This window comes from Pseudonocardia sp. 73-21 (assembly GCF_001899645.1).
Lineage (GTDB): Bacteria > Actinomycetota > Actinomycetes > Mycobacteriales > Pseudonocardiaceae > Pseudonocardia.
In genome coordinates this window covers 1-50,521 of record NZ_MKVV01000076.1, presented here as the reverse complement: position 1 = coordinate 50,521, position 50,521 = coordinate 1, and the positions used below count along the sequence as shown (strand labels likewise).

Sequence of the window (50,521 nt, the reverse complement as noted above, 5' to 3'; positions counted from 1 at the left end):
CGGAACGTATTCATCAAGATCACCTCAGATCAGAGGGATGTTGCGACCGTTCCTTGAATCCGCCGTCCTTCGGAGGGCGGTCCGGTGCGATCGGCGGTGCGACCGGCGGCGATCATGCGGTCGGAGTGCGGGGCTCAGCGCTGCTGGGAGCGCAGCAGGTCGCGGATCTCGATGAGCAGCTCGACGTCGGTGGGCTCGGCCGGGCCGGCCTCCTCGCCGCTCTTGCGCCGGGCCTTGAGCGCGTTGAGCGGAACCACGATCACGAAGTAGACGACGGCGGCGACGATCAGGAAGTTGATCGCGGCGCCGATCAGGGCGGCGATGTCGACGTAGGTGCTCGTCTTCCCGGTGACCACCTCGAAGCCCAGCCCGCCGCCTTCGGGGGAGCCGATCGCGTTGATCAGCGGCTGGATGATCTTCGCGGTGAAGGCGGTGACGATGGCGCCGAAGGCGGCGCCGATGACGACCGCGACCGCGAGGTCGACGACGTTGCCCCGCAGAATGAAGTCCTTGAATCCCTTGATCATGGTTCTCCCCTTGGTCAGGTCCCGAGCTAGCGCAGGGTAACGGCGACCTGCTCCGACAGGGACGCAGCAGCCACGCGCGTCGCGATCCCGCGCGGCATCGCGACCATCACCAGGCGGCCCCGACCGGCCTTGTCCTCGGCCAGCACCGCGAGCACGGCCGCGTCGGAGGCGAGCAGGACGGGCTGGTCGGTGCGGCCGCCGACGGTGACCACGTCGACCCGGCTGCCGGGCACCAGCAGGGCGGCGACCCCGGCGTCGGCGAGCCGGACGGGCACCGCGGCATCACCGGGCCCGGCGCCGGAGGACGGTGACGCACCGACGAGGCGGATGTCGGTGATGGGCTCACCCGCGCGGGCCGCGCCGACGAGCACCCGCCCGTCGGCGTCGGCCGGATCCCGGAGCGCCCCGGCCGGGACGAGCTCGGCGGGCCACTCGCGGACGGCGAGATCGACGGCGCGGACGGTGGCGCCGGCCGGGATCTCCGCGGCCGCGACGGCGACCGGGACCCCGCCGGTGGCGCCGCGGGGGGCGAGGGCCAGGACCAGCGCGAGGCCGGTGAGCACGGCGGCCGCCAGCCGCCGGATCAGCAGCAGCCGTCGCCAGCCCGGCCCGGTGGCCACCGCGACGAGGCGGTGGCGCAGGCGGGGCGCGAGCCCGTCGGAAGTGGACATGCCCCGACGCTAGGACGACGGGGACACCCGCGGGCGTCGATCACCGAACCTGTGGACAACCCACCCGTGATGGGGACAACTCGCGATCAGCCGGTCAGGACGCCGCGGCCGACGGTGTACTGCTGGAGGACGACGACGTCGACGAGCTGTCCTTCTTGCCGGACGATCCCGACGATCCCGACGAGCTCTCGGAGGAGGTGCTGCTGCTGGAGGACGACGACTCGCTCTTCGCCTCGGTCTTGGTCTCGCCCTTGGGAACGGCACCCGCCCGGCTGTCGGTGCGGTAGAAACCGCTGCCCTTGAAGACGATCCCGACCGACGAGAACACCTTCCGCAGCGCGCCGGAACACACCGGGCACACCGTCAGGGATGCGTCGGAGAAGGACTGCACCGCATCGAACCTGTGGTCACAGGCGGTGCAGGCGTACTGGTAGGTGGGCACGTGATCCTCCGAGAACTGGCACTCGCACACAGAGAGTGCCAGCATAACCCGCTGGGATCACCAACTGTTCCCCAGTGCGACGAGACCCGCATCCGGAAGCAGGGCGTGCGTCACCCGCTGGTCGTGCGGTTCGACGGGCAGGCGGTCCACGAGCTCGTCGTCGTTGACCACGGCCACCTGCGGTGTTCCGGCCGCCACCAGCGGCAGGGTGCGGTCGTAGTAGCCGCCGCCCCGGCCCAGCCGGCCGCCGTCGCGGTCCGCGGCGAGCGCGGGGACGAGGACCAGCCCGGCGCTCGTGACGGCCGTGGGGTCCAGCCGTGGCCCCGTCGGCTCCCGCAGGCCCAGCGGGCCGGCCGCCAGCGCGTCGACGCCCTCGAACCGGGCCCAGCCCAGGGCGCCGGGCGTGGCGGGCACCACCGGCAGCAGCACCTCGTGGCCGGCGTCGCGCAGGGCCTCCACCAGCGCCGGCGTGCCCGGCTCGGCGCCCACGGGGAGGTAGGCGCACACCGGGCCGCCGGTGCCGGCCGCCAGAGCCACCGCGTGCCGGGTCAGCGCCTCGGCGCGGGCGGCCCGCACCGGCGCGGGCAGGGCCCGGCGGGCGGCCAGGAGCCGACGCCGCCAGTCGACCTTGGAGGTCTCTGCGCGTGCCGTCACCAGCGCAGGCTAGTGGCGCAGATAGGGTCCAGGCTCATGTCGACGTTCCGTACCGCCGTGGTCCCCGCCGCAGGCCTGGGTACCCGGTTCCTGCCGACCACCAAGACCGTTCCGAAGGAGCTGCTTCCCGTCGTCGACACACCGGGCATCGAGCTCGTGGCCGCGGAGGCCGCCGAGGCCGGTGCCGAGCAGCTCGTCATCATCACCTCGCCCGGCAAGGACGCGGTCGCCGCGCACTTCGCCGACTCCTCCGAGCTGGAGAAGACCCTCGCCGCCCGCGGCAAGGACAAGCTCGTCGCGAAGGTGCGCCGCGCCCACGACCTCATCGCCGTCCGCACCGCCACCCAGCACGAGCCGCTCGGGCTCGGGCACGCCGTCGGCTGCGCCCGTGAGGCCATCGGCGCCGACGAGGGTGCCTTCGCTGTACTGCTCCCCGACGACCTCGTGCTCCCGTCCGGGGTGCTGGCCCGGATGGCCGCCGTCCGCGAGCAGTTCGGCGGCAGCGTGCTCTGCGCGTTCGACATCCCGAAGGCGGAGATCTCGCCGTTCGGCGTCTTCGACGTCACCGACACCGACGACCCCGACGTCAAGCAGGTCCACGGCATGGTGGAGAAGCCCTCCGCCGAGGACGCGCCGTCCACCTACGCCGCCGCGGGCCGCTACCTGCTCGACGTCGCCGTCTTCGACGCGCTCGACCGGATCACCCCCGGCGCGGGCGGGGAGCTGCAGCTCACCGACGCCGTCCAGCTGCTGATCTCCGAGGGGCACCCGGTGCACGTGGTGGTGCACCGCGGTGGCCGCCACGACCTCGGCAACCCGGGCAGCTACGTGCGGGCGTTCGTCGACTTCGCGCTCGAGAGCCCCGAGTACGGCCCGGAGCTGCGGTCCTGGCTGACCGCCCGGCTGGAGCGCTGAGGGGCCCGTGCGGTCGGTCGACGAGCAGCTCGAGCGGGTCCTGGGGTCCGCGGTCCGGCCCGCCCCCGTGCGGTTGGCGATCGCGGAGGCCTACGGGCTGCGCTGCGCCGAGGAGGTCGTGAGCTCGCGGCCGCTCCCGGGCTTCGACATGGCGGCCATCGACGGCTACGCGGTGCGCAGCGTGGACGTCGGCGGCGCGGTCGAGGGGGACACGGTGGAGGTCCCCGTCGTGGGGGAGATCCCCGCCGGGTCCCGCCAGCCCCTGCGCCTGCAGCCCGGGCAGGCGGTCCGCATCGCCGCGGGCGCCCCGCTGCCGACGCTCGCCGACGCCGTCGTCCCGGTCGGGTACACCGACGGCGGGGACGCGCGGATCGTCGTCAGCCGGCGGGTGCCGTCGGCCGGGTTCGTCCGCCGCGTCGGCGAGGACGTCCAGCCCGGTGACGTGGCCGTGCGCCGCGACGCGATCATCGGGGCCGCCCAGGTCGGGATGCTGGCCGCGGCGGGCCGCGAGAAGGTCCTGGTCTACCCGAAGCCGCGCGTGTCGGTGATCTCCGTCGGCGACGAGCTCGTCGAGCTGGCCCGCACGCCGGGGGCCGGGCAGGTCGTCGACGTCTGCTCGCACGCCCTCACCGCCGCCGCCCGCGAGGCCGGGGCCGACACCTCGCGCGCCGGTCTCGTCCGCGGCGACGCCCGGGAGATCGGCGCCGCCGTGCAGGACCGGCTTCCGTTCAGCGACGTCCTCGTGGTCTGCGGCAACGTCGGCGGACGGGCGGGCGTCGAGATCCAGGCGGCGCTGGCCGGCCTGGGCGAGATCGACACCACCCGCGTGGCCATGCACCCCGGCTCGTCGCAGGGTTTCGGGCGGCTCGGGGCCGACGCCGTCCCGACGTTCCTGTTCCCGGCCCACCCGGCCACGGCCCTGCTGCTGTTCGAGGTGCTGGTCCGGCCGCTGCTGCGCGTCGCGCAGGGGCGCTCCGACCCGCACCGCCGCACCATGACCGCGCGCCTCACCTCGCCGGTCTCGTCGGTGGCCGGTCGCCGCGGGTACGTGCGCGCCAGATTGCTGCGCGAGCAGGCCACGGGCGACTACCTCGTCCAGCCCGTCGGCACGTCGGGCACGCATCTGCTGTCGTCGCTGGTGGACGCGAACGGGCTGATCGTGCTGCCCGAGGACCTCACGGAGGCCACCGTCGACGAGACGGTGACCGTCGCGTTCCTGCCGGTCCCCTGATCGCCGCGGGCCGATGGCGCACTCCTACCCGGACCCGGTCGGCGGCCGGCATCCGGGCTGGCCGGCCCGCCCCGGGATGCTGACGGTCCGGGCCGGCACGGTGGCGTTGCGCCCCGTCCGGCTCCGCGACGGGGCGGCCTGGTCGGCGATCCGGACCCGCGACGAGCGGCACCTCTCGCCGTGGGAGCCGACGATGCCGGGTGGCTGGGCCCGGCGCAACGCCCAGCCCGAGTGGCCGGGACGGTGGCTGCAGCTGCGGTCGGCGGCGCGGCGCGGGCAGGCGCTGCCGTTCGCGGTGACGCTCGACGACCGGTTCGTCGGCCACGTCATGATCGGCAACGTCCTGCGCGAGCCGCTGCTCTCGGCCTACGTCGGGTACTGGGTGGACTCGACGGTCACCGGTGGCGGCGTGATCACCGCGGCCGTGGCGCTGGCCGTCGACCACTGCTTCGACGTGGTGGGCCTGCACCGGCTGGAGGCCACGGTCCGCCCGGAGAACGGCGCGAGCATCCGGGTGCTGGAGAAGCTCGGTTTCCGCCAGGAGGGGCTGTTCCGCCGCTACCTCGAGATCGAGGGTGCCTGGCGGGACCACTTCTGCTACGCCATGACGGCCGACGAGCAGCCGGTCGGCGGGCGCACCGGACAGCTCGTCGCCGAGGGCCGCGCCACCCGGGTTTGACCCTCCGTTACCAGTGTGTGACCCAGCGTCCACCCACATGAGCACCACTCGTCACAGCAGTCCCCTGATCCTCACGAGTGAACCTGGCTGACACGGCGCGTCGCTGCCGCGTTCGCCCTCCGGTGCTCACTACCGTTGGCGAACGGAAGCGATCCCGCCTGGGGAGACGGTTCGCATCCGGACTGCGCCGTGGGGGGAGGAAGCAGCCGTGCCCAGTTCGATGATCTTTGTGGGACTGGTGGTCCTCTGGCTGCTGATCCTCGTCCCGGCGGTCGCACGACACCGCCAGGAGGTGGCCCGGCCCAGCGTGGCCGCGCTGTCCGGGCGGGTGCTCGAGCGGCCGCATCGGCGCCACACTGTGGAGGTGGACGCAATGGACGACTCCCGATCGGTCGCGACCCGGACGGAGCGCGAGGAACCGCGGGTTCCCGCAGCTCGCTCCGCGGGCGACCAGGCGACGGATGAGCCCGACGTCGCCGTCCTCGACAACGACAACGACAACGACGCCGACGCCGACGCCGACGCCGACGAGGGGTACGAGGAGGGCGACTACGCCGACGACCGCGTCTGGGAGCGCCCGCCACCCCGTTACCGTCCCGGCCGCGGCGGCTACGACCCGGAGGCCGCCGCGCTGGCGGCCCGGGCCCGCTACGGGTTCCGCCAGCGCGTGGTGCTTGTCCTGTTCGTGGTCGCCGCCGTCTCGGCGGTGGTGGCGGCCGTCGCGATCTCCACCGTCTGGTGGGTGCACGGTGCCGCCGACCTCGGGCTCGTGGGCTACCTGGCCTACCTCCGTCGACAGGTGCGGATGGAGGAGGCCATCAGGGACCGCCGCTCTGCGCGGATGGCGGGCACCCGTCGGCGTCCGGCTGCCGACGATCCCGATCTCGACGAGTGGGCCCAGCGCGGCCGCGAGGCCGTCCAGGTCGAGGACGAGGTGGAGGAGGACGAGCCTTTCGTCGAGGAGGGCAACGAGCTCGAGATCGAGGAGCCCGAGCGGGTGTCCGGCACCGGCGCCTCGCTGAGCACGGCCACCGAGCTCAAGGACCCGGTCGAGGAGAACGCCCTGCCCCGGCTGCGGCCGGCCCCACCCCTGGCCCTGCCTGCGGGAACGGCGCTGGTCCAGGCGGACGACGAGGACCCCGAGCTCTACGACCTCGACGGCCCGGTCCGGCCCGACTACCGGCGTGCGGTGGGGGAGTAGGCGGCTGATAGTGTCTTCCACGCCCGCCGGGAACGGCGGGCACCGGGGCTGTGGCGCAATTGGTAGCGCGTCTCGTTCGCATCGAGAAGGTCAGGGGTTCGATTCCCCTCAGCTCCACACCGGTTCCTGGTTGGCCCCACGGCCTGTCGATGATTCTCATCGGCAGGCCGTTCCCGTGTCGGGGAGGCGGTCGTGGTCGACGCCGGCGAGCGCCGCCGCCGACCACCTCAGGGCCCCACCACCCGCACGAGCAGGGACCAGCCGGTCCGTGTCCTGCGCGCCGGGCCCGTGATCGTCGCGGTCAGCGGGCCCCGGGCCGCGCGTCGGCGCAGGTCGCGGTAGGCGTTGCGCTCGGCCGCGGTGGCCGGGCGGGGGCCGCGGGTCGCCAGGTCCCACGCCAGCTCCGTCCCCGGCCGGAGGGCACGCAGGCGCAGGGGGGCGGGTCCCATCAGGAAGAGGCGGCCCTCGCGCTTCTCCACGGAACCGGTCACCGTCAGCTCGATGCCGCGGAACGCGTAGCCGCCGCCCGCCGAGCGAGCGATCTGCGCCGGCCAGCGCCGCAGGTCGGGCAGTCCGGTCCCGCGCAGGTGGACGACGGCGGTGGAGTCGGCGGTGTCGGCGACGGGATCGACCGCCGCCACGTCGTCGAGTCCGCTCAGCGCCTCGTAGGCGCCGCCCCAGCACGGGCCGAGGCCGTACGGGCACTGTGCGGTCAGGCCGACCGTCACGCGCGTCCCGGTCCGGTCCGCTCCGGGCCGTACGGGCGCCGCGGCCACCGCGCGGGCCGCGAACCGCGGTGCGGGCGCGGGGAGCAGCCGCAGGATCCGGGCCACCGACGGCACCCCGGCCTCGCTCAGGGCGAAGAGCATGTAGTGCCCGGGCGGGAGTCCGACGGGGGCCGTCAGCGCGGTGGTGCCGGGGAGGGCGACGAAGCGCTGGTTCTGGTCGAACGCGTGCGTCACCGAGCCCAGCCGCACGAGGCTGACGGTGGTGGCCCCCGGCGCCTCGACGGCGAACGGCTCGCCGGGCGTGATCTCGGCCGGCGCGTCGAGGATCTCCGGGCGGGGCCCGCGGAACAGGTAGGGCGGGTGGAAGACCTGCGCGTCGCGGTGGGTGTCGGCGGGCGCGTTCGGGGACGCCCCGACCATGAACTCGCCGCCTCCCGCACTCAGCACCGTCGCGTCGGGAAGGAGCAGCGCGGTGGCGTGGTAGCAGCGGTCGACGTCCTCGGCGGCCAGCTCCGTCCAGGTGTCGGCGGCCGGGTCCCACAGCTCGGCGGTGTGCACCGGTCGGCCCGGCGACACGTCGTTGAAGCCCGGACCGCCCGTCCCGCCCGTCACGAGCACGGTGCCGTCGGGCAGCAGCGTCGCGTTGTGCTGGCGGCGCCGGAAGGCCATGGGCGCGGCGGCCCGCCAGGTCGGGGGCGTGGCGGTGAGGTCGATGACCTCCGTGGCCGCGGTGGGGAGGTCCGTGCCGGCGTCGTTGCCGCCCCCGATGTAGGCCACCTTCCCCGGGGCGTAGTGCACCGACGGCGCGTACTGGCGGTCGCCGTTGATGCGCGGCCCCACCGGCGTCCACGAGTTCGCCCCCGTGTCCAGCAGGTAGGTGGTGGGGTTCGAGCCCGCCATGAACACGCGTCCGTCCGGTGCGACGTGCATCCGCGGGTACAGCGGCAGGCCGATGAAGTCGACGGTGGGCTGCCACGGCCCGCCGTCCCCGATCTCGGAGACGGTGCTGACCACGCTGTTGCCGTTGCCGTCGACGGCGCTGCCGGAGGCCACCAGGACCCGGCCGTCGGCCAGCGTGGTGACCGTCGGGTACCAGCGGCCGCCGTTCATCAGCGGCAGCGGGGTCCACGCGCCCGTCACGTGGTCGTAGGTGCACGCCTGGTTGACGCCGTCGCCGTCCGCCAGGTGCCCGCCCGCGACGAGCAGCCGGCCGTCGGGCAGGAAGACGTGGCCCGAGCAGAAGAGGTTGACGGTGGTGCCGTCAACGAGCGCGGGTCGCGCGGTGGGAGTGGTGGCGCCGGTGGCCGGGTCCCAGACGTGCGGCGTGCCGACGTGGTCGTTCATCGAGCCGTCCGGGTCGTCGCGGCGGCCCCAGAACAGGACGGTCCCGTCGGGCAGCAGGTGGGCGTGGATGGCGACGTTCGGCAGTGGGAGGACCGCGTCCCACCGGCCCACCTGTGCGGGATCGGCCATGACGTCCTCCTCGGTGCGGTGGGTCCCCCCGGGAGGAGAACCGGCAGGTGCCGCGCCTGATACCCGCACCTGCCAGGATGCGCGGCGTGACACGACTGCGCGCCGCCATCGCCCTGATCGGACTCGTCGTGGTGGTGGCGGTGCTCGCCGGGCTCGCGCTGCTGGACCCGTTCCACCTGCGCCACGCGCGGTGGTTCACGGCCGGGCTGGTGGGGTTGCTGCTGGTGCTGCTCACGGCGCTGCTGGCCGTGGTCGCGCGCCGCGGGCTGCTGCGCGCGATGGTGGTGCTGGTCGGGGTCGTGGCGCTGCTCGGCTGGGGTGCGTTCGTGTACGGGGCGAGCCGGTTGACCGGCACCAACACGGAGGTGCTGCGCGTGGCCGACGGGGGTCGCAGCCTCGTGGTCCTGCAGGGCACGGGGTCCACCGTCGAGCCGGTGTACGCCGTGGTGCTGCGCGCGGGCGGCGGGCCGTTCGAGCAGGAGACGCTGGTCTACCAGGGCGCGGAGGGCTCGCCGCCGCCGTCGCTGACGCGGTTCGTCGACGCGCACACGGTGTCGGTCGAGACGCTCGGCGGCTGCCGGTACCGCTCGACGGTCGAGGACGTGACGCTGGCCGTGGACCCGGTGTTCCGGCCGCTGACGGGCCGCAGCTGCTGACACCTGTCAGGTGGACGCGTGACGCGGGGGACTGGGGCCGTTCCGTCCGGTTCGTGATGATCGACGTATGAGATCACCAGCCGTCCGCATCGCCGTTCTGGCCGCGTCGGTCGCCATCGCGGGCACCTCGTGCGCCGCACCGGGTCCACCGCTGCCGCACCCGCCCGAGGCCGCCCCGGCCGTCTGGACGGCGTGCGGGGAGGCCACCGACTGCGCCACCGTCTCGGTGCCCGTCGACTACGCGGAGCCCGAGGGCGAGACGATCGGCGTCGCGCTCGTCCGGCACCGGGCCACCGATCCCGCCGGGCGACTCGGCGCGCTGCTCTACAACCCGGGCGGCCCCGGCGCCCCCGCCTCCACGGCCATCCGCGCGATCGGCAGGCCCGGCGACCCGTTCGGCCCCGACCTCGCCGCACGCTACGACATCATCGGCATGGACCCCCGTGGCGTCGGTGGCAGCGAGCAGGTGGAGTGCCTGCCCGAGGCGCGGCGCGAGGAGCTCCTGCGCGTCGACCGCGACGTGACGCTGCCGGGGCAGCTGCCACTCGCCGCTCTCGACCGCGACGCCCGGGAGCTCGGTGCGGGCTGCGCGAAGAACGTGGATCCCGCGCTGCTGCCCCAGCTCTCCACCGACAACGTCGCCCGCGACATGGACCAGGTCCGGGGCGCGCTCGGCGAGGAGAAGATCAGCTACCTCGGCCAGTCCTACGGCACCCTGCTCGGCGCCACCTACGCCACGCTGTTCCCCGAGCGCGTGCAGCACATGGTGCTCGACGCGCCGGTCGACCCCGTCACCTGGCAGCAGGACCCGCTCGGCGCCACGGAGCAGCAGACCGTCAGCGCGGAGGAGGTGGTCGACGCCTACTTCGCGACCTGCGCCGCCGAGGGTGCGGTGTGCCCGTTCGGCGACGGGAAGCCGGCCGAGGCGTTCGACGCGCTGGTGCGCCGCCTGGAGGCCGAGCCGCTGCAGACCCCGCCCACCGGCAACCTGCCCGCCGGACGCGTGGACGGCGCGGCCCTGCTCGACGCGGCGCGCTCCGCGGCGTTCGCGCCACAGCTGTGGCCGGTTCTCACCACCGCGCTCGTCTCGGCGGAGAAGGGGGACGGCGCCCTGGTCACGGCACTCGGCCAGCTCCTGCTGCGCGATCCCGACGGCAGCCTCAACGGGCTCACCGAGTCGAACGTGGCCGTGAACTGCCTCGACCGGGTCTTCCCCACCTCCATCGGCGCCTACGAACGCAACGCCGAGGAGATCGCCAAGGTCGCGCCGCGGTTCGGGAAGCAGTCCGGCTACATCTTCCTGCCGTGCCGGGACTGGCCGGCCACGAACCCCGACCGCTTCCTCGACCCGCTGGACGGCGCCGGAGCGCCGCCGATCCTCGTGATCGGCAGCCGGACCGACTCGCAGACGCCCTACCCGTGGGCGGTGTCGATGGCCGACCGGTTGAACTCCGGCGTGCTGCTCACCCGTGAGGGCATCGGGCACGGCTCGGTGGGTATCGGCAACCCGTGCATCACCGCCGCGGTGAACGGGTTCTTCCTCGGCGGCGTGGTACCGGCCGACGGGGCGAGCTGCGAGCAGGCTCCGCCGACTACGCAGCCTCTGCCGCAGGCGGGCTGACCTCGCGCCCCGCGATCGCGGCATCGGGTCATGCGGGGTGTCGAGCGCTCAGAACGGGGCCGGTTCGTCGTCGGTGGTGACGCGGTGACCAGTCGTCGCCAGGTGCTCGACGGATCGGCGGCGAGCTCGCGGGCCCGGGCGGCGGTGATCGGGCGAACCCGGCCAACCCGGCCGGCTCCTCACTCCCACCCCGCAGGGAATCGAGCGGCCCGATGACCCGGATCTGGACGGAAACGTTGGTGGTCGCTGTGCGGGTGCCGCACCGGGGCGCGATCCCGGGTAGCCGACTCGGCTGCGCTCACGGCGCCGCTGCGGCAGAAACCCGCTCGGCCCAGCACGGATCGGTCAGCGCATCCGCGCGACGGGCGTCCATCGAGCGCTCGTCGCTGCTGCCACAAGCACGGGCGTGTGGTCCGGTACGGCGAACACCCCGACCGCCTCCGCCGCCGGCAGGTTCGCCGACAGGGTGGCCATCCGTGGCGCTCGGGATCGAGCACCACCGACCGGCCGCGGGTCTTGCACTCCCTCCGCCGCTCGGCCGCGGCGGCGGGAGCCCACTTCACCGCCCGGGCGACCGCGGCCCGGAGCCGGCCGTGGGTCTGGTGCGGGGCCCGCGGCAGGACTTTCCCACGGCCCTCGGCGATGATCCGGGCCACGACAGCGTTGCAGCGAATGTGTGTGCACGTGTGAACGCCGGACCGGGGCGGTGGTGATCCGGTTCGGTCGGCCTGCAGGGGCGGGAGGCGGCGTCGTCGACCTCGGGCTTGATCCGGACGAGCTGGAGCTCCCGCCTGTGCTCACCGCCGTTCGACGAGATCGTGGCGCCTCGCGGTGACGTCGGACGCGACAGCCGGGCCGGACCCGGTTGTCTCCCTCGGCGCGGGCCCGAGTTCCCTGCTACGCATCTCCCGATCGGCTCCCGCCGGACCGGGGAAGCTCACCGCGGACCGTCGGCCTCCGGCTGCGCCTCGGCGATGCTGGTCGGCGGTACGAGGCCCGCGTCGCCGGGCTGCAGCACCACCATCACGAACGTGACGTCCACGTCCCCCGCGCAGCTGTAGCGGTGGGGGGCGTGGGCCTGGAAGAGCACGGTGTCGCCGGGGCCCAGGGTCTGCTCGGTGGCGCCGACCCGCAGACCGAGACGGCCCGACCGCACCGACAGCACCTCCTGTGTGCCCATCGGGTGCGCCTCGCCGTCGAACGTGTCGCCGGGGCGCAGCGTCCAGTCCCACAGCTCGACGACGTCGGGCGGGTCGGTGCCGATGCGGAACACCGCGCTGCTGCCCGCGGCGCTGCTCCACAGCCGGGCGGCCTCGGCGTCGCGGCGGATCACCACGCGCGGCTCGGCGTCGCCGTCGACGAGGGACGCGACGCCGACCCGCAGCGCCGCGGCCAGCCCGACGAGCGTGCCGATGCTGGGGTTGCCGCGGGCGGTCTCGATCTGGATCACCGTGCCGCGGCTGACCCCGGCCGCGGCGGCGAGGGCGTCGATGGTCATACGGCGCTGCTGACGCAGGGCGCGGACGTTGCGCCCGACCGCGGCGGCGACGGCATCGGGGGACTGCATGGGAATCAGTGTGCACAGGGGGTCGGGAAAGAGCTACTTTGATGGTCCATCAAGTACGTTCTAGTGAACTGAGACGACGATGTCCGTGCCCATCGCCCTGCCCGCCGCCCTCGTCTACGGCGTCGCGGACTTCACCGGCGGGCTCGCCTCCCGCCGCGCACCGGTGTTGGCCGTCACGGCGGGGGTGCAGGGCGTCGGGCTGATCGCCCTGCTGCCGTTCGTGTTCCTGGTGGTCGGTGCGCCATCGGGGGCGGCGTTCGGGGTGGGCGCCGCGGGCGGGCTCGCGGGCGCCACGGGGCTGCTGCTCTACCTGCGCGGGCTGGCCGTCGGGCCGATGGGGGTGGTGGCGCCGCTGTCGGCCGTGGTCGGCGCCGGGCTGCCGCTGGTGATCGGCATCGTGTGGGGTGAGCGGCCCGGCGTGCTGACGCTGGTCGCAATCGCCGTCGCCCTCGTCGCGATCCTGCTGGCCACCGCGGGTACGGCCCCCGGCACGGGCGCGCGCCTCGGCCCGCTGCTGGGCCTGGGCGCAGGGATCGGTTTCGGCCTGTTCTTCGTCGCCCTGGACGCCACGCCGCCCGACTCCGGCCTGTGGCCGCTGGTGGCCGGCCGCCTGACCACGGCTCCCGTCCTGACGGTGCTGGCGCTCCTGCTGACCCCCCGCGAGTCGGCGGTTCCGGCTGACCGGGTCCGCGGTTCCGGGGGCTCCCGGATCGGTCGACTCGGCCTCCTGAAACCGCCGACTCGCGGGTTGGTGGGGGTGTCCGGGGTGTTCGACACCGGGGCCAACGTGCTGTTCCTGCTCGCCACGCGCACCGGGGACCTCGGGGTGAGCGCGGTGATCGTCTCGCTCTACCCGGTCGTCGTGGTCCTGCTGGCCCGGTTCGTGCTCAAGGAGCGGCTGACGGGGATGCAGATCGGCAGCGCGGGGCTGGCGCTGGGCGCGAGCGTGCTGCTGGCCGTGGGTTCCTGATCAGGCGCGCCAGCTGGGCAGCCAGAGCTCCGCGTCCCACTGGGCTGCGGTGATCGGCAGGCCGTCGAGGATCGGGAAGAGCCAGATGAAGTTGGCCACGATGAGCCCCACCCACAGCCCGACCACGAGAAGGCCGGTCTGCCGGCGCTCCTTCGACGCGCCGGCGCGGCCGAGGATCTCGCCCATCACGAGCACCGTGCCGATGACCAGGAACGGCACCAGCGGCGTCATGTAGAAGAAGAACATCTGGCGGCTGATGTCGAGGAACCAGGGGACGATGCCCGCGCCGTACGCGACGAGCACCGCGGCCCAGCGCCAGTCGAAGCGTGTGACGAGGCGCCACAACCCGAACAGCAGCACCGGGATGGCCGGCCACCACAGCGCCGGGGTGCCGACGAGCATCACGGCGCTGACGCAGTCGGTGCTGCCGCAACCCGTGACGTCCTGGCCCGACGCGTAGTAGTAGAGCATCGGGCGCAGCCCCATCGGCCACGTCCACGGCTTGGACTCCCACGGGTGGACGCCCGCCGAGGCCGTGGTGAGGCCCTGGTGGAACTCCAGCACCTTGCCCTGGAAGTAGACGAAGCCCTGGAACGCCTCGGGCAGGAACGACAGGAGACCGCCCGGCTGCACCTTCTCGCCGACGGCGTAGCGGTCGACGGCGGTCTCGCTGCCCCACCAGGCCCACCACGACGCGAGGTAGACCAGCACCGGCAACAGCGCGAGAGCCCAGACGCCGGGCAGGACGTCGCGGCGGATCGTGCCCCACCACGGACGCCGGACGCCGGCGTTGCGGCGGGTGGTGAGGTCCCACAGCACGGTGAGCACGGCGAACGCGAGCACCCAGTAGATGCCCGACCACTTGACGGCGCAGCCCATCCCGAGCAGCACGCCCGTGGCGAGCCGCCACCACCGCACACCCATCCGCGGGCCGAACGGGGAGTCGTGGACCCGCCGCTGGGCGACGACCACGGCCATCCGCGCGCGCACGTCGTCGCGGTCGCAGACCATGGTGCAGAACGCGGCGAGCACGAACAGCGCGGAGAAGATGTCGAGCATCCCCATCCGCGACTGGACGTGGGAGAGGCCGTCGCAGATCAGCAGGACGCCGGCGACGCCGCCGAGCAGCGTGGAGCGGGTGAGCCGCCGCGCCACGCGGACCAGCAGGAACACGCACAGCACCCCGGCCAGCGCCGCCGACACCCGCCAGCCCACGCCGTTGTAGCCGAAGACGAGCTCGCCGATGGCGATGAGCTGCTTGCCCAGCGGGGGATGCACCACCAGCTCGAAGCCCGGGTTGTCCTCCACGCCGCCGTTGCGCAGCATCTGCCAGGCCTGCGGCACGTAGTGCTTCTCGTCGAAGACGGGGGTGCCGCCGTCGGTGGGGTGACCGAGTCCGGCGAACCGCACGACGGCGGCCACCAGCGTGATCACCGCGGTGACGATCCAACCGCGCAGCCGGTCGGTGGGCGGCGGGGCGCCGAGGACGTCACGCGGGTCGGCGGGCGCGCGCGTGAACGGCGGGGAGTCGCCGACGGGGGTGTTGCCGTCCGCCGAGTCGTCGTCGCTCGCGGGACGGCTGGCGTGCCGCGGGGAGCCGACGGTGTGGGTGGCCACGCGCCCGATCGTAGGCTGCCTGCTGTGTCCTCCGAATCAGCTCCCGGTCGTCTCGTGCTCGCGGCCACCCCCTTGGGTCAGGCCGGTGACGCCTCGGCGCGGCTGGTGGAGGCGCTCGGGACCGCCGACGTGGTCGCCGCGGAGGACACCCGCAGGGTGCGTGCGCTCGCCTCCGCGCTCGGCGTCCACATCACCGGCAAGGTCATCAGCCACTACGACGCCGTCGAGGCCGCGCGGTTGCCGGGCCTGCTCGACGACGTGCGGGGCGGCCGCACCGTGCTCGTCGTCAGCGACGCGGGGATGCCCGCCGTGTCCGATCCCGGCTACCGGATCGTGGCCGCCGCCGCGGCCGAGGGCCTGCCGGTGACGTGCCTGCCCGGCCCGTCCGCGGTGACGACGGCGCTGGTGCTCTCCGGCCTGCCCTGCGAGCGCTTCTGCTTCGACGGCTTCGCGCCGCGGCGTGGTGGGGACCGGCGGCGCTGGCTGGAGACGCTGGTGGCGGAGTCGCGGGCGGTCGTGTTCTTCGAGTCACCGCACCGCCTGGCCGAGACGCTCGCCGCGGCCGTCGAGGTGCTGGGGGCCGACCGCCCCGCCGCCGTGTGCCGGGAGCTGACGAAGACCTACGAGGAGGTGCTGCGCGGTCCGCTGCACGAGCTCGCCGCGTGGGCCGCCGGCAACCAGGTGCGCGGGGAGATCACCGTCGTGCTGGCCGGGGCGGCGCCGAGCGGGGCGCCCACCGTCGAGTCGCTGGTGGGGGCGGTGCACGAGCGGGTGGCCGACGGGGAACGGCTCAAGGACGCCGTGAGCGCGGTGGCCACCGCGGCGGGGGTGCCGAAGCGCGATCTCTACGCGGCGTCGCTCGCGGCGCGATGATTCCGGGGCACGTCGGTCGGTCACTGCCTGTGTGAAGCCGCAACGCATCTACCGCACCGAGATCCTGCCCCTCGTGGAGGCCGAGCGCCTCGACCTCGCCGACTTCCTCGAGTCCCTCGACGACCACGAGTGGGCCGAGCCGTCGCTCTGCCCCGGCTGGACCGTCCACGACGTGGCCGCGCACCTGACCCTCTCGACGCGCCAGAGCTCCCTCGTGACGCTCGCCCGCGTGCTGCGCGCCCGCGGTGACATCGACGCGGTCTTCGCCGCCTGGGCCCGCGCCCGCTCGGCCGCGTACGACCCCGCGGAGGTGACCGCCCAGCTCCGCGCCACGGCCGGCTCGACGCACCGCATGGTGATCAGCAGCCCGTTCGACCCGCTGCTGGACATCCTGGTGCACGGCCAGGACATCGCCCGCCCGCTGGGCCGGGAGCGCCCCGTGCTCGCCGAGCGGGCGATCCCGGCGCTCGGGCACGCCTGGACCAGCTCGTTCTACGGGGCGCCGGAGCGCTTCGCGGGCCTGCGCTTCGTGGCCACCGACGCCGACTGGTCCACCGGTGACGGTCCCCTGGAGGTGCGCGCCCCGGTGGGCGACCTGCTCCTGCTGGCAACGGGCCGGACGGCGGGCCTGGAGGGGGTGTCGGGCCCGGGAGCGACGGAGGCCGCCGAGCGGATCGCCGGCGCGGACGCCTCCCGTGCGCGGAAATCAGGGCTGGAGCACTGATTTCCGCGCACGACCGGGCACGGCCTAGTGGGCGGTGGTCGGGTTGGTCAGCGGGCGGTCGGCGCGGAGCTTGCGTGCCAACGGCTCCACCACCCGCGCCGCGACCGGGCCCAGCACCGCCATCAGCAGCACGTACGTGGTGGCCAGCGCAGCGAGCTCACCGTCCACCGCGGCGTAGGAGACGGCCAGGCCGGCGATGACGATCGAGAACTCGCCGCGGGCCACCAGCGCGGCCCCGGCTCTCGCCCGGCCGAGCGGGCCGATGCCCTGCCGCCGGGCCGCCCACCAGCCCGTCGCGAGCTTCGTGAGGGTCGTCGACACCGCCAGCACCACGGCCCAGCCCAGCACCGGCGGAATCGAGGCGGGGTCGGTGTTGAGGCCGAACACCACGAAGAACACCGCGGCGAACAGGTCCCGCAGGGGCTCGAGCATCTTCGTGGCGTTCTCGGCGGTGGAGCCGCTGATCGCGATGCCCAGCAGGAACGCCCCGACGGCCGCCGACACCTGCATCGCCGACGCGAAGCCGGCCACGAGCAGCGCCGCGCCGAGCACCTTGAGCAGGAACACCTCGCGGTCGGGGGAGTCGACGATCGCCGAGACGAACCGGCCGTAGCGCAGCGCCACCACCAGCACGACGGCGAGCACGCCCGCCGCGATCCCCACGGCCGTCAGCCCGCCGACGAGCGAGACGCCCACCAGCACCGCGGTGAGGATCGGCAGGTACAGCGCCATGACGAGGTCCTCGAACACGAGGATCGACAACACCACGGGCGTCTCGCGGTTGCCCAGGCGGCCGAGGTCGCCGAGGACCTTCGCGATGATCCCCGACGACGAGATGTAGGTGACCCCGGCCATCACGAACGCCCCGATGGGCCCCCACCCGAGGATCAGGGCGACGGCTGCTCCGGGTGCCGTGTTGAGCACGATGTCGAGCAGCCCGGCCACCCACGACCGTCTCAGCCCCGTGACCAGCTCCGCCGCGGAGTACTCCAGCCCCAGCAGCAGGAGCAGCAGCACCACGCCGATCTCGCCGGCCAGCGACGTGAACTTCTCGATGCCGCCCAGCGGCAGCAGCCCGCCCTCCCCGAAGACGAGCCCCCCGATCAGGTAGAGCGGGATGGGCGAGAGCCCGATGCGTCCGGCGAAGCGTCCGAGCAGACCGAGGCCGAAGAAGACGGCTCCCAACTCGATGAGCTCCAGCGACGTGTCGGTCATCCGCGCTTGAGGATCCTGACCGCGTTGTCGAGCCCTTCCGACGTGCCGACGGTGACCATGAGATCACCTGCGGTCAGGGTGAAGTCGGGCGTGGGGCTGGGGTGCACCTGACCCGCGCGCATCACGGCGACGACGGAGACGCCGGTGCGGGTGCGCAGCGCGGTGTCGCCCAGGGTGCGGCCGTCGAACGGCGGGCCGACGGGGATCTGCCGCGTGTGGATGCCGGGGAGGTCACGGTGCTCCTCGGTGAGCTGCGCGACGAGCTGCGGGGCGCCCAGCAGGTTGGCCAGCGCGCCGGCCTCGTCGGCCGACAGGGGTAGCTCGGCCAGACAGGCGTCCGGGTCGTCGGACTTGGAGATGATCAGCTCGATCTTCCCGTCCCGATGGGTGACGACACCGATACGTCGTCCACCCCGGAGCGCGAAGTCCTTGCGGACTCCGATTCCGGGCAAAGGGGTCACCTCGACATTCACCACACCACCGTAACCGCCCGTGTGACGGGGTCGGCGGTTAACGGGGTGGCCCCACGGGGAACGTGATCACATGACGGCACCCCACGTCCTCGTCCTCTTCGGCGCCTCGGGCGACCTGGCGAAGCGCAAGTTGTTCCCCGGGCTGTTCCATCTCCACCGCGCGGGGCTGCTGCCCGACGTCCGGATCATCGGCACGGGGCGGCACTCGCCGGGAACCGACGAGGAGTTCCGCGCGAAGGTGGCCCCGGAGGACGGCGGAGCGGAGTGGGACGAGTTCGCCGCGACCATCCGGTTCGTCGTGTCGTCCGCCGAGGACGGTGACGACCTCGCCACGGCCGTCGCGGAGGCCGAGAAGGACCTGCGTGATGGCGATGGGGGTGACGACGGCGTCCGCCGGCTGCTCTACCTCTCGGTACCCCCGTCGGCCATGCAGCCGATGATCGCGATGCTGGAGTCCACCGGGCTGCACGAGCGCGCGCACCTGGTGCTGGAGAAGCCGTTCGGCCACGACCTCGCGTCGGCGAAGGAGCTCAACGCCACCGTGCTCGACGTCTTCGACGAGTCCGCGGTGTTCCGCATCGACCACTTCCTCGGCAAGGAGGCGGTGCAGAACATCCTGGCGCTGCGCTTCGCCAACGGGCTCATGGAGCCGGTCTGGAACTCCCGCCACATCGCCTACGTCCAGATCGACGTGCCGGAGGAGATCGGCATCGAGGGACGCGCCTCGTTCATGGAGTCCACCGGCACGTTCCGGGACATGATCTCCACGCACCTGTTCCAGCTGCTCGGGTTCGTCGCGCTGGAGCCGCCGGTCCGGCTCGATCCCGACTCGCTGCACCAGGAGAAGGCCAAGGTCTTCCGCGCCGTGCGCGAGCTGGACCCGTCGAAGGTCGTGTTCGGGCAGTACGACGGCTACCGCGACGAGGAGGGCGTCGCCGACGACTCCACCCGCGAGACGTTCGTGGCGCTGGAGGCCTACATCGACAACTGGCGCTGGCACGGCGTCCCGTTCTTCCTGCGCACCGGGAAGGCGCTGGCCGAGGGGCGGCGCACGATCACGCTCGGGTTCCGGGAGCCGCCGCTGCGGATGTTCCCCGGCGACCCCGACGGCAGCCCCAACGAGCTCGTGCTGGAGCTGACCGACGAGCCCGAGATCTCCCTCGAGGTGCGGGCGAAGGTCCCTGGGCCGGGCTTCCACCTCAAGCACGCGCGGCTGGACCTCAAGTTCGAGGAGGCGTTCGACGCCGAGCCGCTGGAGGCCTACGAGAAGCTGCTGCTCGACGCGATGGAGGGCAACCACCTGCTGTTCACCAGCACCGTCGAGGTGGAGCAGCTCTGGGAGCTGTGCGACCCGGTGCTCGCCGACCCGCCCGAGGCGCTGCCGTACGAGCAGGGTTCGTGGGGCCCCCAGGCGGCGCTGGAGCTGCCGGGTGGGCGCGGGTGGAGGCTCCCCGGGAAGTGAGCGACCTGCCCATCGCCGAGCACGGCCTGATCGGGGATCTCCGGTCGGCCGCGCTCGTCGGCACCGACGGCACGATCGACTGGTTCTGCCCTCGCCGCTTCGACGCGCCCAGCGTGTTCGCCGCCCTGCTCGACGGGGGCGGCGGGCACTGGACGATGGCGCCCACGTGCGAGGTGGCGGCGCGCAGCCAGTTCTACTTCCCCGACTCGGCCGTGCTCGTCACGCGGTTCCTCACCGAGCACGGCATCGTCGAGGTCCAGGACTTCATGCCGGTGCTGCGCCGCGACGATCCCGACCACCACCAGCGGCTGGTCCGCCGGGTCGTCGGGGTGCGGGGCACCGTCGGGATGCGCACCGAGATCGCCCCGCGGCCCGACTACGCGCGGTCCGACGCCATCGCGAAGGCCGTACCCGGCGGCGTCTGGTTCTCCGGTGACGACCTGGCGCTCGGGCTCGGGGCCACCGTCGGCATCGACGTGTCCGGCGACGTCACGGCCGGCTTCGTACTGGACGAGGGTGCGAGCGAGATCTTCGTGCTCGACGTCGCGGACGCCGGAGCCGAGCCGCCGGTCGACCTGCGCCCCACCGAGGTCGACGCGCTGTTCGACGCCACCGTCGTGTTCTGGCGCGGGTGGCTCGCCACGTCGAGCTACACCGGGCGCTGGCGCGAGGTCGTCCACCGCTCGGCGATCACGTTGAAGCTGCTGACGCACGAGCCGTCCGGTGCCGTCGTGGCGGCCCCGACGATGGGCCTGCCCGAGCAGCTGGGCGGCGAGCGCAACTGGGACTACCGCTACGTCTGGCTGCGCGACGCCGCGTTCTCGCTGTACGCGTTGCTGCGCCTGGGCTTCACGGCCGAGGCGGAGGCGTTCGTCGGCTGGCTGACCGATCGTTTCGCCGCTCCGCGGGACGGCGAGAGCGGCCCGTTGCGCGTCATGTACACGATCGACGGCGAGCCGCCGCCCGACGAGGGGCCGCTCGCGCACCTCGCGGGCTACCGCGACTCGGCGCCCGTGCTCGTCGGCAACGGGGCGGGCGACCAGCTGCAGCTCGACGTCTACGGCGAGATCATCGACTCGGTCTACCTGTTCGACAAGTACGGCAGCGGCATCTCCCACGGCGACTGGGAGAACCTGTGCGTGGTGATCGACTGGCTGCGCGAGCACTGGGACCAGCCCGACGAGGGCATCTGGGAGACCCGCGGCGGTCGCGGCGACCACGTCTACTCGCGGCTGATGTGCTGGGTGGCGCTGGAGCGCATGATCCGGATGGCGCGCCGGCGGGGCCTGCCCGGCGACCTGACGGGCTGGACCACCACCCGCGACGAGATCTACCGGCAGATCATGGACAAGGGCTGGGACGCCGAGCGCGGCGCGTTCGTGCAGCGCTACGGCTCCACCACCCTCGACGCGTCACTGCTGCTGATGCCGATGGTGAAGTTCGTGGCGCCGACCGAGCCGCGGTTCCTGTCCACACTGGACGCGATCCGGAACGAGCTGGTGGTGGACACGCTCGTGTTCCGGTACGACGCCGCCGACGGCCTCGACGGGGACGAGGGCACCTTCTCGATGTGCTCGTTCTGGTACGTCGAGGCGCTGACGCGGGCCGGACGGCTGGACGACGCGCGCGTCGCGCTGGAGAAGATGTTCACCTACGCCAACCACCTCGGCCTCTACGCGGAGGAGATCGGGCTGACCGGCGACCAGCTGGGCAACTTCCCCCAGGCCTTCACCCACCTGAGCCTGGTCAGCGCCGCGATCAACCTCGACCGTGCGCTCAGGTGAGCCGGCATCCTCGGCCCATGCGTGGCGCGATGCTCGAGGTCCCCCGGTCGGTGCTCGACGAGCGTCGACAGCTGGGCATCGACGGGCGCGACGAGATGTGGAGCGGGGTCGTGCACATGGTTCCTCCGGTGGGCGGCCCGCACCAAGGACTGAACACGCGGTTCCTCATGGTGGTCGGCCCGCTGGCCGAGCAACGGGGTCTGGTGCCGCACACGGAGACCGGCCTCTTCCGCTCCGATGCCGACTACCGCGTACCCGACCAGCTCTACGCACGGGCGGAGCAGCTCTCGGAGCGGGGTGTCGAGGGCGCTGAGGTCGTCGCGGAGGTGCGGTCGCCGCGCGACGAGACCTACGAGAAGTTCGACTTCTACATCGCGCTCGGCGTACGTGAGGTGCTCGTTCTGCACCCCGGTGACCGGCGGGCCGAGCTCTTCCGCCTGATCGAGGACCGGCTGCTGCCCGTGTCGACCTCAGGTGGCGTCGCGGAGTCCGAGGTGCTTGGCATCGGCCTGTCCACCGTCGAGGGCAAGCTGCGGATCACCTGGTCGGACGGCTCCGCCGACATCTGACCGGGCGTCGAAACCGGTTGGTGGCCTGGGCATACGCTGGTGTGCATGAGCTCTCGCGTGCTGACCGCCGTGGCATGGCCCTATGCCAACGGCCCGCGGCACATCGGCCACGTCTCCGGTTTCGGTGTGCCCTCCGACGTCTTCTCCCGGTACCGCCGGATGATCGGCGACCAGGTGCTGATGGTCAGCGGCACCGACGAGCACGGCACGCCCATCCAGGTGCAGGCCGACGCCGAGGGGCTCACCCCGCGCCAGCTCGCCGACAAGTACAACGGTGTGATCACGCGTGACCTGCAGGGTCTCGGGCTGAGCTACGACCTGTTCACCCGCACCACCACCACGAACCACTACGAGGTGGTGCAGCAGCTGTTCCTCGCGCTGCACAGGAACGGGTACGTGTACGCGAAGTCGGCGATGGGCGCGATCAGCCCGTCCACCGGGCGCACGCTGCCCGACCGCTACGTCGAGGGCACGTGCCCGATCTGCGGTTACGAGGCCGCGCGCGGTGACCAGTGCGACAACTGCGGCAACCAGCTCGATCCCGCCGACCTGCTCAACCCGCGCTCGAAGATCAACGGTGAGACGCCGAAGTTCATCGAGACCGAGCACTTCTTCCTGGACCTGCCCGCGTTCGCGGAGTCGCTGGGGACGTGGCTGTCCACGCGCACCGACTGGCGTCCGAACGTCCTGAAGTTCTCGGCCAACCTGGCCGCCGACCTCAAGCCGCGCGCCATCACCCGCGACCTCGACTGGGGGGTGCCCATCCCGCTCGACGGCTGGAGCAACCAGCCGATGAAGCGCCTCTACGTCTGGTTCGACGCCGTCATCGGCTACCTGTCCGCCTCGGTGGAGTGGGCGCGCCGCGGCCCGGACGCCGACGCGTGGAAGCAGTGGTGGTGCGACCCCGAGGCCCAGGGCTACTACTTCATGGGCAAGGACAACATCGTCTTCCACTCCGTGATCTGGCCGGCGCTGCTGCTGGGCCAGAACGGCGCGGGCGACAAGGGCGGCACGCCGGGTGCGTTCGGCACGCTGAACCTGCCGAGCGAGGTCGTCTCGTCGGAGTACCTGACGATGAGCGGGTCGAAGTTCTCCACGAGCCGCGGCACGGTGATCTACGTGGGCGACTTCCTGGAGGAGTTCGGCCCGGACGCGCTGCGCTACTTCATCTCCGTCGCCGGCCCGGAGAACCAGGACACCGACTTCACCTGGGACGAGTTCGTGCGCCGCACCAACTTCGAGCTGGCCAACGAGTGGGGCAACCTCGTCAACCGCTCGATCTCGATGGCGCACAAGAACGTCGGCGCCATCCCGAAGCCGGTGTCGCCGGCCGACGCCGACCACGAGCTCCTGGCGATCTCGAAGGCGGGCTTCGACACCGTGGGCGGCCTGCTGGCCCGCAACCGGTTCAAGCAGGCGGTCGGCGAGGCCATGCGGGTCGTCACCGCGGCCAACCGGTACCTGTCCGACCAGGAGCCGTGGAAGCGCAAGGACGACCCCGACCGCCGCGACACGATCCTGCACACCGCGCTGCAGGTGGTCTCCGACGCCAACACGCTGCTCACGCCGTTCCTGCCGCACTCCGCGCAGCAGGTGCACGAGGCGCTGGGCGGCAGCGGGGTCTGGGCGGCCCAGCCGGAGATCCGCCAGGTCGACGACCTCGGCGACGGCCCCGCATACCCGGTGATCACCGGTGACTACGCCGCGGAGCAGGCGGAGTGGCAGAGCACGCCGATCGAGGTCGGCAAGCCGCTGGGCAAGCCCAGCCCGATCTTCACGAAGCTGGACCCGGAGCTGGGCGAGACCGGCCCGGACTGGGCCCCGATCGCGAAGTGACCCGGCCATGCGCTGACGCGCCCGTGCGCGGATATCGGTGCCAGAGCACCGATATCCGGGCACGAGCCCCGGAGGGGCCGACGTGACCCGGCGCGCGGCTCCGGAGCCGCCGGAGCCGCTGCCCGCCCCCACCGTCGACTCCCACACGCATCTCGACGCGTGCGGGTGCGAGACGGCCGCGGACGTCACGGCCGCCATGGACCGGGCCGCCGCGGTCAACGTCACGCGGGCCGTCACCGTCGCCGACGACCTGCCCTCGGCGCGCTGGGCGGTGCGGGCGGCGTACTGGGACGCCCGGGTGGCCGCCGCCGTGGCCCTGCACCCGACGCGCACCGCCGCCGTCACCGACGAGGAGTTCGCGGAGATCGAGCGGCTCGCCGCCGACCCGCGCGTCGTCGCGGTGGGGGAGACGGGCCTGGACTACTACTGGGACTACTCGCCGCCCGAGGCCCAGCAGGCGTCGTTCCGATGGCACATCGACCTCGCCAAGCGGCTCGGCAAGCCGTTGATGATCCACGACCGCGAGGCCCACGACGACGTGCTGCGGATCCTCCGCGAGGAGGGGCCGCCGGACACGGTGGTGTTCCACTGCTTCTCCGGCGACGCGGCCATGGCGCGCGAGTGCACGGACGCGGGTTACGTGCTCTCGTTCGCGGGCCCGGTGACGTTCAAGAACTCCCACGCGCTCCGGGAGGCGGCCGCGCTCGTTCCGGCCGATCAGATCCTCGTGGAGACCGACGCGCCGTTCCTCACCCCGCACCCGCACCGCGGCCGGGCCAACGAGCCGTACTGCCTGCCGTGGACGGTCCGGGGCCTCGCGGCCCTACGCGGCGTTTCCGACGAGCGGCTTGCCGCGGAGGCCGAGCGTAACGCCGAGCGGGTGTTTCGCCTCGGCGAGCTGCCGTCTGTCCCGTCGCCGGACACGCTCAGCGCAGCCAATGCACGTTCGGCGTAGCGCAGCGGCCGCTCGGCGCTCACTCCGCGTTGCGACGCGAACACTTCACTCACAGCCCGTTACGGTTCCGTGATCGCTCAAGCCGGGGTGGGGAACGCTCCCCAGCAGTGCGGTCACGGTGGTCCGGGGCGCTCCCTGAGATCCACTGCCTTCGGGCCACCGTGACCGTATTTTCCTCCCCTGCCCGGTCCGCCGAGGTCAGGATTGCTGTGGTCGACGTCTCTGCGCGTGCGCGGCGCCAAGCCGCGCGCGCCCGCGTGGATCTCCACCCCGGTTCGGGCGTCGACGACGTCTTCGTGGACTGGTACGGCAATCCCGACGGGTTCCCCGCCCCGTCCGCCACGCCCTCGGTCGAGCCGACCGAGGCGCCGCGGCGCCGCGTCCCGTCCGCGGCCGCCAACCTGATCACCGGTCGGCCGCACGCGTACGACCGGTCGATCCTCGACGTCCCCGTCCCGGACCTCGACCTGACCGGGCCGATGCCGCTGATCGGGGCGGATCTCTTCGCCCCCGCCTCGCGACCGGACCACGACGACGCCCCCACCGGCCAGATCCCGCGCATCGACGCCCCCGTCACCGAGGCGTTCGTCGCCCGGACCGGGCCGATGCCGGCCGTCGCGCCCCCGGCGCCGGTGGCCGAGCCCGGGCGGCCGGTCTCCGGTCGGCGTCGCGCCGACCGCAGGCCCACCGCTCCCGCCAGGTCCGCTCCCGCCCGCACGCTGGTGCGCGGCGTCGTGCTCGCCCTGATCCTCACCGCGACCGGCGGCGGGGCCGCCGCGCTGGCGATGGACAAGACCGTCACGATCACCGTCGACGGGCAGGACCGCACGGTCCACACGTTCGCCTCCGACGTCGCCGGGGCCCTGAGCTCCGCCGGAATCGACCCCGCGTCCCAGGACCGCATCGAGCCCGCCCTCCCCACCGGGCTCGCCGACGGCGACCACGTGATCTTCAGCCGGGCCCGGCCGCTGACCCTCGACGAGGGCGGCGTGCAGCGTCAGATGTGGACCACGGCGGCGTCGGTCAGCGAGGCGCTGACCAGCCTGGGCATCGACGCCCAGCCGATCCAGATGTCCGCCTCCCCGACCGCCGAGATCCCGCTGACGGGTATGGCCCTGACCCTCAAGGTCCCGCGCACCGTCTCGCTCACCGACGGCACCGGCGCGAAGGTGCCCGTCACCACCGACACGGGCACCGTGGCGGGCCTGCTCGAGCAGAAGCGCATCGTGCTCGGCCCGGACGACACCTCGATCCCCAGCGGCGACACCCCGCTCACCGACGGGATGGCCGTGCAGGTCGTCCGCAACGGTGTCGGTGAGGTCGTTGAGACCCGCGAGGTCCCGCCGCCGGTGCAGAAGGTCGACGACCCGACGCTGGCGCGCGGCAAGGAGGTGGTCGTCGACAAGGGCAAGCCGGGCGAGACCACCGCGATCATGCGGGTGTACGTGCAGAACGGCAAGGAGATCCGCCGCGAGCAGGTCCGGGCCGGCGACACCACCCCGCCCACGCCGCGCGTCGTCAAGGTCGGCACGAACGACGACATCGCCACCGCCCCCGCCGTCGACGACGGCAGCGTCTGGGACCGCATCGCGCAGTGCGAGGCCACCGGCAACTGGGCCATCAACACCGGCAACGGCTACTACGGCGGCCTGCAGTTCGACGCGGGCACCTGGCGGGCCTACGGCGGCACCGAGTACGCGCCGCTGCCCCATCAGGCCACCCGCGAGGAGCAGATCGCGGTGGCGCAGAAGGTGCGCGACGACCGTGGTGGGGGCTACGGCGCCTGGCCGGCGTGCTCGCGGAAGCTGGGCCTCCCTCAGTGACCTCTAGTCTCACTGGGTGACCGACTCGCGACTCCTGGGCCCGGCTGAGGTGCGGGCGCTCGCCGCCGAGCTCGACCTGCGGCCCACGAAGAAGCTCGGCCAGAACTTCGTGCACGACCCGAACACGGTGCGGCGCATCGTGAAGTCGGCGGAGCTGCGCCCCGAGGACGTGGTGCTGGAGGTCGGTCCGGGGCTGGGCTCGCTGACGCTGGCCCTGTTGCCCGCGGTGGCGGCCGTGCACGCGGTGGAGATCGACCCGGTGCTGGCCGCGCGGCTGCCCCTGACCGTGGCGGACCGGGCGCCGGCGCTGGCCGACCGGCTCACCGTGACCACCGCGGACGCCCTGCGCGTGCGCGCGTCGGACCTGGGCGGGCCGGTGCCCACCGCGATCGTGGCGAACCTGCCGTACAACGTCGGCGTGCCCGTGGTGCTGCACCTGCTGGCCGAGCTGCCGGAGATCCGGCGCGGGCTGGTGATGGTGCAGGCCGAGGTGGCCGAGCGGCTCGCGGCCGTGCCGGGCAGCAAGGCCTACGGCGTGCCGAGCGCCAAGCTGGCGTGGTTCGCCTCGGCGCGGCGGGCGGGACCGGTGCCGCGGGCGGTGTTCTGGCCGGTGCCGGGCGTCGACTCGGGGCTGCTGGCGTTCGACCGCCGTGACCCCCCGGCCGGCGACCGGGCCGAGGTCTTCACGCTGATCGACGCCGCGTTCGCCCAGCGGCGCAAGGCATTGAGGTCGGCGCTCTCGGGCTGGGCGGGGTCCCCGGCCGCGGCGGAGACGGCCCTGCGCGCGGCCGGCATCGAGCCCCTGGAACGGGCCGAGCGCCTGGACATCACGGCCTTTGCGAGGCTGGCCGCCGTTCGACCGCGCGCGATTGTCGGTGGTCGGTCGTAGGGTTCCCTCGTACCAGTGACCAGGGAGCCGAGAACATGACCGATCCACAGCCCCTCACCGCCACGGCGGGGCCCGCGAACCCGTGGCCGGCGCTGTGGGCTCTCGTCCTCGGCTTCTTCATGATCCTGGTGGATTCCACGATCGTCTCGGTGGCCACGCCCGCGATCATGACCTCGCTCGGGGTCAGCGTCGACGCGGTCGTGTGGGTCACCAGCGCGTATCTGCTGGCCTACGCGGTGCCGCTGCTGGTCACCGGTCGCCTGGGCGATCGCTTCGGGCCGCGCCGCGTCTACCTGGCCGGGCTGGCTATCTTCACGCTCGCGTCGCTGTGGTGTGGCCTCACCGCCACCATCGGTGAGCTCATCGCGGCGCGGGTCGTGCAGGGCTTCGGCGCGGCGCTGATGACGCCGCAGACGATGGCCGTCATCACGCGCACGTTCCCCGCCGAGAGCCGGGGCCGGGCGATGAGCCTGTGGGGCGCGGTCGCGGGCGTCGCCACGCTGGTCGGCCCGATCCTGGGCGGCGTACTGGTCGACGGGTTCGGCTGGGAGTGGATCTTCTTCATCAACGTGCCGGTCGGTGTCGTCGGCTTCGTGCTCGCCGTGCGTCTGGTGCCCGAGCTGCCCACCCACGTGCGCCGCTTCGACCTGCTGGGCGTCGCCCTGAGCGCGGTCGGCATGTTCCTGCTGGTCTTCGGCATCCAGGAGGGCCAGACCTACAACTGGGGCACGATCGCGGGGCCCATCTCGGTGTGGTCGCTGATCGTCGCAGGTCTCGTGGTCATGGCGCTGTTCGTCGTCTGGCAGGCGCGCAACCCGGGTGAGCCCCTGGTGCGTCTCACGCTGTTCCGCGACCGCAACTTCAGCCTGGCCAACATCGTGATCACCACCGTCGGCTTCACGGTCACGGCCATGGTCTTCCCGATCCTGTTCTACGCGCAGGGCGTGCTCGGCCTGACGCCCACGGGTTCGGCGCTGCTGCTGGTGCCCATGGCCGTCGTGTCGGGGGTGCTGGCCCCGTTCGTCGGGCGCTGGACCGACCGGATGCACCCGCGGGTGCTCGCCGGTGTCGGGCTGCTGTCCTGGTCGGTGTCGCTGGTGTGGCTCGCCGCCGTGATGGGCCCCACCACCCCGATCTGGGAGCTGCTGCTGCCCATCGCGCTGCTCGGCGTGGCCAACGGCTTCGTGTGGGCGCCGGTCTCCACCACGGCCACCCGCAACCTGCCGCAGTCCGACGCCGGCGCGGGCTCGGGGGTCTACAACACCACCCGGCAGGTCGGGGCGGTGCTGGGCAGTGCGGCCATCGCGGTGCTCATCGCGTCCCGGCTCGCGGCCAACCTGCCCGCGGCCCCTGGCGGGGGCTCGTCGGAGTCCATCACGCAGCTGCCCGAGGCCCTGCACGCCGGATTCGCCACGGCGATGGCCCAGGCGCTGCTGCTGCCGGCCGGGGTCGTGCTGGTGGGGCTCGTGGCGGCGCTCGGGTTCGCCCTCCCGCGTCACCTGGCCCAACGCGGTTCCAGCCCGGCGGAAACCGTGCCGAGCTCGGCGGGGTAGCTGCGGCGCCACCCCACGGGATCGGTGCACGTAGGGTTGTCGGGTGCTGTCCGCCGTTCCGCCGCCCGTCACCGTGCGGGTCCCCGCGAAGATCAACTTACATCTGGCGGTCGGCCCGCTGCGTGAGGACGGCTTCCACGACCTCGTCACGGTCTTCCACGCGGTGAGCCTGTTCGACGAGGTGTCGGTGGTCGCGAGCGACGAGCCCGGCATCGAGGTCTACGGCGAGGGTGTCTCCGAGGTGCCTGCCGACGAGACGAACCTGGCCTGGCGCGCGGTGCAGCTGCTGGCCGAGCGGGCCGGGCGTGAACCCGACGTCGCCCTCGTGCTGCGCAAGGGCATCCCGGTGGCCGGTGGCATGGCCGGCGGCAGCGCCGACGCGGCCGGCGCGCTCGTGGCCCTGTCGTCGCTGTGGAAGCTCGACCTCCCCCGCGACGAGCTCTCCGTCCTGGCCGCCGAGCTGGGCAGCGACGTCACGTTCGCCCTGCACGGCGGCACGGCCCTGGGCACCGGACGCGGTGAGCAGATCGTCCCGGTCCTCTCGCGGCACCCGCAGCACTGGGTGATCGCGCTGCACCGCGGCGGTTTGTCCACGCCGTCGGTCTTCAAGGAGCTCGACCGGCTGCGCGCGGGCTCCGAGCCGATGCAGCGTCCGGTGGAGCCGGTGCTGCAGGCTGTCGCGGGCGGCGATCCCCGCCAGCTCGCGCTCTCGCTGGGCAACGACCTGCAGGCCGCCGCCGTGAGCATGGCGCCGGAGCTGCGCCGTACCCTGCGCGCCGGGGTGGACGCGGGTGCGCTGGCCGGGCTCGTCTCCGGGTCCGGGCCCACCTGCGCCTTCCTCTGCGACGGCGCCGACAACGCGCTCGACGTGGCCACCGAGCTCGCCGGGCTCGGGGTGTGCCGCACGGTCCGCGTCGCGCACGGGCCGGTGCCCGGCGCGCGCGTGGTCGACCAGCACGAACCACCGGGTGCGCCCTCGGGCCCGCCCACGTCCTGGCCGCCGGTGCGTGCCTGATGGCCGGCCAGAAGGGATCATCACAGAACCTCGTCAACCTGGAGAACGTGCTCGCCCACGTCCCCGGGGACGGATCGCGCGTCCTGCTCGACCACGTGTCGCTGGGCATCGAGCGCGGTGAGCGCGTCGGCGTCGTCGGGCTCAACGGCGGCGGGAAGACCACGCTGCTCGACATCATCACCGGCGTCCGGGCCCCTGACGGCGGCCGCGTCAGCCGCGTGGGTGGGCTCAACCTCGCGCACCTCGTGCAGGGTGACGCGCTGGCCAAGGGCGCCCGGGTGCGCGACGTCGTGCTCGCCGCCTGGGGCAGTGACGAGAAGGGATGGGCGGGCGACCACGAGTGGGCCGCCGACGCCAAGGTCCGCGACGTGCTCGACGGGCTGGGCATCGAGGACCTGGAGCGGTCGGTCACCGGCCTGTCCGGCGGGGAGAAGCGCCGGGTCGCGCTGGCCGCCGCGCTCGTCGGCGACCCCGACCTCGTCGTCCTCGACGAGCCCACCAACCACCTCGACGTCGAGGGCATCGGCTGGCTGGCCGGGCACCTGATCGAGCGGCGCTGCGGTGTCGTGGTCGTCACGCACGACCGCTGGTTCCTCGACGCGGTCTGCACGCGCACGTGGGAGGTGGCGGGCGGCAGGGTCGAGAGCTACCTCGGCGGCTACGCCGACTGGATCTACGCCCGCGCGGAGCGCAGCCGGCAGTCCGATGCGGCCGAGGCCAAGCGGCAGAACCTCGCGCGCAAGGAACTGGCCTGGCTGCGCCGCGGCCCGCCCGCCCGCACGTCCAAGCCCCGGTACCGGATCGAGGCCGCCGAGGCCCTGATCGCCGACGTCCCGCCGCCCCGCAACACCGTGGAGCTGCTCGGGTTCGCCACCAACCGGCTCGGCAGGACCGTGCTGGAGCTGGAGGACGCCACGGCGACCATCGGTGACCGCGTGCTGCTCGACGACGTCACCTGGCGCCTCGGCCCGGGCGACCGCGTCGGCATCGTCGGAGTCAACGGCTCGGGCAAGACCACGCTGCTGCGCACGCTCACCGGCGAGCGGCCGCTGCAGGGCGGCCGGCTCGTCACGGGCACCACGGTCCAGCTCGCGGAGCTCTCCCAGGAGCTCGTGGACCTGCCCAAGGACATGCGGGTGCTGGAGGCCACCGAGCAGGTGGCCAAGTACGTCAAGCTGGGCAAGCTGGAGCTCACGGCGTCGTCGGTGCTGGAGCGGCTCGGGTTCCCCGCGGCCCGGCAGTGGACACCGGTCGGGCAGCTCTCCGGTGGGGAGAAGCGCCGGCTGCAGCTCACGCGGCTGCTCATGGCCGAGCCCAACGTCCTGCTGCTCGACGAGCCCACGAACGACCTGGACGTCGACACGCTGGCCCGCCTGGAGGACCTGCTCGACGGCTGGGCGGGCACGCTCGTCGTCGTCAGCCACGACCGGTACCTCGTGGAACGCGCCTGCGACACGGTCGTCGCGCTGTTCGGCGACGGCAAGATCACGCACCTGCCCGGGGGCATCGAGGAGTACCTGGAACGCCGCAGGCGGGCCGGGGCGCAGGCCAGCGGCCTCTCGGCATCGTCGGCGGAGCCGGTTCCGGCCAAGGCGCCGTCCAGCGCCGCCGACCAGCGCCTCGCGCGCAAGGAGCTGCAGCGCATCGAGCGCCGCATGACCACGCTGACCAAGCGCGAGAAGCAGCTGCACGAGGACCTCGCGGCCGCGGCCACCGAGCCCGACCGGTTGCTGAAGCTCGACGCCGAGCTGAAGGCGGTCATGGCCGAGCAGGAGGAGCTGGAGAACCAGTGGCTCGAGGCGGCGGAGGCGGCCGAGTAGCGGCTCTGCCGCCCGTGCGCGGAAATCAGTGCCCGAGCACTGATTTCCGCGCACGACCGCTGGAGCGCGGATCCACCGATCGACCGATCGACCGACCCGCCGCACGGTGTCCGGCGGGGCGGCCTGGTCCGCCACCCCGCCGGAGAGCGCCACCTCTGAGTCGGTGGCATCCTTCCCGGCCGGGGGTGGTGGCGGTGCGCGCACACGTGATCTGGGCGTCGGTGCTGGCGGTGGTGGGGCTGCTGTTCGTGGCGCTGGTGCTGCAGTCGTCGACGGCGGTGCTGTGGACCGGTACCCGCGTCGACGGCTACAGCCAGGGCGGCATCACGTACTTCACCTACGAGGGCCAGCCGTACACGATCGTCGACGACGGCCAGGCCGCCGGCGACACCACCCGCGAGCCGACCGCCGTCTACGTCCCCACCGACGATCCCGGCCAGGCCCGCCAGGACAGCCGGCTGCGCTGGCTGGACGCCGCCGCCGTGCTCGTGTGGTTCGTGGGGGCGGCCGCGGTGCTGGTCAGCGGCTTCGCGCGGCGGCGGCGCCGGCTCCGCAGGCGGGCCGCGGGCTGACCGGTCACGTGCTGCTCAGGGCCGCCACCAGGTCGGGCGTGCGCCCGAGCAGCGCGGCCATGGCGATCGGGTCCATGTAGTCGTCGTAGCTGACGATCTCGCCGTCGCGTACGCGGATCACGCCCAGCGCGCGGAACCGGTACGGCCCGCCGGAGCCCCGCGACCACCCGTGGTGCTCGATCTCCGTGACCACCACCTCGGGATCGTCGGTCTCCCGGACGACGGCGTCGACGCCGTGCATGTCCAGCAGGTCGCGGTGGCCCGTCGCGCTCCGGCGGGACTCCCGGATCGCCTCCCGGCCACGGATCTCGCGCGGCGTCCCGGGTGCGGCGAACGGGAAGCGCAGGACGCCGTCCTCGGCGAAGAGGTCGGCGAAGTCGACGCCCTCGCCGGCCACCATGCGGCGGACCTGTTCGGCGACGTCCCGTGGCTGCAGCGTCATGACTCCTCCTAGAATCGGAACGGTGACCCCGCTTCAACGATACGGAACGCTCGCCCCGGTTAGCAAGGACCGATGACGGAGCGGCCCCTGCGCGCCGACGCCCGGCGCAACCGCGACAAGGTGCTCGCGGCGGCCCGCGAGGCGTTCGCGGAGTCCGGCTTCGGCGTGCCGCTCGACGACATCGCCGCACGGGCCGGCGTCGGCCCCGGCACGGTCTACCGGCACTTCCCGACGAAGGAGGCGTTGTTCGAGGCCGTCTCGCTGGTGCGGGTGCGGGACCTCGCCGCGGACGCGCGGGCCCGGGCCGCGTCCGACGATCCCGGTGCGGCGTTCGACGGGTTCCTCGAGCGGCTGGCGGGGGAGGCCACGGCCAAGCGCGACATCCCCGACGCCCTCGACGGCGTCGGCGCGGCCACCGTCGCCGCCCGCACCGACATGCAGGACGCCCTCGACGTGCTGCTCCGCCGGGCGCAGGAGGCGGGGGCCGTGCGGCCGGACGTCCGGGTCACCGACCTGTTCGCGCTGATGAAGGGCCTGATCCACGCGATCCGGGGGAGCGACGACCCCGGGCTCGCCGGCCGGATGCTCGCGGTGGTGCGGGACGGGCTGCGTGGGCCGAACGACCCGGGCGATCCACCTTTCGACTGATCCGCCCGGGTCGGGGGACCCGGAGCTGCGGAGCTGCGCACAGGGGTGAGATCGGCCCACCGCCTCTCGACGGAGCGGCGGGACGGTGCACGCCGGTCCGGGCCTCTCAGGCACCGTGTCAGCGCGTGTCAGCGCCGTGGTGGCGCCGTGTCAGCGGCGAGGCGCACTCTCGGAGCATGGAATCCGTCATCCAGGTCGAAGGCCTGGTCAAGAAGTTCGCCGGCACCACGGCGCTGGCGGGGGTCGACCTCACCGCCCGCCCCGGTGCGGTGCTGGGCCTGCTGGGCCCCAACGGGTCGGGCAAGACCACCACCGTGCGCGTCCTCGCCACCCTCCTGCGCCCCGACGCCGGGCGCGCCACCGTCTTCGGGCACGACGTCGTCACCGAGGCCCCCGCCGTGCGTGCCCGCATCGGGCTCACCGGCCAGTACGCGGCCGTCGACGAGGCGCTGACCGGCACGAACAACCTGATGCTCATCGCACGGCTGCTCGACTTCTCGCGCGCCGACGCCCGGGCCCGCGCGGGCGAGCTGATCGAGCGCTTCGGGCTCGTGGACGCCGCGAGCCGCCGGGTCCGCACCTACTCCGGCGGCATGCGGCGGCGGCTCGACCTCGCGGCCAGCCTGATCGGACGCCCCGACGTCCTGTTCCTCGACGAGCCCACCACGGGCCTCGATCCCCGCCACCGCAACGAGGTCTGGGACTCCGTCCGCGGGCTCGCCGCCGAGGGCGTGACGGTGCTGCTCACCACGCAGTACCTCGAGGAGGCCGACCAGCTCGCCGACGACCTCGTCGTGCTCGACCGCGGCCGCGTGATCGCCGCGGGCACCCCCGCGTCGCTCAAGGCCGACATCGGCGGGCAACGGCTGCACGTCCGGCCGCTCTACCGCACCGACACGGCGCTGGTCGAGACCGTCGTCGCGGAGCTCGCCCCCGGGGAGCTCATCGCGGTGGACGCCAGCGGGGAGCTCGTGGTGCCCGCCCTCGACCCCGGCCTGCTCCGGCGCGTCACCGACCGGCTCGACGAGCACGCCGTCCCCGTGGCCGAGGTGGGGCTGCGCCTGCCGAGCCTCGACGACGTCTTCATGACCCTCACCGGCCGTCCGGCCGAGGACAGCGAGGAAGCAGCGTGATCGCGCCGACCACACCCACGATCCCCGTCCCGGCCGCGACCCCCGCCAAGGAGCACTCGGCATGACCACCACAGTCACCCGCCCGAGCCCGCCCGTGCCCCTCACGGTGCCCGGCCGCCGCGGCCCGTCCACCCTCCGCCACGGCGCCACCCTCGCCTGGCGCGGCGTGATCAAGACGATCAACTCGCCCGAGGCGCTGCTCGACGTCACCCTGCAGCCGGTGATCTTCCTGTTGCTGTTCGTCTACGTCTTCGGCGGCGCGATCGGCGGCTCCACACAGGACTACCTGCAGTTCGCGCTGCCCGGCGTGCTGGTGCAGACGGTCGTCTTCGCGTCCGCGGGCACCGGCGTCGGCCTGGCCGACGATCTCGCCACCGGCATCTTCGACCGCTTCCGCAGCCTGCCGATCTCCCGGTCGGCGCCCCTGCTCGGCGCCATCGGGGCCGACCTGGTGCGCTACCTGACCTCGGGCCTGATCATGCTGGCCTTCGGTGCGATCCTGGGCTTCCGCTCCTCGGCGGGGCCCCTCGACTACGTGGCCGCGATGGCGCTCGTGATGGTGTTCGCGTTCGCGCTCTGCTGGGTGTTCACCGCCCTGGCGATGATCGTCAAGCAGCCGCGGTCCGTGCAGGGTCTCGGCGCACTGATCATGCTGCCGCTGTAGTTCGCCAGCAACGTCTTCGTGCCGGCGAGCACGATGCCGGGCTGGCTGCAGGCGTTCGTGAACGTCAACCCCGTCTCCCAGACGGTGACGGCGGTGCGTGGCCTGCTCCTGGGCGGCCCGGTGGCGACCCCGGCCACCTACGCCCTGATCGCCGCCGGTGTGGTGATCGTGATCTTCGCTCCGCTGGCGATCACCCTCTACCGCCGTCGGACCTAGTGGCTCAGACCGCGGCCCGCGACGAGGCCGACATGGCGGCCCCGGTGACCAGACTGATGATGGCCAGGCCGATCACCAGGTGGGTGACGCACGTCGCGAGCGAGACGGCGATGGGGTCGTCGTTGAGGATCGGCAGCACCACCGCCACCGCCGTGAGCAGCCCCGCGATCCAGCCGAAGTAGGCCATCGGGCGCGGGGTGCTCAGCAGCAGGAGGTGCGCCAGGCCCGTGGCGGCCAGCGCGGCCACGGCGGCGGAGACGCACAGCAGGGCGGTGCGCGAGTCGCCCAGGGCGCCCGACCGCATCGGCGCGAGGTAGGGGATCTGCAGCAGGGCCCGCACGACCAGCAGCCCGACGAGCCCGATCAGCGCGGCGACGATGGCCGTGGCCACCCCGCCCGCCCACAGCCGGCCCGCGTTGATCACGGGACCCCGTGGAGCCGTGGGGTGGTCGCCCTGCGGGGGCAACTGCCGCGTCTTGTCCCACTGCTCGTCGTAGCCGCCGGTCATCCTGCCCCACCCGTCCTGCCGAGATCATCGATCCGCGCACGATGAACCACATCCGGTCCGCGCGCAAAGGGAGTGTCCCGGAGAGGTGATCAGGGCCGGGTGGCGGGGCGTTGCGGGCCGAGTGCGCCCGCGAACTTCGCGAGCCAGGCCATGCCGTCCGCGCGGGGGAGCTCGCGGCCGCTGCGCATCTGCTCCTCCGCGGCGTCGGGGCCGAGAACGGCGCGCGCCCCGGCCAGCGTGGCGCGGACGACGGGCGAGCCGTGGTCGAGCGTGCCGCGCTGGGCGGCGGCGATGCCCAGCAGCACCGCGGCGGCTCCGGGGTCGTCCTCCGCCAGCGCGAACCGCGCCGCCACCTCCGCGACCATGCCCGACACCGGTCCGTCGTCGGCCCCGACGGCCGCGGCGACGGCCTCGGCGACGCGCGGGCGGGCGGCGTCCAGGTCGCCGGCGGTGAGCTCGACCGATGCCCACATCATGGCCGCGAACGCCCGCCGCTGGGGCACCCCGACACCGTCCATCCCGGGCGGGTCGAACGCGCCCGCGGCCAGCACGAGCTGGGCGCGCGCGGCGTCGACGTCGCCGGCCAGCAGCTCGATCTGCGCCAGGGTGGTGGCGACGGCACCGGCGGAGCTGAACGGGCCGCGGTCGGACGGCCGCGCCCGCTGGAGCACGGCGCGGGCCTCGTCGATGTTGCCGCGCCGGGCCTCCAGCACCGCGCGCCGGCCCAGGAACTGCGGCAGGTCGTCGTCGTTGCCCAGCTCGGCGGCCAGCGCGATCGACTCGTCGTAGGCCAGGGCCGCGGCGTCGTAGTTCCCGGCGGAGTCCTCCAGCTCGCCGAGCGAGTGCACGATCATGCCGAGCACGAAGCGGTCGCCGATGCCGGTGAACGCCTCGTGCGCGGCCCGGATCAGCGTCCGCTGCGTCTCCCGGCGGCCCTCGTTCTCCTCGACCTGGGCACGGATCTGCAGCGTCAGCCCGCGCACCCAGGGATCCTCGGCGCCGGCCGACAGCGCGCACAGCTCGTCGTCCCCGAGCCCGGCGAAGATCCGGTAGGTCGGCCCGACGAGCTGCAGGAACGGGTGCCACGGGCGGGGCAGCGACGCGGTCAGCGCGGACAGGGACCGGATGTGCGCCGTGGCCTCCTCCGTGCGGCCGCGGACCGCGGTGAACACGGACACCCAGGCCAGGTTGCGCGCCCGGACGTCCGGGGGGACCGGGCCGTCCATCCCGTGGACCGCCGACACCCAGCGGTCGGCCTCGTCGGTGCGGCCGCGGATGAGCCACGACCACGTCAGCGCGGCGACGAGCCGGTGCGCCGTGGCCCCGTCGCCCGTCGCCATCGCGCGCCGCAGCGCGAGGTCGAACTCGTCGGCCTCGGCGCGCAGCGCGCCCAGCCACTCCAGCTGCTCCCGCCCGCGCAGATGCGGTTCGGCGGCCTCGGCCAGCTCCACCATGATCCGAGCGTGGGCGGCCACGGCGCAACCGCGTTCGCCGGCCTCGTCGAGGCGTTCGCCGGCGTACTCGCGGATCGTCTCCAGCATCCGGTAGCGGGTGGGTGACCCGGGCACCGCGACCACCAGCGACTTGTCCACGAGGGCCGCGAGCCGGTCGAAGACGTCCCCCGTACCGTCATCGCCGATGCCGTCACCGCAGACCTGCCCGGCCGCTGCCGCCGTGGCACCGCCCGCGAACACCCCGAGGCGCCGGGCGACGGCGCGCTCCGGCTCGTCGAGAAGGTCCCAGCTCCAGTCGACGACGGCGCGCAGCGTCTGGTGGCGAGGCAGCGCGGTGCGGGCGCCGGAGGTGAGCAGCCGGAAGCGGTCGTCGAGACGGTCCAGGATCTCCGCGGTGGTCAGCGTGCGCAGCCGGGCCGCGGCCAGCTCGATGGGCAGCGGCTGGCCGTCGAGGCGGCGGCAGATCACGGCGACCTCGGGCGTGACCGCGAAACCCGGCCGGACGGCGGCGGCGCGGTCGGCGAACAGGGCCACCGCGTCGGCCTCGGCCAGCGACTCGACGGGGTGCAGCACCTCGCCCGGCACCCCCAGCGGCTCCCGGCTGGTGGCGAGCACCCGGAGCCGGGGGCAGGCCCGCAGCAGCGTCTCCGCGAGCTCTGCCGCGGCGCCGACGAGGTGCTCGCAGTTGTCGAGCACCAGCAGGGAATCGCGGGCGGCGAGCGCCGAGACCAGCCGGGTGACGGTGTCGGGCGCGGGTTCGTCCTGGGCGCGCAGCACCAGGTCGGGCTCACCGACGGCGGCCAGCACGGTGGCGGCGAGCTGCTCGGGACCGGTCAGCGGGGCGAGCTCCGCCACCGCGACGGAATCCGGGCCGACGGCCTCGCGGGCCAGCCGCGTCTTGCCCGCGCCACCCGGCCCGATGAGCGTGACGAGCCGGGCGTCGACGAGCAGTGTGCGCACCCGCTCGACGTCGCGGTCGCGGCCGACGAAGCTGTTGAGCCCGGTGCGGGCCGGGGCCACGGGCTGTCCGCCGCGCAGCACCGACAACCGGGCCGCGGCCAGCCCCGGCCCGGGGTCGACGCCCAGCTCGTCGGCGAGGAGAGCGATCGTGCGGTCGGCCACCGCGAGCGCGTCGGCCTGCCGCCCCGCGGCGTGCAGGCAGCGGGTGAGCAGGGCCGCCGTGGTCTCCCGCAGCGGCGTCGCGTCCAGCTGGGCGGCCAGCGCGTCGAGCTCGCCGCCCGGCCGCCCGGCGCGCAGCGCGAGCGCGGCCCGTTCGTCGACGACGACGGCGCGGCGCTCCTCCAGCCGCGCGGCCGCGGGCCCGGCGAACGGCAGGTCCAGGACATCAGCGAGCGCCGCCCCGTGCCACAGGGCGAGCGCGCCGTCGAGATCGCCGGACGAGGCGAGCGCGGCGAACCGGAGCGCGTCGACGGCGTCGGGCTCCACGCACAGCCGGTAGCCGCGGGCGTCGGTGGCCACCAGCTCCGCACCGATCGCCCGCCGCAGCCGGGAGACCAGGGCCTGCAGCGCGTTGCCGGCGCCGTCGGGTGGTGCCTCGCCCCACAGGTCGTCCACCAGCACGGACGTGCCCACCGGGCGTCCGGCGTCCAGCGCGAGGCGGGCGAGCAGACCCTGCAGGCGCACCCCGCGCAGCGGCACGGACGCGTCACCACGCCGTGCCCTGACCGGGCCGAGCACGCTGATCCGCACGGTTCCAGTGTGCCCGTCGCCGTCAGGCGCTTTCGCGCTGGAAGGTCCGTACGCCCCAGCCGACCATCACGAGCACCAGCGCGATCGCGACGACGATCCCGACGACCACCACCGACCCGCCGAAGTCGCCGCGGAAGATCGCCCGCTCCGCGTCCACGACGTAGACGAACGGGTTGACGCGCGACAGGTTGTAGAGCCACGTCGGGGCTAGCGTCATCGGCAGCAGGATGCCCGAGAGCAGCAGCAGCGGCAGGACGATCGTGTTGAGCACCGGGGCGAGGGTGTCCTCGCTCTTGAGCTTCAACGCGAGCGCGTAGGACGCCGACGACATCGCCAGCGCGAGCACCGCCACCAGTGCGAGCGCGAGCACCACCCCGCCGAACGGTGCGCGCAGCCCGAAGAACAGCGCCAGCACCGTCAGCAGGATGCCCTGCACGACCAGCACCACCACGTCCTTGAGCGCCCGGCCCACCAGCAGCGCCACGCGGCTCACGGGCGTCACCCGCATCCGCTCGATCACCCCGGCGCGGTACTCGCTGATCAGCCCGAACCCGACGAACAGGCTGCCGAACAGCCCCAGCTGCACGAGCAGCGCGGGCACGAGCACCTGGTAGGCGTCACCGGGCGGGAAGCCGGGCGTGTTCTGGATGATGGGCACCAGCAGGGGGCCGAACAGGGCCAGGTAGAGCACCGGCTGGACGATGCCGATGATCACCCAGGCCGGGTTGCGCAGCGACTGCTTCATGGAGCGCTGGAAGATCAGCCAGGTCTCGGTCAGCGTGGTCATACCCCTACCCCCTCGGTCTCGCGCAGCGATCGTCCGGTCATGGTCAGGAAGACGTCGTCGAGGCTGGGCCTGCGCACCTCCACCGACGTCATGGCGACCTCGGCCCGGCTCAGCTCGCCCAGCAGCGTCGGGAGCACGCTCGCGCCGTCGGGAACCCGGAAGCGGACGGTCTGGCCGTCCACTGCGTGCTCGGTGCTGTCGGGGATCCGGGCCGTGATGTCGGCGGCGCGGGCCGGATCGGTGGTACCGACGAGCACCAGGTCGCCCGACACGCGACGTTTCAGCTCGTCCGGCGTGCCCTCGGCGACGATCGTGCCCTTGTCGATCACGAGGATCCGGTCGCACAGGGCGTCGGCCTCGTCGAGGTAGTGGGTGGTGAGGAACAGGGTGGTGCCGTGCTCGGCGTGCAGGCCGCGGATGTGGCCCCACAGGTTGGCGCGGCTCTGGGGGTCCAGCCCGGTGGACGGCTCGTCCATGAACAGCAGCGTGGGCAGGTGCATCAGGCCCATCGCGATGTCGAGGCGGCGGCGCTGCCCGCCCGAGAGCGTCTGCACGACGCGGGTCTCGGTGCCGGTGAGGTCGAGCTGCTCGAGCAGCTCGGCGGCGCGCTCCCGGGACCGGGCCGGGGAGAGGCCGTAGAAGCGGCCCTGCAGGATCAGCTCGTCGGCCACCAGGCAGTCGGGGCCCGCTCCGCCGCTCTGCCCGACGTAACCGATCTTCCGGCGGACCCCGAGCGGGTCGGTCAGCAGGTCGCACCCGGCCACGGTGGCCGAGCCCGCGGTGGGGGCCAGCAGCGTGGTGAGCATGCGGAGGGTGGTGGTCTTCCCGGCCCCGTTCGGACCGAGGAAGCCGACGAGCTCACCGGGGGCGACATCGATGTCGACGCCCGACACCGCCTCCACCGGGCCGCGTCGGGTCGTGAAGGTGCGGGCGAGCCCGCGTGCGTGGATCACGCCACCAGACTGGACCTATCGGGCGAGCTCGGCGAGCAGAAAAGCCTCGGCCAGCACCCCGCGCCGGAACATCCCCAGGTCGAGGCTCTCGTCGATGCCGTGCCAGCGACTGGCCGGATCGCCCACGCCGGTGACCAGCACCGCGGCCCCGGGGAATGTGCGCGCGAACTCGGCGATGAACGGGATCGACCCGCCCATGCCCGTCTCCACGACGTCGTTGCCGTAGGCCTGCGCGAACGTGCGGCGTGCGGCGTCGTAGACGTCGCCGGTGGCGTCGAGGCTGAACGGCTCGGCCGTGCCGGGCCCCGGGGTGACGGTGACGCGGGCGCCCCACGGCACGTTCGCGCGCAGGTGGTCGGCGAGCGCGTCCTGGGCCTTGGGGGCGCTGTCGCCCGGCGCGAGCCGGAGGCTGACCATCGCCCGGGCCCGCGGCAGCAGCACGTTGGAGGCCTCGGCGACGCGGGGTGCGTCGATGCCCAGGACGGCGACGGCCGGCTTCTGCGACGTGCGCTCGACGATCGAGCCCGACCCCAGCAGCTCCACGCCGTCGAGCATCGCGACGTCGGAACGCCACTGCGCCTCGTCGACGTCGGGCGCCTCGGACGTGCCGTGCACCAACCCGGCGATCGCCACCTCGCCGTTCTCGTCGTGCAGGGAGGCGAGCGTGCGGACCAGCGCCGTGAGCGCGTCGCCGGCCGGGCCGCCGAACACGCCGGAGTGGGCGGGCCGTTCCAGCATCGCCACCTCGACCACGACGTCGACGAGTCCACGCAGGCTCGTGGTGATCGCCGGGACGTCGACGGCGGGGTTGGCGGCGTCCGCGATGACGATGACGTCGCAGGCCAGCAGCTCGTGATGCTCGTGCAGCAGCGCCGGGAGGGTGGGAGAGCCGGACTCCTCCTCGCCCTCGATGAACAGCGTGACGCCGATGGGCGGGTGGCCGTCGTACACGCGGAGCACGGCGAGGTGGGTCATCACGCCGGCCTTGTCGTCGGCGGCGCCGCGGCCGTAGAGCCGGCCGTTGCGCTCCGTCGGCTCGAACGGCGCGGTGGTCCACTCGGCGTCACCGCCGGTGGGCTGCACGTCGTGGTGGGCGTAGAGCAGGATCGTCGGCTGCCCCTCGGGGGCGGGCCAGTGCGCCACGACGGCGGGGGCGCCCCCGGGCGCGGCGATGACCGTGACGTCCGCGGCGCCCGCACCCCGGGCCAGCTCGGCCACGGCCTCGGCGCTGCGCCGCGTGTCGTCGGCGTGGGAGGGATCGGCCCAGATGCTCGGGATGCGCACCAGCCGTTCCAGGTCCTGGCGGGCGCCCGGCAGGGCGGCGTCGACGGCAGCGGTGAGGGCGGAGATCTCGTCGTGGAGCGGCACGGCGCGATGCTACGCCCGCGAGTCGGCGCTTCCCCGCGCACGGGAAAGCGCCGACTCGCGGGGTTGGGGGGCGCGCCATCCCTCGCGAACCGGACGTTCACCGGACCGACGGGCGCACCGGGCGGAACGTAGGCTCCGGTCATGTCCCGGTTCCTGGCGATGTTGCTGGACTCCGCCGCCCACTCCGTCCACGGCATGACCACCGGCGAGCCGAAGGCGCCCGTGCGGCGGCCGTGGCCCGAGGTGCACGCCACCGCCCGGCGGATGGCCGCTGCCCTCTCCTCCGGCACCGCTCCGCTGGCCCGCGGTGCGTCCGTCGGGGTGCTCGCGGGTGAGCCGGTCGCGATCGCGCCGGCGGCGCAGGCCGTCTGGCTCACCGGCGGCAGCGTCACGATGCTGCACCAGCCCACCCCGCGCACCGACCTGGCCGCGTGGGCCGAGGACACCGTCTCCGTCCTGAAAATGATCGACGCCGAGCTGGTGCTGCTGGGCGCCCCGTTCGACGCGCTGGCGCCGGTGCTGGTCGAGCGCGGCATCGCGTTCCGCACCATCGAGTCCCTCGACGCCGACGGGGACTTCACACCCGACGCGGGCGTCGCCGGCGAGGGTGACACCGCCCTGCTCCAGCTCACCAGCGGGTCCACGGCCGAGCCGAAGGCCGTCCGCATCACCCACGGCAACCTCCACGCGAACATCTCCGCGATGGTGGAGGCCGCACGGCTCGACATCGAGCGCGACGTGATGGTGTCGTGGCTGCCGCTGTTCCACGACATGGGCATGGTCGGCTTCATGACGGTGCCGATGGTCACCGGGCTGGAGCTGGTGACGGTCACCCCGGTCGACTTCCTCTCCCGCCCGCTGCTGTGGGCCGAGCTGATCTCGAAGTACGGGGGCACCGTCACCGCCGCCCCGAACTTCGCCTACGCCGTGCTCGGCCGCCAGCTCGCCCGCGCCGACGGCCCGCTGGACCTGTCGTCGCTGCGCATCGCGCTCAACGGCGCCGAGCCCATCGACGCCGCCGCCGTCACCGCGTTCACCGGCGCGGGGGCCCGGTTCGGGCTGCGCCCCGAGTCGGTGCTCTGTGCGTACGGGATGGCCGAGACCGCGCTGGGCGTGGCGTTCGCGCCCGTCGAGACGGGCCTGGCCGTCGACGAGATCGACGCCGACGCCCTGGAGTCCCGGCGACTGGCCGTGCCCGGCACCGACCGCCGGTTCCCGAAGCTCGGCCCGCCGCTGCCGGGCATCGAGGTCCGCGTCGTCGACGAGCACGGCGGGGTGCGCGGTGAGCGTGAGGTCGGGGTGCTGCAGCTGCGCGGGCCGTCGGTCACGCCCGGGTATCTGACGGTGGACGGCCCCGTCGCCACGCAGGACGCCGAGGGCTGGCTCGACACCGGCGACGAGGGCTACCTCGTCGACGGGCAGGTCGTCGTGTGCGGACGGCGCAAGGACGTGATCATCATGGGCGGCCGCAACATCTACCCCACCGACATCGAGCGCGCCGCGGGTGAGGCCGACGACGTGCGTGCCGGCAACGTCGTGGCCGTCCGGATCGCGGCGGGGGACCGGCGGGAGTCGTTCGCCGTGGCCGTCGAGTCGCGGAAGGCCGGGGACGCCGACGCCGAGAAGGCGATCCGCAAGGACGTCACGTCGCGGATCGTGTCGGCGGTGGGCGTGCGCCCGGCCGAGGTGGTGGTGATGGGGCCGGGCAGCCTGCCCAAGACCCCCTCGGGCAAGCTCCGCCGGGCCGCGACGGGCGAGCTGCTGCAGGCCCGCCCCTGATCCGACCCGGTCAGCCCGACAGGGCGTGGAACCGGTTCTGCGTGGGCTCGAGGCCGTCGGACAGGAGGGCCTCGGCGGCGTCGGCGGCGAGATCGACGGCGAAGTCCAGCTCCTTGCGCTCCGCGCCGGAGAAGCGCTTGAGCACGAAGTCGGCGGGGTCCTGACGGCCCGGAGGACGGCCGATGCCGAAGCGGACGCGGAGATAGTCACGCGTGCCGATCGACGAGGTGATGGAGCGCAGCCCGTTGTGGCCGCCCTCGCCGCCGCCCAGCTTGAGGCGGATGACGCCGAAGCCGAGGTCCAGGTCGTCGTGGACGACGATCAGGTCGGCGGGGGCGACGGAGAAGTACTGGGCGAGGCCGGCGACCGGCCCGCCGGAGACGTTCATGTAGGTGCGCGGTTTCGCGAGCACCACACGCCGTCCGGCGAGCCGGCCCTCGAGCACGTCGGCATTGCTCTTGTGCTTGGAGAAGCGGCCACCGCCGGCCCGCGCCGCCAGGAGCTCGACGACACGGAAACCGACGTTGTGGCGGGTCTCGGAGTAGTCCGGACCCGGGTTGCCGAGCCCGACCACCAGGGCGGGGCCCGGCGCCATGATCAGCCCTCCGAGTCGGACGCGGCCTCGGACCCGCCCTCGGCAGAGGCCTCGGCGGCCTGCTCCTCGTCGGACGGCTCCTCGACCACGCCGGCACCCTCGGTGTCGATCTCGGCCTCGAGGTCGGCCTCGGTGGGCGCGGCCACGACGTTGACGACGAGCAGCTCGGCGTCGGCGCTCAGCGTGGTGTTGGCGGGAAGGCGGATCGCACCGGCCTGGATCTGGGTGCCGATCTTCAGGCCCTCGACCGAGACCTCGATCTGGTCCGGGATGGAGGAGACGTCGGCCTCGACCTCGAGCGTGTTGAGCTCCTGGCTGACCATCGTGCCCGGGGCGGCGTCGCCGGTGACGACGATCGGGACGTCGACGACGACCTTCTCGCCGCGGCGGATGACCAGCAGGTCGACGTGCTCGATGTACGGGCGGATGGGGTGCTGCACGACCGTCTTGGTCAGCGCCAGCTGCGGGGTGCCCGAGATGTCGAGCGTGATGACCGCGTTGCGGCCCTGCTCGCGCACGATGCGCTTGAACTCGAGCTCCGGCAGCGAGAGGTGCTGCGGGTCGGTGCCGTGCCCGTAGAGCACGGCGGGGATCTTGCCGGCGCGACGGGTGCGGCGGGCGGCGCCCTTGCCGAACTCCGTGCGGGTCTCGGCGGCGATTACGGCCTCGGCCACGGTCATACTCCTCGATCAGCGAATCACGGTGTGGACGCGCGGCGAGGGGCACCGGTCAGGCCGGGCCACGTCGATAACGGCGGGCTAGAAGCTCACCCGCCCTCGCCGCGGAACTGGCGTCGACACTACGCGACGCCCCCCGCACCCCCGACGCCCGGCCCCGCGGGTTCGTCGTCCCACGCCGCGAGTTCGCGATCCGGCGCCCCGACCACGCGAATCCGTTCGGTGATCGTCGCTTCGGAACCGCGGACCGGAACAGTGCGGCTGGACGTCCCCAGCCGGTGATCACGCTGGACGTCCCAACGGCGGGCAGGGTGAGACCACGCCGCGCCGTCCGATCCGCGAACTCGCCGCGGGCTACGCGTTGCCGTCGAAGAGGCTCGTGACCGAGCCGTCGTCGAAGACCTGGTGGATGGCCTCGGCCAGCAGCGGCGCGATGGAGAGCACCGTCATGGCCGGGAAGCGCTTCTCCTCCGGGATCGGCAGGGTGTCGGTGAAGATCACCTCGCGGGCGCCGCAGTTGGCCAGCCGCTCGGTGGCCGGGCCCGACAGCACACCGTGGGTGGCCGCGACCACCACGTCCGACGCGCCCTGGGCGAGCAGCGCCTCCACCGCCTTGGCGACCGTGCCGCCGGTGTCGATCATGTCGTCGATCACGACGCAGAGCCGGCCGTCGATGTCGCCGACCACCCGGTTGGCCACGGCCTCGTTGGGCCTCATCGGGTCGCGGGTCTTGTGGATGAACGCCAGCGGGGTGCCGCCGAGGGTCTCGGCCCAGCGCTCGGCGAGCCTCACCCGACCGGAGTCGGGGGAGACGACGCAGATGTCGTGGTCGGCGTAGGTGCGCCTGATGTGCTCGGCGAGCACCGGGAGTGCGAAGAGGTGGTCGACCGGGCCGTCGAAGAAGCCCTGGATCTGCGCGGTGTGCAGGTCGACCGTCATGATCCGGTCGGCGCCGGCGACGAGGAACATGTCGGCGATCAGGCGGGCCGAGATGGGCTCGCGGCCGCGGTGCTTCTTGTCCTGGCGGGCGTAGCCCCAGAACGGCATGACCACGGTGATCCGCTTGGCCGACGCGCGCTTGAGCGCGTCGACCATGATCAGGTGCTCCATGATCTGGTCGTTGATCGGCGCCGAGTGCGACTGCAGGACGAACGCGTCGCACCCCCGCACCGACTCCTCGAACCGGACGAAGATCTCCCCGTTGGCGAAGGAGTACGCCGACTGCGGCGTGATCGTCACGTCGAGGTGCTTGGCGACCTGCTCGGCCAGCTCAGGGTGCGCCCTCCCGGAGAACAACATCAGGTTCTTCTTCGGGGTAGCGGACATTGCACTCACCGTGGCTCAGCCTCCGTGTTGTTCTGCGCTGCTCGGGCCGCTCCGGCCGCCGGGGTGTCCGGCCGGTTCTTCTCGACCCACCCCTCGATGATCCGCTGTGACCCGCCCGACACGGCCAGCGCCCCCGGCGGGACGTCGCGTTTCAACACCGTGCCAGCACCCGTGTACGCACCGTCGCCGACCTGTACCGGAGCGATGAACATGGTGTCGGAGCCCGTGCGGACGTGGGACCCGATCACCGTGTGGTGCTTGCGCACCCCGTCGTAGTTCACGAACACCGACGATGCCCCGATGTTGCTCTGCTCGCCGATCGTGGCGTCGCCGACGTAGGTCAGGTGCGGCACCTTGCTGCCCGCACCGATCTCGGCGTTCTTCACCTCGACGAAGGTGCCGATCTTGCCGCGTTCGCCGAGCCGGGCGCCGGGGCGCAGGTAGGCGAAGGGCCCGACCGACGCACCCGCGCCGATCACCGCCCCGCTGCCGTGCGTGCGGACCACCGTGGCGCCGGCGCCGACCCCGCAGTCGGTGAGCGTGGTGTCGGGGCCGACCTCGGCGCCACTCGCGACGGTGGTGGACCCGTGCAGCTGCGTGCCCGGGTGCAGCGTGACGTCGACGTCGAGCCGCACCCGCACGTCCACCCAGGTGCTGGCGGGGTCGACGACGGTGACGCCGTCGCGCATCCACTGCTCCAGCAGCCGCCGGTTGAGCTCCGCGCGGATCGCGGCGAGCTGGACGCGGTCGTTGACGCCGGCCACCTCCCAGGAGTCGGCGCACCGGACGCCGCGGACGCCGGCCCCGTCGCCGCGGGCGATCTCCACGAGGTCGGTGAGGTAGAGCTCGTTCTGCTTGTTCGACGTGCCGAGCCGGTTCAGCCCGGCGTCGAGGAAGGCGCCGTCGAACGCGTAGACGCCGGAGTTCACCTCGCGGACGGCCCGCTGCTCGGGCGACGCGTCGGCCTGCTCCACGATCCGTGTGACGGTGCCGTCGGACTCGCGCAGCACCCGCCCGTAGCCGGTGGGGTCGTCGACCTCGCTGGTGAGCACGGCCAGCGCCGCGCCGGAGGTGACCTGCTCGGCCAGCAGCTCCCCGAGCGTGTCGGGGCGCAGCAGCGGGACGTCACCGTAGGTGACCAGGACGGACCCGGTGATGCCCGCGGGCAGCGCATCCATCCCGCACCGCACGGCGTGGCCGGTGCCGAGCTGCATCTCCTGGACGGCGACGAGCACCGGGCGGCCGAGCTCCGTGGCGAACGCGGTGACGGCCTCACGGACCTGGTCGCCACCGTGGCCGATGACGACCACGAGATGCTCGGGCTCCAGCGCGGCGACGGCGTGCACGGCGTGCCCGAGCAGGCTGCGGCCGGCGATGGGGTGCAGGACCTTCGGCACCGACGATCGCATCCGGGTGCCCTGGCCCGCGGCCAGCACGACGGCGGCGCTGGGCCTCGGCCCCTGTCGGTCCGGCATGGGCCACTCCCTGGTCGAGGTCGGGGGACCGGTGGATCGTACGTGGTGTGCCGAGTAACCCTCCCGGGGATCACTCGTTGTTGCGAACGGGTAACACTCCGTGTCGGTTCGGTCTCGTTCCGACACCAGGTCGTGGAGGACGGTCATGGGCCAGCACACCGAGGCGCCCCGGATGAGGACGCGGATCGCCCTGGCGGTCGGGACGGCGTGCCTCGCGTGGCCGGGGCGGTCGGCACGGCGCAGGCCGCGGCACCGGCCCCCGTCGAGGGCACGCCGTGCACCGTCGTCGCGCGGGCCTGCGTGGACCTCGCGACGAGGACGGCCTGGCTCATCGACGGGGGCGAGGTCGTGCGGGGTCCGGTGCGGGTGAGCATCGGCGGCCCCGGCCAGGAGACGCCGCGCGGCGACTTCCGCGTCGAATGGAAGAACATCAACCACCGCAGCGCCGAGTTCGACGGCGCGCCGATGCCGTTCGCGGTGTTCTTCGCGCCGGGCGGCATCGCGTTCCACGAGGGCAACCTCCACACGGCCTCCGCGGGGTGCGTCCGGCTGGAACGGTCGCAGGCCGAGGCGTTCTACCAGTTCCTCCAGGTGGACGATCCGGTACAGGTGCGATGAGCGGTACCGGGCGCCCGCTCGGGCGGTGTGTTGCGTTGGGCACGACCATTCGCCGTCGATCTCCCACCGGTCGTCTCAACGGGCGCGATGACGCGAATGCTTTCGGCGGCGCCGGGGTTGTGTCCCATGGAACAACCGCGACACCGCTGGAGGAGACATGCCCACCCGCACCGCACGGACGGCCTGGAACGGAACGCTCGAGCAGGGTTCGGGCCAGGTGGAGCTGACCAGCAGCAGGGTCGGCACGTACGACGTCAGCTTCCCGAAGCGGGCGGCCGACGACGCCGGCGGGACGACGAGCCCCGAGGAGCTCATCGCCGCGGCGCACTCGTCCTGCTACGCCATGCAGCTCTCGGCGATCATCGCCGAGGCCGGTGGCACGCCGCAGTCCCTCGACGTGACGGCCGACGTCACGCTCGGGCCGGACAAGGCCAACGGTGGGTTCGCCATCTCCGGCATCACGATCACCGTCCGCGGTGAGGTCGACGGTCTCGACGAGGCCGCGTTCGTCAAGGCCGCCGAGGCCGCGAAGGCCGGTTGTCCCGTCAGCAAGGCGCTGACCGGTACCACGATCACGCTGGACGCCGGCCTCGAGTGAGGCGGCACTCCAGGAGCACGAGCAACGAGGGGTATGTCATGAGATGCACGGGAAACGGGCGTCCGCCCGAGCCGCCGCCGCGACCGAACGGTCGCTAGGCGGGAAGACTTCCGGGGTGGATCCGCTGATGGGGGTCCACCCCGTTGTCATGGGGAGAGCCGCTGGCTCCGCCGCCAGGATTCGAACCTGAACCATCTGAACCAAAATCACTCCGGCATCGTCTGCGGGAGTCTGCACCCGTCCGCGACCTGCTGATCTCCCGGCAGGTCGTGTTCTGCTGTCTGCGTGTGTCGAGGGCCGCTGCTGTCGACTGCTGCTGTCAGCTTGTCGGAAGTCCGCGCGGCTCGTCCTTGCTCGTCCACGCCGGGAGCTGGTGGTGATCTCCTCGCGGCGCGGGTGGAACCCTGCCGGGTCGAGGGGTGGGAGGCAAGGTAATCAGTCCCGCCTTGCCTCCCACCCCTCGGGCCGGTAGCCCTCGGGCGCGCCGCGAGGAGATCACCACCCCGCCGCACTCCCCCGATCTCCGAGCGGTGTCGGGTCTCGGGCGGAGCCCGGTTCGGTCGTCTGAGACTGGCCGATGTCAGGCCCGCCAGCTCAGTGCGGGGTCGGGATGGTCGGTGAATCCCAGCGCTCGGTAGAGCGGTTCAGCGTCTGCGGAGGCGTGGAGGTCGGCCCGGCTGACGTCACGCCCGCGGAACCAGGTCAGCAGACCGTTCATGATGGCGCGGCTGTACCCGCGACGTCGGTAGGCCGGCTCGGTGAAGACGCTAGAGACGTACCCGAGCTGGCCGTCCGGTAGGTGCGGTCCTGGAACCATCTGGGAGATGGTCGCGTAGCCGCAGGCCGCGAGTCCTTCGTCGGCGTCGACGACCAGGATGCACATGGTCGATCCGTTGAGCTGCTCCTTAAGTACCTCGGCGCAGGTGGTCTCCCAGGCTGCGCTGGCGGGCTTGGTCTCGAAGACGACACCGGCTTTGAGGGCTCTTCCGGATTTAGAGTGCGAGTGCCCCGCAGTGCAGTAGCGACCGGAGCCGGTAGTTGATCAGGTTGCGGAA

General features: G+C 73.2%; 46 protein-coding genes, 1 tRNA gene and 1 pseudogene. 28 read left to right on the top strand and 20 right to left on the bottom strand.

What is annotated here, in order from left to right; all coding sequences use genetic code 11:
• Positions 1–134: 134 nt before the first annotated feature.
• The 4 genes from mscL to BGP03_RS24160 all read right to left on the bottom strand — a co-directional run bounded on the left by mscL (position 135) and on the right by BGP03_RS24160 (position 2,294).
• The gene (mscL, locus tag BGP03_RS24175) at positions 135–527 is read right to left on the bottom strand and encodes a large conductance mechanosensitive channel protein MscL (RefSeq protein ID WP_296375739.1); all 393 of its coding nucleotides are present in this window, start codon (positions 525–527) and stop codon (positions 135–137) included.
• 26 nt (positions 528–553) lie between these two features.
• Positions 554–1,198 carry an SAF domain-containing protein gene (locus BGP03_RS24170; protein WP_298799865.1) on the bottom strand — a complete coding sequence of 215 codons (645 nt, stop codon included), beginning with the start codon at positions 1,196–1,198 and terminating at the stop codon, positions 554–556.
• Positions 1,199–1,292: 94 nt separating this feature from the next.
• Positions 1,293–1,640, bottom strand: a complete 348-nt coding sequence (locus BGP03_RS24165; RefSeq protein WP_296375743.1) for an FmdB family zinc ribbon protein — start codon at positions 1,638–1,640, stop codon at positions 1,293–1,295.
• A 57-nt stretch (positions 1,641–1,697) separates the two neighbouring features.
• Positions 1,698–2,294 carry a 5-formyltetrahydrofolate cyclo-ligase gene (locus BGP03_RS24160; RefSeq protein ID WP_296375745.1) on the bottom strand — a complete coding sequence of 199 codons (597 nt, stop codon included), beginning with the start codon at positions 2,292–2,294 and terminating at the stop codon, positions 1,698–1,700.
• Between the two features lie 36 nt (positions 2,295–2,330).
• On the opposite strand from BGP03_RS24160, the gene BGP03_RS24155 reads away from it, so the two are divergent.
• The 5 genes from BGP03_RS24155 to BGP03_RS24135 all read left to right on the top strand — a co-directional run bounded on the left by BGP03_RS24155 (position 2,331) and on the right by BGP03_RS24135 (position 6,437).
• Positions 2,331–3,209, top strand: coding sequence for a UTP--glucose-1-phosphate uridylyltransferase (locus tag BGP03_RS24155; protein WP_296375747.1), 879 nt, complete (start codon positions 2,331–2,333; stop codon positions 3,207–3,209).
• 7 nt (positions 3,210–3,216) lie between these two features.
• A complete protein-coding gene (gene glp / locus BGP03_RS24150) occupies positions 3,217–4,440 on the top strand; it encodes a gephyrin-like molybdotransferase Glp (RefSeq protein WP_296375749.1) in 1,224 nt (407 codons plus the stop codon).
• A 13-nt stretch (positions 4,441–4,453) separates the two neighbouring features.
• Positions 4,454–5,119 carry a GNAT family protein gene (locus tag BGP03_RS24145; protein WP_296375751.1) on the top strand — a complete coding sequence of 222 codons (666 nt, stop codon included), beginning with the start codon at positions 4,454–4,456 and terminating at the stop codon, positions 5,117–5,119.
• A gap of 208 nt (positions 5,120–5,327) precedes the next feature.
• Positions 5,328–6,320, top strand: a complete 993-nt coding sequence (gene glpR, locus BGP03_RS24140) for a gephyrin-like molybdotransferase receptor GlpR (RefSeq protein WP_299737589.1) — start codon at positions 5,328–5,330, stop codon at positions 6,318–6,320.
• A 44-nt stretch (positions 6,321–6,364) separates the two neighbouring features.
• Positions 6,365–6,437 (top strand) — tRNA-Ala (locus BGP03_RS24135).
• Positions 6,438–6,547: 110 nt separating this feature from the next.
• On the opposite strand, the gene BGP03_RS24130 is transcribed toward BGP03_RS24135, so the two are convergent.
• Positions 6,548–8,521: a glyoxal oxidase gene (locus BGP03_RS24130; RefSeq protein ID WP_296375755.1), complete on the bottom strand. Its 1,974-nt coding sequence runs from the start codon at positions 8,519–8,521 to the stop codon at positions 6,548–6,550.
• Positions 8,522–8,607: 86 nt separating this feature from the next.
• Between BGP03_RS24130 and BGP03_RS24125 the strand changes: the two genes are divergently transcribed.
• Together BGP03_RS24125 and BGP03_RS24120 are read left to right on the top strand one after the other, a co-directional pair.
• Positions 8,608–9,177, top strand: a complete 570-nt coding sequence (locus BGP03_RS24125) for a hypothetical protein (RefSeq protein WP_296375757.1) — start codon at positions 8,608–8,610, stop codon at positions 9,175–9,177.
• Between the two features lie 67 nt (positions 9,178–9,244).
• On the top strand, positions 9,245–10,798 hold the full coding sequence (locus BGP03_RS24120) for an alpha/beta fold hydrolase (protein WP_298799867.1): 1,554 nt from the start codon (positions 9,245–9,247) through the stop codon (positions 10,796–10,798).
• 937 nt (positions 10,799–11,735) lie between these two features.
• Here the strand turns inward: BGP03_RS24120 and BGP03_RS24115 are convergent.
• Positions 11,736–12,365 (bottom strand): XRE family transcriptional regulator, encoded by a 630-nt coding sequence (locus BGP03_RS24115; protein WP_296375760.1) that lies wholly within the window; start codon positions 12,363–12,365, stop codon positions 11,736–11,738.
• Between the two features lie 79 nt (positions 12,366–12,444).
• Here BGP03_RS24115 and BGP03_RS24110 point away from each other — a divergent pair, with 79 nt between their 5' ends.
• Positions 12,445–13,335, top strand: a complete 891-nt coding sequence (locus tag BGP03_RS24110) for an EamA family transporter (RefSeq protein ID WP_298799868.1) — start codon at positions 12,445–12,447, stop codon at positions 13,333–13,335.
• On the opposite strand, the gene BGP03_RS24105 is transcribed toward BGP03_RS24110, so the two are convergent.
• A complete protein-coding gene (locus BGP03_RS24105) occupies positions 13,336–14,952 on the bottom strand; it encodes a phospholipid carrier-dependent glycosyltransferase (RefSeq protein ID WP_296375764.1) in 1,617 nt (538 codons plus the stop codon).
• 24 nt (positions 14,953–14,976) lie between these two features.
• Here BGP03_RS24105 and rsmI point away from each other — a divergent pair, with 24 nt between their 5' ends.
• Together rsmI and BGP03_RS24095 are read left to right on the top strand one after the other, a co-directional pair.
• Positions 14,977–15,825, top strand: a complete 849-nt coding sequence (gene rsmI / locus BGP03_RS24100) for a 16S rRNA (cytidine(1402)-2'-O)-methyltransferase (RefSeq protein ID WP_296375766.1) — start codon at positions 14,977–14,979, stop codon at positions 15,823–15,825.
• Positions 15,826–15,856: 31 nt separating this feature from the next.
• The gene (locus tag BGP03_RS24095; protein ID WP_298799869.1) at positions 15,857–16,549 is read left to right on the top strand and encodes a maleylpyruvate isomerase family mycothiol-dependent enzyme; all 693 of its coding nucleotides are present in this window, start codon (positions 15,857–15,859) and stop codon (positions 16,547–16,549) included.
• Between the two features lie 24 nt (positions 16,550–16,573).
• On the opposite strand, the gene BGP03_RS24090 is transcribed toward BGP03_RS24095, so the two are convergent.
• Both BGP03_RS24090 and BGP03_RS24085 read right to left on the bottom strand, forming a co-directional pair.
• Positions 16,574–17,764, bottom strand: coding sequence for a cation:proton antiporter (locus BGP03_RS24090; RefSeq protein ID WP_298799870.1), 1,191 nt, complete (start codon positions 17,762–17,764; stop codon positions 16,574–16,576).
• Positions 17,761–18,237, bottom strand: coding sequence for a cation:proton antiporter regulatory subunit (locus tag BGP03_RS24085; RefSeq protein WP_298799871.1), 477 nt, complete (start codon positions 18,235–18,237; stop codon positions 17,761–17,763). The genes BGP03_RS24090 and BGP03_RS24085 overlap by 4 nt, the downstream gene beginning before the upstream one ends.
• 70 nt (positions 18,238–18,307) lie before the next feature.
• Here BGP03_RS24085 and zwf point away from each other — a divergent pair, with 70 nt between their 5' ends.
• The 11 genes from zwf to BGP03_RS24030 all read left to right on the top strand — a co-directional run bounded on the left by zwf (position 18,308) and on the right by BGP03_RS24030 (position 32,515).
• Positions 18,308–19,699 carry a glucose-6-phosphate dehydrogenase gene (zwf, locus tag BGP03_RS24080; RefSeq protein WP_296375774.1) on the top strand — a complete coding sequence of 464 codons (1,392 nt, stop codon included), beginning with the start codon at positions 18,308–18,310 and terminating at the stop codon, positions 19,697–19,699.
• Positions 19,696–21,483 carry a glycoside hydrolase family 15 protein gene (locus tag BGP03_RS24075; RefSeq protein WP_298799872.1) on the top strand — a complete coding sequence of 596 codons (1,788 nt, stop codon included), beginning with the start codon at positions 19,696–19,698 and terminating at the stop codon, positions 21,481–21,483. The genes zwf and BGP03_RS24075 overlap by 4 nt, the downstream gene beginning before the upstream one ends.
• Before the next feature lie 17 nt (positions 21,484–21,500).
• Positions 21,501–22,052, top strand: a complete 552-nt coding sequence (locus BGP03_RS24070) for a Uma2 family endonuclease (protein WP_298799873.1) — start codon at positions 21,501–21,503, stop codon at positions 22,050–22,052.
• 45 nt (positions 22,053–22,097) lie between these two features.
• Positions 22,098–23,888 carry a methionine--tRNA ligase gene (gene metG / locus BGP03_RS24065; protein WP_298799874.1) on the top strand — a complete coding sequence of 597 codons (1,791 nt, stop codon included), beginning with the start codon at positions 22,098–22,100 and terminating at the stop codon, positions 23,886–23,888.
• Positions 23,889–23,970: 82 nt separating this feature from the next.
• The gene (locus BGP03_RS24060; RefSeq protein ID WP_296375779.1) at positions 23,971–24,843 is read left to right on the top strand and encodes a TatD family hydrolase; all 873 of its coding nucleotides are present in this window, start codon (positions 23,971–23,973) and stop codon (positions 24,841–24,843) included.
• A gap of 209 nt (positions 24,844–25,052) precedes the next feature.
• Positions 25,053–26,666, top strand: coding sequence for a resuscitation-promoting factor (locus tag BGP03_RS24055; RefSeq protein WP_298799875.1), 1,614 nt, complete (start codon positions 25,053–25,055; stop codon positions 26,664–26,666).
• Between the two features lie 16 nt (positions 26,667–26,682).
• Positions 26,683–27,555: a 16S rRNA (adenine(1518)-N(6)/adenine(1519)-N(6))-dimethyltransferase RsmA gene (gene rsmA / locus BGP03_RS24050; protein WP_296375783.1), complete on the top strand. Its 873-nt coding sequence runs from the start codon at positions 26,683–26,685 to the stop codon at positions 27,553–27,555.
• A 35-nt stretch (positions 27,556–27,590) separates the two neighbouring features.
• Positions 27,591–29,108: a DHA2 family efflux MFS transporter permease subunit gene (locus BGP03_RS24045; RefSeq protein ID WP_296375785.1), complete on the top strand. Its 1,518-nt coding sequence runs from the start codon at positions 27,591–27,593 to the stop codon at positions 29,106–29,108.
• Positions 29,109–29,151: 43 nt separating this feature from the next.
• Complete coding sequence (locus BGP03_RS24040; protein ID WP_298799876.1) at positions 29,152–30,123, top strand: 4-(cytidine 5'-diphospho)-2-C-methyl-D-erythritol kinase; 972 nt, start codon at positions 29,152–29,154, stop codon at positions 30,121–30,123.
• Positions 30,123–31,943 (top strand): ABC-F family ATP-binding cassette domain-containing protein, encoded by a 1,821-nt coding sequence (locus BGP03_RS24035; RefSeq protein WP_296375790.1) that lies wholly within the window; start codon positions 30,123–30,125, stop codon positions 31,941–31,943. Before BGP03_RS24040 ends, BGP03_RS24035 begins: the two co-directional genes overlap by 1 nt.
• A 194-nt stretch (positions 31,944–32,137) precedes the next feature.
• A complete protein-coding gene (locus BGP03_RS24030; protein WP_296375791.1) occupies positions 32,138–32,515 on the top strand; it encodes a hypothetical protein in 378 nt (125 codons plus the stop codon).
• Between the two features lie 4 nt (positions 32,516–32,519).
• Here the strand turns inward: BGP03_RS24030 and BGP03_RS24025 are convergent, their stop codons facing one another.
• Positions 32,520–32,957, bottom strand: a complete 438-nt coding sequence (locus tag BGP03_RS24025; RefSeq protein ID WP_296375794.1) for a nuclear transport factor 2 family protein — start codon at positions 32,955–32,957, stop codon at positions 32,520–32,522.
• A gap of 72 nt (positions 32,958–33,029) precedes the next feature.
• Here BGP03_RS24025 and BGP03_RS24020 point away from each other — a divergent pair, with 72 nt between their 5' ends.
• The 4 genes from BGP03_RS24020 to BGP03_RS24005 all read left to right on the top strand — a co-directional run bounded on the left by BGP03_RS24020 (position 33,030) and on the right by BGP03_RS24005 (position 35,618).
• Entirely contained in the window at positions 33,030–33,605 is a 576-nt protein-coding gene (locus tag BGP03_RS24020; RefSeq protein WP_298799877.1) for a TetR/AcrR family transcriptional regulator, read from the top strand.
• A gap of 176 nt (positions 33,606–33,781) precedes the next feature.
• A complete protein-coding gene (locus BGP03_RS24015; RefSeq protein ID WP_296375797.1) occupies positions 33,782–34,738 on the top strand; it encodes an ATP-binding cassette domain-containing protein in 957 nt (318 codons plus the stop codon).
• Between the two features lie 61 nt (positions 34,739–34,799).
• Positions 34,800–35,402 carry an ABC transporter permease gene (locus BGP03_RS24010; protein ID WP_298799878.1) on the top strand — a complete coding sequence of 201 codons (603 nt, stop codon included), beginning with the start codon at positions 34,800–34,802 and terminating at the stop codon, positions 35,400–35,402.
• A gap of 18 nt (positions 35,403–35,420) precedes the next feature.
• Positions 35,421–35,618: a hypothetical protein gene (locus BGP03_RS24005; RefSeq protein WP_298799880.1), complete on the top strand. Its 198-nt coding sequence runs from the start codon at positions 35,421–35,423 to the stop codon at positions 35,616–35,618.
• Between the two features lie 4 nt (positions 35,619–35,622).
• Here the strand turns inward: BGP03_RS24005 and BGP03_RS24000 are convergent, their stop codons facing one another.
• The 5 genes from BGP03_RS24000 to BGP03_RS23980 form a co-directional block, all read right to left on the bottom strand.
• Positions 35,623–36,126, bottom strand: a complete 504-nt coding sequence (locus BGP03_RS24000; RefSeq protein WP_296375801.1) for a DUF6069 family protein — start codon at positions 36,124–36,126, stop codon at positions 35,623–35,625.
• A gap of 89 nt (positions 36,127–36,215) precedes the next feature.
• Complete coding sequence (locus tag BGP03_RS23995; RefSeq protein ID WP_298799881.1) at positions 36,216–39,290, bottom strand: BTAD domain-containing putative transcriptional regulator; 3,075 nt, start codon at positions 39,288–39,290, stop codon at positions 36,216–36,218.
• Positions 39,291–39,312: 22 nt separating this feature from the next.
• A complete protein-coding gene (locus tag BGP03_RS23990) occupies positions 39,313–40,077 on the bottom strand; it encodes an ABC transporter permease (RefSeq protein ID WP_296375805.1) in 765 nt (254 codons plus the stop codon).
• Positions 40,074–41,030, bottom strand: coding sequence for an ATP-binding cassette domain-containing protein (locus BGP03_RS23985; RefSeq protein WP_298799882.1), 957 nt, complete (start codon positions 41,028–41,030; stop codon positions 40,074–40,076). Before BGP03_RS23985 ends, BGP03_RS23990 begins: the two co-directional genes overlap by 4 nt.
• Positions 41,031–41,045: 15 nt before the next feature.
• A complete protein-coding gene (locus BGP03_RS23980) occupies positions 41,046–42,398 on the bottom strand; it encodes a dipeptidase (protein ID WP_298799883.1) in 1,353 nt (450 codons plus the stop codon).
• Between the two features lie 141 nt (positions 42,399–42,539).
• Here BGP03_RS23980 and BGP03_RS23975 point away from each other — a divergent pair, with 141 nt between their 5' ends.
• Complete coding sequence (locus BGP03_RS23975) at positions 42,540–44,177, top strand: fatty acyl-AMP ligase (RefSeq protein ID WP_296375810.1); 1,638 nt, start codon at positions 42,540–42,542, stop codon at positions 44,175–44,177.
• Positions 44,178–44,187: 10 nt separating this feature from the next.
• On the opposite strand, the gene pth is transcribed toward BGP03_RS23975, so the two are convergent.
• The 4 genes from pth to glmU all read right to left on the bottom strand — a co-directional run bounded on the left by pth (position 44,188) and on the right by glmU (position 48,250).
• Positions 44,188–44,772 carry an aminoacyl-tRNA hydrolase gene (gene pth, locus BGP03_RS23970; protein ID WP_298799884.1) on the bottom strand — a complete coding sequence of 195 codons (585 nt, stop codon included), beginning with the start codon at positions 44,770–44,772 and terminating at the stop codon, positions 44,188–44,190.
• 2 nt (positions 44,773–44,774) lie between these two features.
• The gene (locus tag BGP03_RS23965; protein WP_296375814.1) at positions 44,775–45,446 is read right to left on the bottom strand and encodes a 50S ribosomal protein L25/general stress protein Ctc; all 672 of its coding nucleotides are present in this window, start codon (positions 45,444–45,446) and stop codon (positions 44,775–44,777) included.
• A 357-nt stretch (positions 45,447–45,803) separates the two neighbouring features.
• Positions 45,804–46,775: a ribose-phosphate diphosphokinase gene (locus BGP03_RS23960; protein WP_296375815.1), complete on the bottom strand. Its 972-nt coding sequence runs from the start codon at positions 46,773–46,775 to the stop codon at positions 45,804–45,806.
• Between the two features lie 5 nt (positions 46,776–46,780).
• Positions 46,781–48,250, bottom strand: a complete 1,470-nt coding sequence (gene glmU / locus BGP03_RS23955) for a bifunctional UDP-N-acetylglucosamine diphosphorylase/glucosamine-1-phosphate N-acetyltransferase GlmU (RefSeq protein WP_298799886.1) — start codon at positions 48,248–48,250, stop codon at positions 46,781–46,783.
• Between glmU and BGP03_RS23950 the strand changes: the two genes are divergently transcribed.
• Together BGP03_RS23950 and BGP03_RS23945 are read left to right on the top strand one after the other, a co-directional pair.
• Positions 48,155–48,868, top strand: a complete 714-nt coding sequence (locus tag BGP03_RS23950) for a L,D-transpeptidase (RefSeq protein ID WP_299737563.1) — start codon at positions 48,155–48,157, stop codon at positions 48,866–48,868. The two genes, glmU and BGP03_RS23950, sit on opposite strands and share 96 nt — an antisense overlap.
• Before the next feature lie 157 nt (positions 48,869–49,025).
• Positions 49,026–49,466, top strand: a complete 441-nt coding sequence (locus BGP03_RS23945; RefSeq protein ID WP_296375820.1) for an OsmC family peroxiredoxin — start codon at positions 49,026–49,028, stop codon at positions 49,464–49,466.
• 580 nt (positions 49,467–50,046) lie between these two features.
• Here BGP03_RS23945 and BGP03_RS23940 read toward each other — a convergent pair.
• A pseudogene (locus tag BGP03_RS23940) lies at positions 50,047–50,400 on the bottom strand (GNAT family N-acetyltransferase); the annotation flags it as partial.
• Between the last annotated feature and the right edge of the window lie 121 nt (positions 50,401–50,521).

Bases quoted from the DNA above. Each gene is read 5' to 3' on its own strand.
- BGP03_RS24045 (WP_296375785.1), top strand. From the start codon at position 27,591: ATGACCGATCCACAGCCCCTCACCGCCACGGCGGGGCCCGCGAACCCG.
- BGP03_RS24090 (WP_298799870.1), bottom strand. From the start codon at position 17,764: ATGACCGACACGTCGCTGGAGCTCATCGAGTTGGGAGCCGTCTTCTTC.
- BGP03_RS24145 (WP_296375751.1), top strand. From the start codon at position 4,454: ATGGCGCACTCCTACCCGGACCCGGTCGGCGGCCGGCATCCGGGCTGG.
- zwf (WP_296375774.1), top strand. From the start codon at position 18,308: ATGACGGCACCCCACGTCCTCGTCCTCTTCGGCGCCTCGGGCGACCTG.
- metG (WP_298799874.1), top strand. From the start codon at position 22,098: ATGAGCTCTCGCGTGCTGACCGCCGTGGCATGGCCCTATGCCAACGGC.
- BGP03_RS24120 (WP_298799867.1), top strand. From the start codon at position 9,245: ATGAGATCACCAGCCGTCCGCATCGCCGTTCTGGCCGCGTCGGTCGCC.
- pth (WP_298799884.1), bottom strand. From the start codon at position 44,772: ATGGCGCCGGGCCCCGCCCTGGTGGTCGGGCTCGGCAACCCGGGTCCG.
- BGP03_RS24130 (WP_296375755.1), bottom strand. From the start codon at position 8,521: ATGGCCGATCCCGCACAGGTGGGCCGGTGGGACGCGGTCCTCCCACTG.
- BGP03_RS24000 (WP_296375801.1), bottom strand. From the start codon at position 36,126: ATGACCGGCGGCTACGACGAGCAGTGGGACAAGACGCGGCAGTTGCCC.
- BGP03_RS23990 (WP_296375805.1), bottom strand. From the start codon at position 40,077: ATGACCACGCTGACCGAGACCTGGCTGATCTTCCAGCGCTCCATGAAG.
- glmU (WP_298799886.1), bottom strand. From the start codon at position 48,250: ATGCCGGACCGACAGGGGCCGAGGCCCAGCGCCGCCGTCGTGCTGGCC.
- BGP03_RS24010 (WP_298799878.1), top strand. From the start codon at position 34,800: ATGACCACCACAGTCACCCGCCCGAGCCCGCCCGTGCCCCTCACGGTG.
- BGP03_RS24110 (WP_298799868.1), top strand. From the start codon at position 12,445: ATGTCCGTGCCCATCGCCCTGCCCGCCGCCCTCGTCTACGGCGTCGCG.
- BGP03_RS23975 (WP_296375810.1), top strand. From the start codon at position 42,540: ATGTCCCGGTTCCTGGCGATGTTGCTGGACTCCGCCGCCCACTCCGTC.
- BGP03_RS24170 (WP_298799865.1), bottom strand. From the start codon at position 1,198: ATGTCCACTTCCGACGGGCTCGCGCCCCGCCTGCGCCACCGCCTCGTC.
- BGP03_RS24115 (WP_296375760.1), bottom strand. From the start codon at position 12,365: ATGCAGTCCCCCGATGCCGTCGCCGCCGCGGTCGGGCGCAACGTCCGC.
- BGP03_RS24020 (WP_298799877.1), top strand. From the start codon at position 33,030: ATGACGGAGCGGCCCCTGCGCGCCGACGCCCGGCGCAACCGCGACAAG.
- BGP03_RS24025 (WP_296375794.1), bottom strand. From the start codon at position 32,957: ATGACGCTGCAGCCACGGGACGTCGCCGAACAGGTCCGCCGCATGGTG.
- BGP03_RS23960 (WP_296375815.1), bottom strand. From the start codon at position 46,775: ATGTCCGCTACCCCGAAGAAGAACCTGATGTTGTTCTCCGGGAGGGCG.
- BGP03_RS23945 (WP_296375820.1), top strand. From the start codon at position 49,026: ATGCCCACCCGCACCGCACGGACGGCCTGGAACGGAACGCTCGAGCAG.
- BGP03_RS24070 (WP_298799873.1), top strand. From the start codon at position 21,501: ATGCGTGGCGCGATGCTCGAGGTCCCCCGGTCGGTGCTCGACGAGCGT.
- BGP03_RS24155 (WP_296375747.1), top strand. From the start codon at position 2,331: ATGTCGACGTTCCGTACCGCCGTGGTCCCCGCCGCAGGCCTGGGTACC.
- BGP03_RS24015 (WP_296375797.1), top strand. From the start codon at position 33,782: ATGGAATCCGTCATCCAGGTCGAAGGCCTGGTCAAGAAGTTCGCCGGC.
- mscL (WP_296375739.1), bottom strand. From the start codon at position 527: ATGATCAAGGGATTCAAGGACTTCATTCTGCGGGGCAACGTCGTCGAC.
- BGP03_RS24035 (WP_296375790.1), top strand. From the start codon at position 30,123: ATGGCCGGCCAGAAGGGATCATCACAGAACCTCGTCAACCTGGAGAAC.